This window comes from Plantactinospora mayteni, assembly GCF_016862935.1.
Taxonomy (GTDB): domain Bacteria; phylum Actinomycetota; class Actinomycetes; order Mycobacteriales; family Micromonosporaceae; genus Plantactinospora; species Plantactinospora mayteni.
In genome coordinates, this window is record NZ_BONX01000002.1 from 1 (window position 1) to 57,671 (window position 57,671).

The 57,671-nt window shown below is 72.7% G+C and carries 41 protein-coding genes (1 of these 41 running past the window's edge); 14 read left to right on the forward strand and 27 right to left on the reverse strand.

Annotation, left to right across the window (positions count from 1 at the left end; translation table 11 throughout):
* Positions 1 to 168 precede the first annotated feature (168 nt).
* Genes Pma05_RS00565 through Pma05_RS00595 form a run of 7 tightly spaced genes read right to left on the reverse strand, consistent with a single transcriptional unit; the run spans position 169 to position 8,225 of the window.
* Positions 169 to 2,259, reverse strand: coding sequence for a PQQ-dependent sugar dehydrogenase (locus Pma05_RS00565; RefSeq protein ID WP_203855233.1), 2,091 nt, complete (start codon positions 2,257 to 2,259; stop codon positions 169 to 171).
* Positions 2,260 to 2,306: 47 nt separating this feature from the next.
* A complete protein-coding gene (locus Pma05_RS00570) occupies positions 2,307 to 3,275 on the reverse strand; it encodes a LamG-like jellyroll fold domain-containing protein (RefSeq protein WP_203855234.1) in 969 nt (322 codons plus the stop codon).
* Positions 3,276 to 3,317: 42 nt separating this feature from the next.
* Positions 3,318 to 4,124: an ABC transporter ATP-binding protein gene (locus Pma05_RS00575; protein WP_203855235.1), complete on the reverse strand. Its 807-nt coding sequence runs from the start codon at positions 4,122 to 4,124 to the stop codon at positions 3,318 to 3,320.
* Positions 4,114 to 4,986, reverse strand: a complete 873-nt coding sequence (locus tag Pma05_RS00580) for an ABC transporter ATP-binding protein (protein ID WP_203855236.1) — start codon at positions 4,984 to 4,986, stop codon at positions 4,114 to 4,116. Before Pma05_RS00580 ends, Pma05_RS00575 begins: the two co-directional genes overlap by 11 nt.
* On the reverse strand, positions 4,983 to 6,119 hold the full coding sequence (locus tag Pma05_RS00585) for a branched-chain amino acid ABC transporter permease (RefSeq protein WP_239311454.1): 1,137 nt from the start codon (positions 6,117 to 6,119) through the stop codon (positions 4,983 to 4,985). The genes Pma05_RS00580 and Pma05_RS00585 overlap by 4 nt, the downstream gene beginning before the upstream one ends.
* Entirely contained in the window at positions 6,103 to 6,990 is an 888-nt protein-coding gene (locus Pma05_RS00590) for a branched-chain amino acid ABC transporter permease (RefSeq protein WP_203855237.1), read from the reverse strand. Before Pma05_RS00590 ends, Pma05_RS00585 begins: the two co-directional genes overlap by 17 nt.
* An 8-nt stretch (positions 6,991 to 6,998) precedes the next feature.
* Complete coding sequence (locus Pma05_RS00595; RefSeq protein ID WP_203855238.1) at positions 6,999 to 8,225, reverse strand: amino acid ABC transporter substrate-binding protein; 1,227 nt, start codon at positions 8,223 to 8,225, stop codon at positions 6,999 to 7,001.
* 123 nt (positions 8,226 to 8,348) lie between these two features.
* Here Pma05_RS00595 and Pma05_RS00600 point away from each other — a divergent pair, with 123 nt between their 5' ends.
* A complete protein-coding gene (locus Pma05_RS00600; RefSeq protein WP_203855239.1) occupies positions 8,349 to 9,377 on the forward strand; it encodes a LacI family DNA-binding transcriptional regulator in 1,029 nt (342 codons plus the stop codon).
* Between the two features lie 100 nt (positions 9,378 to 9,477).
* On the opposite strand, the gene Pma05_RS00605 is transcribed toward Pma05_RS00600, so the two are convergent.
* The gene (locus tag Pma05_RS00605) at positions 9,478 to 11,847 is read right to left on the reverse strand and encodes an ABC transporter permease (protein ID WP_203855240.1); all 2,370 of its coding nucleotides are present in this window, start codon (positions 11,845 to 11,847) and stop codon (positions 9,478 to 9,480) included.
* Complete coding sequence (locus tag Pma05_RS00610) at positions 11,844 to 12,536, reverse strand: ABC transporter ATP-binding protein (protein WP_203855241.1); 693 nt, start codon at positions 12,534 to 12,536, stop codon at positions 11,844 to 11,846. Before Pma05_RS00610 ends, Pma05_RS00605 begins: the two co-directional genes overlap by 4 nt.
* Positions 12,537 to 12,746: 210 nt before the next feature.
* On the opposite strand from Pma05_RS00610, the gene Pma05_RS00615 reads away from it, so the two are divergent.
* Together Pma05_RS00615 and Pma05_RS00620 are read left to right on the forward strand one after the other, a co-directional pair.
* Positions 12,747 to 14,150 (forward strand): sensor histidine kinase, encoded by a 1,404-nt coding sequence (locus Pma05_RS00615; RefSeq protein WP_203855519.1) that lies wholly within the window; start codon positions 12,747 to 12,749, stop codon positions 14,148 to 14,150.
* A complete protein-coding gene (locus Pma05_RS00620) occupies positions 14,147 to 14,815 on the forward strand; it encodes a response regulator (RefSeq protein ID WP_203855242.1) in 669 nt (222 codons plus the stop codon). Before Pma05_RS00615 ends, Pma05_RS00620 begins: the two co-directional genes overlap by 4 nt.
* An 85-nt stretch (positions 14,816 to 14,900) precedes the next feature.
* On the opposite strand, the gene Pma05_RS00625 is transcribed toward Pma05_RS00620, so the two are convergent.
* Positions 14,901 to 15,863, reverse strand: coding sequence for an SH3 domain-containing protein (locus Pma05_RS00625; RefSeq protein WP_203855243.1), 963 nt, complete (start codon positions 15,861 to 15,863; stop codon positions 14,901 to 14,903).
* A gap of 266 nt (positions 15,864 to 16,129) precedes the next feature.
* On the opposite strand from Pma05_RS00625, the gene Pma05_RS00630 reads away from it, so the two are divergent.
* The 3 genes from Pma05_RS00630 to Pma05_RS00640 all read left to right on the forward strand — a co-directional run bounded on the left by Pma05_RS00630 (position 16,130) and on the right by Pma05_RS00640 (position 19,962).
* Positions 16,130 to 16,729, forward strand: a complete 600-nt coding sequence (locus Pma05_RS00630) for an RNA polymerase sigma factor (protein ID WP_203855244.1) — start codon at positions 16,130 to 16,132, stop codon at positions 16,727 to 16,729.
* 73 nt (positions 16,730 to 16,802) lie between these two features.
* Positions 16,803 to 17,249, forward strand: coding sequence for a hypothetical protein (locus Pma05_RS00635; protein WP_203855245.1), 447 nt, complete (start codon positions 16,803 to 16,805; stop codon positions 17,247 to 17,249).
* Positions 17,250 to 17,310: 61 nt separating this feature from the next.
* Entirely contained in the window at positions 17,311 to 19,962 is a 2,652-nt protein-coding gene (locus tag Pma05_RS00640; protein ID WP_203855246.1) for a CHAT domain-containing protein, read from the forward strand.
* A 280-nt stretch (positions 19,963 to 20,242) separates the two neighbouring features.
* Here the strand turns inward: Pma05_RS00640 and Pma05_RS42190 are convergent, their stop codons facing one another.
* The 8 genes from Pma05_RS42190 to Pma05_RS00680 all read right to left on the reverse strand — a co-directional run bounded on the left by Pma05_RS42190 (position 20,243) and on the right by Pma05_RS00680 (position 30,937).
* Positions 20,243 to 21,517 (reverse strand): S8 family peptidase, encoded by a 1,275-nt coding sequence (locus tag Pma05_RS42190; protein WP_239311456.1) that lies wholly within the window; start codon positions 21,515 to 21,517, stop codon positions 20,243 to 20,245.
* A gap of 152 nt (positions 21,518 to 21,669) precedes the next feature.
* Positions 21,670 to 24,156: a family 20 glycosylhydrolase gene (locus Pma05_RS00650; RefSeq protein ID WP_203855247.1), complete on the reverse strand. Its 2,487-nt coding sequence runs from the start codon at positions 24,154 to 24,156 to the stop codon at positions 21,670 to 21,672.
* Between the two features lie 388 nt (positions 24,157 to 24,544).
* Positions 24,545 to 24,880 carry a hypothetical protein gene (locus tag Pma05_RS00655; protein ID WP_203855248.1) on the reverse strand — a complete coding sequence of 112 codons (336 nt, stop codon included), beginning with the start codon at positions 24,878 to 24,880 and terminating at the stop codon, positions 24,545 to 24,547.
* Positions 24,881 to 24,895: 15 nt separating this feature from the next.
* Positions 24,896 to 26,128 (reverse strand): MFS transporter, encoded by a 1,233-nt coding sequence (locus Pma05_RS00660; RefSeq protein ID WP_239311458.1) that lies wholly within the window; start codon positions 26,126 to 26,128, stop codon positions 24,896 to 24,898.
* Positions 26,121 to 27,263: a 3-dehydroquinate synthase family protein gene (locus Pma05_RS00665; protein WP_203855249.1), complete on the reverse strand. Its 1,143-nt coding sequence runs from the start codon at positions 27,261 to 27,263 to the stop codon at positions 26,121 to 26,123. Before Pma05_RS00665 ends, Pma05_RS00660 begins: the two co-directional genes overlap by 8 nt.
* 19 nt (positions 27,264 to 27,282) lie before the next feature.
* The gene (locus Pma05_RS00670) at positions 27,283 to 28,362 is read right to left on the reverse strand and encodes a glycosyltransferase (RefSeq protein WP_203855250.1); all 1,080 of its coding nucleotides are present in this window, start codon (positions 28,360 to 28,362) and stop codon (positions 27,283 to 27,285) included.
* The gene (locus Pma05_RS00675) at positions 28,359 to 29,648 is read right to left on the reverse strand and encodes a DegT/DnrJ/EryC1/StrS family aminotransferase (RefSeq protein ID WP_203855251.1); all 1,290 of its coding nucleotides are present in this window, start codon (positions 29,646 to 29,648) and stop codon (positions 28,359 to 28,361) included. The genes Pma05_RS00670 and Pma05_RS00675 overlap by 4 nt, the downstream gene beginning before the upstream one ends.
* Positions 29,645 to 30,937 (reverse strand): glycosyltransferase, encoded by a 1,293-nt coding sequence (locus Pma05_RS00680; RefSeq protein ID WP_203855252.1) that lies wholly within the window; start codon positions 30,935 to 30,937, stop codon positions 29,645 to 29,647. Before Pma05_RS00680 ends, Pma05_RS00675 begins: the two co-directional genes overlap by 4 nt.
* Before the next feature lie 562 nt (positions 30,938 to 31,499).
* Between Pma05_RS00680 and Pma05_RS00685 the strand changes: the two genes are divergently transcribed.
* A complete protein-coding gene (locus tag Pma05_RS00685) occupies positions 31,500 to 33,674 on the forward strand; it encodes a discoidin domain-containing protein (protein WP_203855253.1) in 2,175 nt (724 codons plus the stop codon).
* Between the two features lie 151 nt (positions 33,675 to 33,825).
* Entirely contained in the window at positions 33,826 to 36,981 is a 3,156-nt protein-coding gene (locus Pma05_RS00690; RefSeq protein WP_203855254.1) for an AfsR/SARP family transcriptional regulator, read from the forward strand.
* 93 nt (positions 36,982 to 37,074) lie between these two features.
* On the opposite strand, the gene Pma05_RS00695 is transcribed toward Pma05_RS00690, so the two are convergent.
* The gene (locus tag Pma05_RS00695) at positions 37,075 to 38,265 is read right to left on the reverse strand and encodes a cation diffusion facilitator family transporter (RefSeq protein WP_203855255.1); all 1,191 of its coding nucleotides are present in this window, start codon (positions 38,263 to 38,265) and stop codon (positions 37,075 to 37,077) included.
* Between the two features lie 383 nt (positions 38,266 to 38,648).
* Positions 38,649 to 39,287, reverse strand: a complete 639-nt coding sequence (locus Pma05_RS00700; RefSeq protein ID WP_203855256.1) for a maleylpyruvate isomerase family mycothiol-dependent enzyme — start codon at positions 39,285 to 39,287, stop codon at positions 38,649 to 38,651.
* Between the two features lie 126 nt (positions 39,288 to 39,413).
* Between Pma05_RS00700 and Pma05_RS00705 the strand changes: the two genes are divergently transcribed.
* Entirely contained in the window at positions 39,414 to 40,394 is a 981-nt protein-coding gene (locus Pma05_RS00705) for a sigma-70 family RNA polymerase sigma factor (RefSeq protein WP_307836830.1), read from the forward strand.
* Positions 40,395 to 40,426: 32 nt separating this feature from the next.
* Here Pma05_RS00705 and Pma05_RS00710 read toward each other — a convergent pair whose 3' ends face one another.
* A complete protein-coding gene (locus Pma05_RS00710; RefSeq protein WP_203855258.1) occupies positions 40,427 to 41,617 on the reverse strand; it encodes an extracellular catalytic domain type 1 short-chain-length polyhydroxyalkanoate depolymerase in 1,191 nt (396 codons plus the stop codon).
* A gap of 493 nt (positions 41,618 to 42,110) precedes the next feature.
* On the opposite strand from Pma05_RS00710, the gene Pma05_RS00715 reads away from it, so the two are divergent.
* Genes Pma05_RS00715 through Pma05_RS00725 form a run of 3 tightly spaced genes read left to right on the forward strand, consistent with a single transcriptional unit; the run spans position 42,111 to position 45,475 of the window.
* The gene (locus Pma05_RS00715) at positions 42,111 to 42,629 is read left to right on the forward strand and encodes a SigE family RNA polymerase sigma factor (RefSeq protein ID WP_239311460.1); all 519 of its coding nucleotides are present in this window, start codon (positions 42,111 to 42,113) and stop codon (positions 42,627 to 42,629) included.
* Positions 42,626 to 43,921: a TolB family protein gene (locus Pma05_RS00720; protein ID WP_203855260.1), complete on the forward strand. Its 1,296-nt coding sequence runs from the start codon at positions 42,626 to 42,628 to the stop codon at positions 43,919 to 43,921. The genes Pma05_RS00715 and Pma05_RS00720 overlap by 4 nt, the downstream gene beginning before the upstream one ends.
* 60 nt (positions 43,922 to 43,981) lie before the next feature.
* Positions 43,982 to 45,475 carry a family 43 glycosylhydrolase gene (locus Pma05_RS00725; protein WP_203855261.1) on the forward strand — a complete coding sequence of 498 codons (1,494 nt, stop codon included), beginning with the start codon at positions 43,982 to 43,984 and terminating at the stop codon, positions 45,473 to 45,475.
* Positions 45,476 to 45,841: 366 nt separating this feature from the next.
* On the opposite strand, the gene Pma05_RS00730 is transcribed toward Pma05_RS00725, so the two are convergent.
* Entirely contained in the window at positions 45,842 to 49,603 is a 3,762-nt protein-coding gene (locus tag Pma05_RS00730) for a CARDB domain-containing protein (RefSeq protein WP_203855262.1), read from the reverse strand.
* Between the two features lie 494 nt (positions 49,604 to 50,097).
* Positions 50,098 to 51,282: a serine hydrolase domain-containing protein gene (locus Pma05_RS00735; RefSeq protein WP_203855263.1), complete on the reverse strand. Its 1,185-nt coding sequence runs from the start codon at positions 51,280 to 51,282 to the stop codon at positions 50,098 to 50,100.
* A gap of 352 nt (positions 51,283 to 51,634) precedes the next feature.
* On the opposite strand from Pma05_RS00735, the gene Pma05_RS00740 reads away from it, so the two are divergent.
* Positions 51,635 to 52,645, forward strand: a complete 1,011-nt coding sequence (locus Pma05_RS00740; RefSeq protein ID WP_203855264.1) for a DUF5954 family protein — start codon at positions 51,635 to 51,637, stop codon at positions 52,643 to 52,645.
* 87 nt (positions 52,646 to 52,732) lie between these two features.
* Here Pma05_RS00740 and Pma05_RS00745 read toward each other — a convergent pair whose 3' ends face one another.
* Both Pma05_RS00745 and Pma05_RS00750 read right to left on the reverse strand, forming a co-directional pair.
* Positions 52,733 to 53,446, reverse strand: coding sequence for a hypothetical protein (locus tag Pma05_RS00745; protein WP_203855265.1), 714 nt, complete (start codon positions 53,444 to 53,446; stop codon positions 52,733 to 52,735).
* A gap of 102 nt (positions 53,447 to 53,548) precedes the next feature.
* On the reverse strand, positions 53,549 to 55,342 hold the full coding sequence (locus Pma05_RS00750) for a rhamnogalacturonan lyase family protein (RefSeq protein ID WP_203855266.1): 1,794 nt from the start codon (positions 55,340 to 55,342) through the stop codon (positions 53,549 to 53,551).
* 284 nt (positions 55,343 to 55,626) lie between these two features.
* Here Pma05_RS00750 and Pma05_RS00755 point away from each other — a divergent pair, with 284 nt between their 5' ends.
* Positions 55,627 to 56,547, forward strand: a complete 921-nt coding sequence (locus Pma05_RS00755) for a sigma-70 family RNA polymerase sigma factor (RefSeq protein ID WP_203855267.1) — start codon at positions 55,627 to 55,629, stop codon at positions 56,545 to 56,547.
* A gap of 2 nt (positions 56,548 to 56,549) precedes the next feature.
* Here the strand turns inward: Pma05_RS00755 and Pma05_RS00760 are convergent, their stop codons facing one another.
* The gene (locus tag Pma05_RS00760; RefSeq protein WP_203855268.1) at positions 56,550 to 57,302 is read right to left on the reverse strand and encodes a histidine phosphatase family protein; all 753 of its coding nucleotides are present in this window, start codon (positions 57,300 to 57,302) and stop codon (positions 56,550 to 56,552) included.
* Positions 57,299 to 57,671, reverse strand: the end of a protein-coding gene (locus Pma05_RS00765; RefSeq protein ID WP_203855269.1) for a CbtA family protein. The gene runs 422 nt beyond the window's last position; the window shows 373 of its 795 coding nt (coding positions 423-795); its start codon lies beyond the right edge, outside the window; it ends in the stop codon at positions 57,299 to 57,301. Before Pma05_RS00765 ends, Pma05_RS00760 begins: the two co-directional genes overlap by 4 nt.

Genomic DNA, 57,671 nt, shown 5'->3' on the forward strand with positions numbered 1-57,671 from the left:
GCCCGCAAGGCGGCCAGAGCCGAGGAGATCCGCCCGCAAGGCGGCCAGAGCCGAGGAGATCCGCCCGCAAGGCGGCCAGAGCCGAGGCGATGCGGACCGAGGCGATCCACCCGCCCTGGCCGTCGGACGCGGCCCCTCCCACTGCGGGAAGGGGCCGCTGCCGGCGGGTCAGGCGGGCGTGCCGCGGACGGTCAGATCGCGGATCCGGCCGATGTTGTCGAACGAGCCGAAGCCGACCCGCCCGGAGCCGAAGGTGGTGTCGGCGGCGGTCATCAGGGGATCCCGGGAACCGTCGAGGTAGACCGCGATCTCACCGGTCGCCGGCCGGTGCACCAGGCGTACCCGGTGCCAGCGGTCGTCGGTGACCGCCGGCGCCGCCCCTTCGGAGCGGCCGTTCCACTGGTACTCGATCCGTTCCCGGTCGGCGTTGTCCACCTTGAAGATGCCGTTGTGCGGATAGATCGTGTTGTCGGTCGAGAGGTGCGCGTAGTAGAACTCCGTGTCCGACTTCCAGCCGAACACGATGATCACGTCCCGGTTGGTCACCTCGACCGGTGTGTCGAGGCGTACCTCCGCGTTGACCTCCACCGCGCCGAACTCCGGGCCGGCGGTCAGCACGGCGTACTCGAACGGGCGGCGGGGGCCGGGGCGCTGGGTACCAGCCTCGGCGAGGATCACCTGGCTGCCGGTGAACCGCCACTTCGCCGGGGTGACCGGGCTCCAGTTGGTCGCGCGCATGGTGTCCCGGACCCTGGTGGTGCCGACCGGTCCGGCGGCGTACTCCCGGGTGCCGGTGACCTTCCAGATCTTCCCGTTCGCCTTGGCCAGGAGGTACAGCTCGCCCTGGGCGTCGGTGCCGAACCGCAGGTCCACCCGGTTGGGGTCGCCGGGTGCGCCGGGCCCGGAGAGGTCCTGCATCCGCACCGGGTTGCCGGCCGCGTCGAAGAGGGCGAGCCGGTGGATCGGGGCGAGGTCGCGGCCCCGCCGCATCTGGTCGACCTCGGTGTAGAGCACCCGACCGTCCACGAGGTCGCCGAAGACGTACTTGCCGCGCAGCGCCGGTACGTCCCGGCCCCGGTAGACGAAGCCGCCGGCCACCGCGACGCCGACGTCCGAGGTGCAGTCCCAGCCCGGCGCGGGTTCGTGGTCGTACGCGGCGACCGGGTACGTGTAGCCGAAACTCGCGTCGTCCGGGGGCAGCGGGAAGATCCGGTCACACGGGTTCGTCGACGTCCTGTCGAAGACGAAGGCGCCCTCGCGCTCGCTCCAGCCGAAGTTGTCGCCGGCCCGCACCTCGTAGATCGCCTCGATGGCGTGTTCCCCGATGTGCCCGAGATACATCCGGCCGGTGGCCCGGTCCCAACTGAACCGGTGCGGGTCCCGCATCCCGACCGCGTAGATCTCGCCGAGCGCGCCAGTCTGGCCGACGAACGGGTTCGACGGCGGGATGCCGTACCGCCCGTTCGGGGCGTTGCTGCCGGCCGGGTCGATCCGGAGCAGCTTGCCGTGCGGCATCGCCAGGTTCTGCGGGTCGGTGTTGCGTACGCCGACGCCGCCGTCACCGGCCGCGATGTAGAGCAGCCCGTAGTCGGCGTCGCCCCGCCGGGCGGTCGGGTTGAAGTTGATCTCCTGGATGCCGTGCACCCGGCCGCCGAACCCGATCCGCAGCACCTCGCGGCGGCTGCCCGCGAAGGTGTCGGCGGCCGGGTCGGTGGCGGTCCACTCGGTGATGATGCCGTGGAAGACGGTGTTGGGCTGGCTGTAGTCCGGCACCGCGGTGAACGGGGGCGACTCGGTGTGCACGGTGTAGAACCTGCCGTTGCGGCCGAAGTCAGGGTGGAAGGCCACGTATCCGAAGCCCTGACCGAGCCCCTGGCCGGAGAAGAAGCGCGGCGCGAAGGTACCGGCCACGTCCAGGTAGACGTGTGGCACGCCGTCCTCGACGAGATAGAGGCTGCCGTTCAGGTCGGGTACGGCCCGCCGGCCCGAGCCGTCCGGCAGTTCCATGATGGTGTTGATCCGGGCCTGTCGCATCAGCCGTTGATCGGTGGGTGTCGGCGTCGGTGTCGACTTCGGGAACGCCGCGTACTCGGTGAGGACCAGCCCGAGCCGCGACTGGATCTGCTGTTCCGGTACGGGGTCGTACACCGCGTCGGCGGCCTGGGCCGGCGGTGCCGCGACCAGGGTGGAGAGCACGAGGGCGGCGGCGCCGAGCGAGGCGGTGAGGGGTCTGCGGAGGCGAGGGGTGGGAGTACGCACGCGGGGGTCACTCCGTTCTCGGGACAGGACTTCGGTGGGGGTGGGGGTCAACGTCCTCCGGTCACGTGCCGGTACTGCTTCTCGACCTGGCGTGCCGAGACGACCCGGTCGAGGAACATCAGCGAGTCCATCCGGCAGTCGCAGGGATTCTGCTCCCGGGTGTCCTGCGGAAAACTGCCGCCGATCTTGATGCCCCGGGGGTCGGTGGCGGTGGTGCGGTGCCGCCCCGGCCCGGCGACCTGCCACGGGTCGTCGGCCCGGGTGTAGAAGCCGTCGAGCGGCTGGCCGTTGCGGTAGAGCGCCATGCTGCCGTCGGTGAAGTCGAAGGTGGCGGCGAGGAAGACCCACTCACCGACCGGCAGCAGGGTCCGCCAGTCCGCAGCCGCCGCGAAGGTCTGCGACTCGCCGCCGTCCAGTCGCCGGCCGAGGGCGACCAGCCGCAGTTCACCGTCGACGGTGATGAGTTCGAGCAGCGCCCGGACGGCATGCCCGTCGGAGTTGCCGGTCAGTACCCCGGCCAGGCCGATCGCGTTGAACCGGTCGCCGGGGTCGGCGGTGTTGGAGTTGGGCGCCGGCCCGTCGCCGAGCATCTTGAACCAGCCCAGCACGCTCGCCCCGGCGGCGCCGTTGAAGGCGTGCAGGCTGGGCAGCCCGGTCGGCGCGTAGACGCCGGCCTTCCAGTCGTCGTTGCCGGCCACCGCCGGCTCGACCTGCCGGGTCCACAGCGCCTGACCGCTGCCCCGGTGGGCCGGGTCCGGCACCCGCATCGCGGCCCCTCCGTTGACCAGGTCGAGGGTGGTGCCGGACCGCCCCAGGTCGCGTTCCCGGCCGGGGTCGCCACGCAGCGGGTGGTCGAAGTCGTAGTACGCGACAAGCTGGTGCCGCAGTTCGGGATGGACGGCACGGTGGCGGTCACCGTACCCCTGGGCCGGGGTCGCCGTGCCGGTGGTCGCCAGCAGCGCGGCCAGGACGGCGGCAGTGGTGGTGGCGAAGACGGCGCGTCTGGGTCTCGACATCGCGTACACCTCTCTGTGCGTCGCGGCGAGCGGCGCCGGCGGCTATCCGATGTGGTCGCCGGTGCCGGCGTCACCCGCCTGGTCGGTGGAGGTCCGGGCCGCCGTGCGGGCGGCGGGTGCCGTCTCGCCGGGCCGGCCGCCGAGATAGAGGTCGCCGAGCTGCGGGTCGGCCAGCAGTTCGGCTGCCGGCCCGGAGATGTGCACCCGCCCGAGGTCGAGCACGCAGCCGAGGTCGGCGGTCTCCAGCGCCCGCCGGGCGTTCTGCTCGACCAGCAGCACCGCCGTGCCGGCGTCGCGCATCCGGACCACCTGCTCGAAGACCGTGCTGGTCGCCTTCGGGTCCAGCCCCATCGACGGCTCGTCGAGGAGCACGACCCGGGGTTCGACCATCAGCGACCGGGCGAACTCGACCTGTTTCTGCTGTCCGCCGGAGAGCAGCCCGGCGAGCGTGTCCCACCGGTCGGCGACCACCGGGAAGACGTCCCGGACGAAGTCGGCCCGCCGGGCCAGCAGCGCGGAGTCCCGCAGGGTGTAGCCGCCGAGCAGCACGTTCTCGGCCACCGTCATCTCGCGGAAGACGCTGTGTCCCTGGAGTACGTGCGCCACCCCGGAGCCGAGCATCCGCTGCGGCCCCTGGCCGGTGACGTCGACCCCGCCGACGAGGATCCGGCCGGACCGTGGCTTGAGCAGCCCGCTGGCCACCTTGAGCACCGTCGACTTGCCGGCACCGTTGGGACCGACGAGGCAGACGATGGTGCCCGGTTCGACCGAGACGGAGAGCCCGCGCAACACCGGGGCCGCCCGCCCGTATCCGGCCTGGACGTCGACAAGCTCGATCTCAGACGCCAAGGTACGCCCCCAGTACCCGCTCGTCGGAGCGGATCACCGCCGGCGGCCCCTCGGCGATCGGCCGTCCCCGGTCGAACACCACGACGTGGTCGCTGATGCTCATCACCAGGTCCATGTTGTGCTCGACGATCACGAAGGTCCTCCCCTCGGCGTTGAGTTCGCGCACCAGGGCACCGATCCGGTCCAGCAGCGCCGGGTTGACCCCGCCGGCCGGCTCGTCCAGCAGCACGGTCTCCGGGCCGCTCATCAGCACCCCGGCGAGTTCCAGCAGCTTCTGCTGTCCCCAGGACATGTTCCGGGCCTCGACGTCGGCCAGGTGCTCGATGCCGAGCCGGGTCAGCCAGCCCCTGGCCCGGTCCAGCTCGACGCGGCGCCGGGCGCCCCGCAACTGGCTCCAGAACCCGTCGGGGCGGGCTGCCGCGAGTACGTTGTCCAGGGCCGACATCCGGGGGAAGACCCGGCAGAGCTGGAAGGTACGCCCGATGCCGGCCCGGGCTATCGCGTGCGGACTCCGCCGGGTGATGTCCGCGCCCCGGTACGACGTCCGCCCGCTGTCCGGCCGGATCATCCCGGTGACGCAGTTGAAGAAGGTCGTCTTGCCGGACCCGTTCGGCCCGATCAGCGCGTTGACCTGCCCATGCCGGAACTCCACGGTGGCGGCGTCCAGCGCGGTCACCCCGCCGAACGCCTTGGTCAGCCCGCTCGTCGCCAGGCTGCCCGTCCCGCTGGTCGGTGGGCTGCCCGTTCCGCCCGCCACCGGGCTGGTCGGCCCGGTCGTCGCCGGACTGCCTGCCCCGGTCGTCGCCGGACTGCCTGTGCCGCTCGTCGCCGGGCCGGGTGGCCCGCTCGGCTGCCCGGTCATGACCGCTCCTCCGCCGACCGGCCGTCGGGAGCGCCGACGGGGACGCTGGCCGGCGGGTCGGCCGGCCGGTCACCTTCTGGTGGACCGCTGCCCCGGTCGCGCAGCTCGGCGGCGGTGACCTCGCGGATCGAACTCTGCGCCGGCCGCAGGAACCGGTCGACCAGGGCGCCCAGCGCCGGCAGTACCCCGTCCGGCATGAACATCACCACCAGGGCCAGCAACAGTCCGGTGGCGGCCAGGTGCAGCGGGGTGTTGCCGAACTCCACCTTGAAGTACTCCAGTCCGATGCCGACCACGAGCGCGCCGACCAGCGGGCCGAAGAGTTGGCGTACCCCGCCGAGCAGCGCCATCAGCACCAGGTAGGAGCCGGTCAGGATGGAGAACTGGAAGACCGGGTCGAGGTCGCCGAACCAGAGCGCGTAGAGGCCGCCGGCCAGCCCGGTGAAGCCGGCCGACACCACGAAGACCACCAGCTTGTACCCGAAGGTCGGGGTACCCAGCGACTCCGCCTTGTCCTCGTCCTCCCGGATCGCCTTCAGGCCGAGCCCGAAGCGGGAGCGGTCGACCAGCCACCAGACCAGCAGGGCGACCGCGAGCAGGGCGGCGAAGAGATAGAAGAAGACCCGGTGGTGCTCGGGCCGGAGCAGTCCCGGGAACGGGCGCGGCACGACCAGCCCGCGCGACCCGCCGGTGAACGACGCCCAGCTCTGGAAGACCAGCAGCAGGATCAGTACCAGCGCGATCGACACGATCACGAACGACGCCCCGCGTACCCGCAGCGCCGCGTAGCCGACCGGGACCGCGAACGCCGCCACCAGCAGGGTGGCCGCGGCGAGCGCGACGAAGCTCGGCAGCCCGGCCCGGACCACGAGCAGGCCGGTGGCGTAGCCGCCGAGCCCGGCCAGCGCGCCGTGCCCGAGCGAGATGTACCCGGTGAACCCGCCGACGAAGTTCCACGACGTCGACAGCACCGCGTAGTTCAACACCACGACCCCGGCCGACAGGATGTACGGGTTCGGCGCCCAGGACGGGAAGGAGAGCACAGCGGCGGCGACGGCCAGGATGGCGACCGCCCGGAACAGCCCGCCGAGCCGATGTCGCGGGGCTGCCGGGAGTTCAGAAGCGCTGGGCAAGGCGGCCTCCGAAGAATCCCTGCGGGCGGAACGCCAGCGTCGCGAAGAGCGCGAGATAGAAGACCGTCTGCGCCCAGGTGGTGCCGAGCGGGATCTGCAACAGGCTCTGTACCAGCCCGAGCAGCATCGCCGCGACCGCCGCCCCCGGTACGCTGCCCAGCCCGCCGACCACGATGATCGCCATCAGTGGACCGATCCAGTGCCAGTGCAGCGACGGGTAGATGGTGGTGTCCAGGGCCAGCGCCGTACCGCCGACGGCGGCGGTGGCCAGCCCGACCCCGAAGCCGAAGCCGGCGATCCGGTCGGTGTCGATCCCGATCAGCCGGGCGGCGTCCGGGTGCTGGATCGTCGCCCGCAGCGCCCAGCCGAACCTGGTCCGCTTGAGCAGCAGGTACAGCGTCAGCAGCGCGACAGCGGCGAGCCCGAACGCGATCAGCTTGACCACCGCGATCCGGGCGCCGAAGAGGCCGAGGCTGGCCGAGCCGTAGCCGAGCTGGATCCGCCGCTGGGTGCCGCTGAAGGCGTAGCCGAGCAGCCCCTCGATCAGTACCGCGATGGCGAAGGTGAGCAGCACCGACATCATGGTCAGGGTCACCGGGCGCAGCCGGGCCAGCAGCAGCCGTTGCAGCAGCACCCCGAGGCCGAAGAAGAGCGGGACGGTGACGACCATCGACAGCAGCGGGTCGACGCCCAGCCTGGCGTGCGACCACCAGGCGAGGTAGGCGGCGAGGATGAGGAACGCCGAGTGGGCGATCATCACCACCCGCATGATGCCGAAGTAGAGCGTCAGGCCGGCTGCCAGGAGGGCGTACAGCCCACCCAGCAGCAGGCCCAGGATGACGCTCTGGAAGAGCAGGGCGCCGGACGGCATCCGTTACCTCACCAGGCCGGCTTCGGGTAGACGACGTCGACTTCCTTCGCCTCGGTGGGCAGCACGATCTGGATCTGCCCGCCGACCCACTGCTGGATCATGTGCGCGCCCTGCGGCTTGCCGGTGGCGTCCCAGGTGAGCGGCCCGACGACGGTCTCGACCTTGTTGCCGCGGATCCAGTCGACCAGCTTCTGCTGGCACTCCCCCTGCTCGGCGCAGCCGACCGCGCTGACGGCGGCCGCCACCACCTGGCCAGTGGTGTACGCGTTCGCCTCGTCCTCCTCCGGCGGCGAGCCGAACTGCGCGGTGTATTTCTGTACGAACTCGACGTTGCTCGGATAGGACGCCTTCTGGGTGTAGCCGGTCGGCGCGAGGATCCCCTCGGTCTTGTTACCGATCGCGGCGGCGAACTCGGGACTGGTCGGCGCGGTCGAGAAGGCCGCCAGCTTGGGCTGGTAGTCGAGCTGTTGCAGGGCGACGATGAGGTTCACGCCGTCCTGGTACTGCGAGCCGCCCACCACCATGTCCGCCTTCGACGCCGCGATCTTGGCGGCGATGGTGCCGAAGTCGGTGGTGTTCGGCGGGTACACCTCGTCGACGACGGTACGCACCCCGCCCGCCTCCAGCTTCGCCTTGAGCCCGTACGCGGTGCCCTGGGCGAACGGGTCGTCCATGGCGGCGTACGCCACGGTGGTCGGTCGCTGGCCGGGCGGCAGGGCGAGCAGGTATTCGGCGAGGTGGTTGTAGTGGTCGTCGGCGACCGCCGGTGCCGCGTAGAACAGGTTCTTGAAGCCCTGCGCGAAGACCTCCTTCGCCGCGCCGGCCGGCTCGACGAAGAGCATGCCGTACTCCTCGGCCACCCGGGCGGCCGGTACGACGAGGCGGGTCGAGAAGGGACCCACCACGATGTCCACGTTGTCCTTGCCGATCAACTGCTCGTAGTCGGCGACCACCCGGTCGGCGTTGGACTGGTCGTCGAGGATCTTCAGCTCGACCTGCCGGCCGAGCAGTCCGCCGTTGTCGTTGGTGATCTTGGCCCATGCCTCGTAGCCGCGCTGCACACCCTTGCCGGGTTCGGAGAAGTCCCCGGTCAGCGGGAGCGAGATCCCGACGACGATCGGATCGTCGGAAGAGCCCGACCCGCCGTCGTCGCCACAGCCCGCCAGCAGAAGTGCCACCGCCGCGCCGAGGGCCGTTGCCGTTACCCGTCGTCCGCGTGTCGCTCGGGATGTCATTCCTGACGCTCCTTCGCCGAGGTGAGGAAAGCGCTTCCGTAAGCGCTTTCGTACCATAGGCTGGGTGCCGCGTCACTCGCAATAGTTACCGCTACGGTCGTTGATGTTTCCCGGGAGTTACCGATGCCGAAGCCTGGCGGGCGGCTGCGCCTCGTCGACGTAGCCGAACGGGCCGGAGTGTCGCTGGCGACCGCCTCCCGGGCGCTCGCCGGGCGGGACGGCGTCAGCCCGGCGGTGGCCGACCGGGTCCGGCAGGTCTCCCGGGAACTCGGGTACGTGGCCAACCCGTACGCCCGTACCCTGGCCGGTGGCGTCAGCTCGACCGTCGGGCTCGTCGTGCACCAGGTCGACGACCCCTACTTCTCCGAGATCGCCGGCGGGGTCATCCAGGTCGCCGACGAGCAGGGCCTACTGGTGCAGATCTGCCACTCCGGCCGCGACCCCGAGCACGAGCTGCGGCAGTTGCGGCACCTCATCTTCCAGCGGGTAGGCATCATCCTGATCGCCGGCTCCGGCTACGACGACGCACGGGTCCAGGCCGAGGCGCGCCGCGAACTGGCGGCGTACCAGAGTCTGGGCGGGCGGGTCGCGGTGATCGGCCGGCATCCCCTCGGGGTGGACGCGGTGCTGCCCGACAACGAGGCCGGCGGGCGGGCCCTCGGCGAACACCTGCTGGCGCTGGGGCACCGCCGGATCGCGGTCGCCGCCGCGACCGGCGGTCTCACCACCGTCATCGACCGGCTCGCCGGGGTGGCAGCCGCGCTGCGCCGGCACGGGCTGGCCCTCGACGAGCTGCCGATCGTGCACACCGACTTCACCCGGGACGGCGGCCGGATAGCGGCCGAACGGATCCTGCGGGAACACCCCGACACGACCGCGATCGTGGCGCTGAACGACTCGATGGCGATCGGGGTGCTCTCGACGCTACGGGCGCACCGGGTCGGCGTACCGGACCGGATCTCGGTGGTCGGTTTCAACGACGTCTCGGTGGCCGCGGACCTCGCGCCCGGGCTCACCACCGTCCGGCTGCCGATGACCGACATGGGCCGGATGGCCCTGGAGCTGGCCCTCAAGGCGCGCTCGAAACGACCGCGGCGCCGGCCGACCGGGCACGCGCTGGTGATCCGCGACTCGACCGGGCCGGCGCCCTGACTATGCCGGCGCTGAACCTTTTTCAACCTGAACCGCGCGGCGCTCACGCACCGCCTCTGACCTTGCGGCTCGTCGGACCGCAAGGGGAGGTTGAAGAGGTTCATTCGGTACGCAGTGCGGTGGCGGTACGGGTGCGGGCGGCCCAGCCGGCGGGCAGCAGCGCGCCGAGCACGGCGATGAGGAGGCCGCCGAGGGCGAGCAGCACCAGCTCGGCGGGGTGGTAGATGTCGATGACCGAGGCGGGCAGGTTGAATCCTGCGGCATGGCCCATCTCGGCGACGGTCACCCGCTGCATGATGACGCCGACGGGCACGCCGACGGCGCCACCGACCAGTCCCGTGACGACGACCGAGGCGATGACCATCCCGATGGTCTGCCGTGGGGTCATCCCCAGGGCCTTGTGCACCCCGAGATCGTGGACCCGTTCCCTCGTCTGCAGGACGACCATGTTGAGTACGCCCAGCGCGGCCACCGTGACCAGCAGCAGGGTGAGCAGGCCGGTCAGCGCGTTGACGACCAGGAGGATCTCGTCCGACTCCTCTTCGGCGACCTCCGCGGTGGCCTCCACCGACGCCAGCGCGGCGTTCAGCGCCTTGACGTAGCCGACCGGGTCGGTGCCGGGGGTGAGGGTGATGTGGTATTCCAGAGCCCGCAGGTCCGGTTGGGTGGCCGCGAGTGTCTCGGCGGCGGTGAGGACCTGCATGCCTCTGGATTCGACGTTGAAGACCTCACCGACGATGCGGACGTCGATCGGGGTGCCGTGGTCGGTCAGGACGAGGCTGTCGCCGACCCGGGTGCCGGTGGCGGTCAGGAACGGTCGGGAAACCACGATCTCCCCGGGTCGACTGAACCAGTTGCCGGAGATCATCTGGTAGCCGTGCGCGGAGTCGTCTCCGGTGAAGGCGAGGGTCTGAAGGGCGCTGGTGAGCCCGGCGGTGGTCAGCTCGGTGGGCGCGACGCCCCGGTATCCGCTGGTACCGGGCTGTGCGGTGATCGCCTCGACCACCGCCACCGGGTCTGGTGGCTGCGGCGGTCCCGGGGCGACCGTCGGGGCGCCCTCGGGTGGCGGCCCGGAAATCGGGCGGCCCGGGAAGATGACGACGTCACCGTCGCTCTCCGTGGCCTGCACCGCGTTCAACGAGACGCCCAGTCCGACGGCGAAGGTCGCGGCGGCGGCGCCGAACGCGATCGCCGCGACGACGGTGGCCGACCGGAGGACCCGGGCGAACGGCTGGGCCAGCCCGAGGGTCACCGCCCGGGGCAGCGGGAGTCGGGCAGCCAGCCGGGCGGCCCACTGGCCCCTGCCCGGGGAGGGGGTGCGGCCGACGGCGAGCACCTCGACGGTACGCAGCCTTCCGGCCCGGGACGCCGCCGCCCAGGCGGTCGCGGTGACCAGGGCCAGCGCCCCGGCCAGCACCAGGAGGTCGACCCATGGGGTGACGCCGGTGTCCGTCGTGCCGTGCACCTCGTTGGTCTGCGCCAGGACCGGGACCACCAGGAGGTTGCCGGCCACCACGCCGAGCACGGCGCCGACCGCGGCGGGGACCAGCGCCTGCGCCGTGTACGCCCGGACCACCTGCTGAGGGGTGAACCCGAGGGCCTTGAGGATGCCGATCCGGTACGTTCCGGTACTGACCGCCCCGGCGATGACGTTGCCGATGATCAGGACCGCCATGAGTACGCCCAGCACCCCGAACGCGATGAGGAACGGCACGAACAGCACCACGCTGCCGGCGCTGTTGGTCCTGGTGGTGAGCCAGGAGCGCGCTCCGGCCAGCGCCCCTGCGGGCACGCTCGCCTCGATCGCGGCGCGACCGGACTCGATCTGTGCGGCGGTGTCGCTCTCGGCGAGCCGGTAGAGCATCTGGTAGCCGGCGGTCGCACCCGGAGCGGTCAACGCCGCGACCTGCTCCGGGACCACCCAGCCGCCGGCGGTCTCGCTGACCGACCGGGCCACCCCGACCACCGTCAGGGTCTGGCCGCCGGCCGGGCCCGACAGCGGCAGCGCGTCACCCACCTGCGGCTGGAGCCTCCTCGGGAGCCGGTGGTCGGCCTGTAGCACGATCTCGCCGGGGCCGGTCGCCCACCGCCCCTCGGTCACCGTGACGGCGTCGACCGGTCCACCCGGACCGGCCCGTCCGACCACCGTGATCGGCTGCACCGGCCCGCCGCGACCGCTGGCCGGGGTGATGGTCGCGGTCGGGAACGGGCCGGCCGCCGCCGCGACCCCGGCGACTCGCGCGGATGCCGACAGCTGCGCCGCCATGGCCCTGGCTCCGTCGAACTGCGCGGTCAGGTGCGCGCCGTGCTGCTGGCTGAAGGCCCGGTCGAAGGGCGCCCTGGCGGCCACCATCAGCGACCCGCCGAGTACGGCGACGGTCACCGCGATCATCACCACCAGCCCGACCACCACCGTCTGTACCCGGCGACGCCCCACCCCGGACCGGACCACCCCACCGAGCGCGCTCATCGGACCGGCTCCACCGTGCTGTCGGCGGCGACCCGGCCGTCGACGAGTTGGACGGTGCGGGTGGCGCACGACCGCGCCAGGTTCAGGTCGTGGGTGACCAGGACGATGGTCTGGCCCTCGGCGTGCAGGTCGTTGAAGAGGTGCCGGACCTCCTCGCCGGAGGCGGTGTCCAGCGCGCCGGTCGGCTCGTCGGCGAGCAGTAGCGCCGGCCGGTTCACCAGGGCTCTGGCCACCGCGACCCGCTGCCGCTCACCGCCGGAGAGCCGGCCCGGGTAGGCGGTGGCGTGCCGGTCGACGCCGAGCGTGCCGAGCAACTCCATCGCGCGACGCCGCGCGGTGCCACGGGCCATCCCGGCCAACTGCGCCGGCAGCATGACGTTGTCGGCGACGGTCAGGTCGTCGAGGAGGTTGAAGAACTGGAACACCATGCCGATCTTCGCCCGCCGGTAGCGGGCGGAGCCGGCCTCACCCAACTCGTCGACCCGGACACCGGCCACGGTCACCGTACCGCCGCTCGGCCGGTCCAGCCCGGCGACCAGGTTCAGCAGTGTGGACTTGCCGCTGCCGGACGGCCCCAGGATCGCCACCGACTCCCCGGCGGCGATCCGCAGCGACACGGCGTCCAGCGCCGGTGGCCCCTCGTCGTACCTGCGGCTCACGTCGTCCAACTCGATCACCGGTGCGCTCATGGTGGATCTCCCTCTTGTCCGGGTACCTCTGGCCGTTCGAAGCTAGGTCCGCCCCGGAACCGTGGGCGTCGGCCGCCGGAGGCAATTCCGGTACCGCCCGTGGATGAGGCCGGTCGGGGTCATCCCTGTGGCGTAGTCGACGGAGGTAGCCCGGGTGGTCAGCTCGGCGGATGTCGCAGGCCGGGCCGGTTGGGCGAGAATGGCCCGGTGATGAACGGGGCGGTGGCCGGGTGGCTGCGGGCCCGGGTCAGGCTGCTGCTGCACCCGTCCGGTCCGCTGCCGGGACTCTCGTGGCGCGGCCGGGTGTTCGACGTGACCGTGGCGCTGGGCCTGCTGCTCGCCGCGGTCGTGGAGGGTAACGGCGAGGATCGGGAACGCCTGGAATCCGGCGTCGGGTTCGAGTACCAGGACCTGCCCGGGCTGGGCCCTGGCCCGGACCCACAACCGGCCCCGGACCCACAACCGGCCCCCGATCCACACCCGGCCCCGGCGATGCCCGAGCCGTTCCTGCCGATCGAGGACTACGAAATCGGCTCGACGGTCGTGATGCTGATCGTGGTGGTGCTGCCGCTGGTGCTCCGCCGCCGCTATCCGCTCGCGGTGCTCTGGGTCGTCCTCGGCACGGCTCCGCTGGCCAGCGACTACAACGCCGCGTTGCGGGTTTCCTTCTACGCCTGCGTCATCGCCGCCTACACGGCCGCCGTCTACAGCCCCTACCGGGTACCGGCGCTGGCGAGCCTGCCCGTGGCGGCGTTCCTCTACACCCAGATCCGGGAGCCGGCGGTGCCCACCGTCCCGGACGACGCCGTCCCGTTCCTGATCCTGATCCCGATCGTCCTCGCCGCCAACGGCCTGCGCCGGTGGAAACGGCGGGCCGACGAGGACCGCGCGCGGCTGGCCAGACTCGAACACGAGCAGGCCGAGGCGCTACGCCGGGCCGCCGAGCACGAACGTGCCCGGATCGCCCGCGAACTGCACGACGTGGTGACGCACAACGTGAGCGTCATGGTGATCCAGGCCGGAGCCGCCCGCAAGGTCATGCGGGCCAGCCCTGACCAGGCCCACGAGGCGCTGCTCTCCGTCGAGGCCGGCGGTCGGGCCGCGATGGCCGAACTGCGCCACGTCATGGGGCTGCTCACCATGGACGGCGACGGCGGCGGCGGCGGCGGGGACAGCGACAGCGACGAGCCGGCCGGCACGGGCGGGACGGACGGCCTGACACCACAGCCCGGCCTCGACCGGCTGGAAGCCCTGGTACAGCGGGTACGCGACGCCGGGATACCGGTCGAGCTGACCGTGGCCGGCCAACCCCGCCCGCTGCTGCCGGGTATCGAACTGACCGCCTACCGGGTGGTCCAGGAGGCGCTGACCAACACGGTCAAGCACGCCACCGGTGCGACCGCGACCGTCCTGGTCGAGTACGGCACCGACCAGCTCCGGGTCGAGGCCACCGACACCGGCGGCACCCCGGGCGCCTCCGCCACGACCGGCAACGGGCGGGGCCTGATCGGCCTACGCGAGCGGCTGGCGGTCTACGGCGGGACCCTGCGCACCGGGCGACGCCTCAGCGGGGGCTACGGGGTCACCGCGCGAATCCCACTGGAGGAGCCATGACCGCGCCGCTGCGCGTCGTCGTCGCGGACGACCAGGCGCTGGTCCGTACCGGGTTCCGGATGATCCTGACCGCCGACGCCATCGACGTGGTCGCCGAGGCTACCAACGGTGCCGAGGCGGTCGACGCGGTCCGGCGTACCCTGCCGGATGTCGTCCTGATGGATGTCCGGATGCCGGAGATGGACGGCCTGGAAGCCACCCGGCGCATCCTCACCGGCGGCACCGCCGAACCACGCGTGATCATCCTGACCACGTTCGACCTCGACCACTACGTCTACGCGGCGCTGTCCGCCGGCGCCAGCGGCTTCCTGCTCAAGGACGTCACTCCCGAACATCTGGTCGCCGCCGTCCGGATGGTCCGGTCCGGCGACGCGCTGTTGGCCCCCGCCATCACCCGGCGGCTCGTCGAGCGGTTCGCCCGGCGCAGCGCCGACCCCACCGCACCGCACCGCGACCTGTCCACGCTGACGCCGCGCGAACTCGAGGTGCTGCGGCTGCTGGCCCAGGGCCTGAGCAATGCCGAACTCGCCGCCCACCTCCACCTCTCCGAGGCGACCGTGAAGACCCATGTCGCCCGGATCCTCGGCAAACTCGGGCTCCGTGACCGCGTCCAGGCCGTCGTCGTCGCGTACGAGACCGGCCTGGTCAGCCCCGGCGGGGGATAGGACGGCGGCACCCACCCGCCGGCCGGGCACCGCACGCCGGCCCGGCCGGTACCGCAGCGACGCGGACCGGCCGGGCGTCCGGCGCTCAGCCGCCCGGGCACTCCTCGGGCCTGCCCAGCAACAGCGGGTCGTCCAGGTAGGCAGCCGAGACGAAGCCGGTCTCCCCCAGGATCTCGACCCGGCCCCACAACTCGGTCCCGTCGGTCGGTTCACCGGTGCGGTAGCAGCCGACCCGGCCGAGCGTGCCGTCGGGTACCCGCCGGAGCACCTCGTCGTCCTGGGACGGCCCGGACCGCAGCGCCACGTCCGGTTCGGCCTCGATCACCACGAGATGCCCGTCCCCGGGTACGAGCTGCTCGTTGAGCTGCCGGCAGACCTTGCTGGACGAACCGATCCACATGACCGTGTAGTCCTCGCCCGAACGCCGGTCCCGACTCGTGTTGAAGCAGAACGCCGGGCTGTCCCGCTCGGGGCCGTCGTCCCGGACGCCGAGTCCCAGCGAGGCGATCTGCTGGATGAGCGCGCAGGCGGTGGTCTCCGCCACCGCGCCCAGCCGGCCCCGAACCACGGCGGTGATCCCGACCGCCCACCGGTCCTGCCGGCTCTGGTGGATCCGCACGGCGAGCCGATCCGTCCGGTACGCGCACTCGGCGACGTCGTTGACGACGCTGAGCCGGTTGACGAACCGGTCCAGCCGGCCGACGAACTCGGTCGCCCGACCGGCGCCGGTCCGCTCGGCGGCCGGGATCATGCCGATCACCTCGCTGACCAGCCCGGCGTAGGGAATGCAGGGATTGTCCACCGTGACGTACCGGTCGGAGTCGAACGTCGGCAGCCGTGCCCCGGTCAGCCTGCCTGCCTTTGGGCAGGCCCCGGATTCCGGTTCGTCCCTCGATCCACCCGCGACGGTCCGGTCCGGCTCGTCCCGCGGTGGCTCGCAGCCGGCCAGTACCACGCCGGTTACGACGAGCACCGCGAGCCACGCCCGGGGCGTACGGATCCGGTGTAGGAGCAGTGCGGCTCCTCGCCGCACACCGCTGTCAGTCATACTCTGTCCGAGTACGGTCACAGCCCCGCTGATGCGGCGGGTCGGATAACGGTCAGCATCCGAGCCCTGTCCATGCATCCCGCGCATCCAGGCGTCCACGGTCGACTGTGCCACTCACTCCAGGACCCCGCTCCAGGTCCCGCCCCCGGTCCCGCCTCAGCGCGACTCGCCGGAATCTGACGGCAGTGCATTACCGTCCGCGAGCGCACCTCTACTTGTCGTAGGCTGAGCGCCCTGGGGCTCGACCGGGACAGCGAGGGGGCCGGATGCTGGGAAGCCCGGACAACGACAACGCCGACCTGCTGGCCCGCGCCGCCGCCGGTGACCAGGTCGCCTGGAACACGCTCGTCGACCGCCACAACAGCCTGCTGTGGTCGATCGCCCGCAGCTTCCGGCTCGACGTCGCCGACGCGGCCGACGCGGTGCAGAACACCTGGCTGCGGCTGGTGGAGAACCTGGACCGGATCGCCGATCCCGAGCGGCTCGCGAGCTGGCTCGGCACCACGGCCCGGCGGGAGTGCCTCCAACTCATCCGGCGGGCCGGTCGGCGGCCGACCGGCGGGACGCCGGAGCTGCTGGCGGAACTGCCCGACCCGGCACCTCCGCTCGACGCCGCCCTGCTGCTGGACGAACGCGACGCGGCGCTCTGGCGTGCCCTGGAGGGCCTGTCGGAGCGGTGCCGCCAGTTGCTCCGGATCCTGATGGCGTCGCCGCCGCCCCGGTACGCCGAGGTCGCCGCCGCGCTCGGAATGGCGGTCGGCACCATCGGGCCGGCCCGGCAACGCTGCCTGGAGAGCCTCCGGCAGGTCGTCGCCGCCGACAACCTGCTCGGTGACCGGGCGTCGACCGGGCGGGAGCGACCGTGACCGGGCGGGGCGGGACCGTCGGCCGGGTCGGGGTGCCGGGGAGCCGAGACGGCGGGCGGACCGGGGAGGTGCGATGACCGAGGACGAGGACGATCTGGTCGGCCGGCTGCGGGCGATCGCCGTACGGGTGGATCCGCCGCCGGAGGTCGTGGCCGAGCTGGCCCGGGCGGCGCTGTCGACCCGACGGATCGACGCCGTACTCGCGGAGCTGGTGCAGGACTCCACGACCGAGATGCCGGCGCTGGCGCGCGGAGCCGACGAGCAGTTACGGCTGCTCTCCTTCGAGCACGGCACGGTCTCGATCGAACTCCAGGTGCACAGCACGGGTGACACCGTCTCGATCCGTGGCCTGGTCGGCGGGGCGACCGGCGATGTCACGGTCGAGACGCCGGGCGGCTCCCGGAGTACGCCGATCGACGACGAGGGCTGGTTCACGGTGGACGGTCTGGCCGCCGGACTGCTGCGGCTGCGGGTGCCGGCCGGCGACACGACGGTGACCACCAGTTGGATCACGCCCTGACCGCGATGGACCGAGGCCGGGCCGACGGGCCGGGCGCGTACCGAACGGGAGGCGTCGCGCGATGGGAGCTGCTCGGCCGTCCGGCGCGGCGCGGGCCGGCGCGGACGAGGCACTGGAGCTGGTCGGCCGAGACCCGCGTACCGCGCTGACCAGCGCGGATGCGGCGGTGCTGGCGGCCCGGCGGGAGGGCGACGGCGTCGCTGTCGCGGTCGCGCACCGGGCGGCCGGGCTGGCCCTGCGGGAACTCTCCGACCTCGGCGCCGCCGAGCGCCGGGCGAGGGCCGCCGTGGCGGCGGCGGTGCGCGCCGGGGCGGAGCAGGTCGCCGCGCAGGCGCGGATGAGTCTGGCGCTGGTGCTGCTGGACCAGGGCCGGACCAGGGCCGCGCTGGCGGCGGCGGACCGGGCCGCGCTGGCGCTGCGCGGGCTGCCGGCGGCGCAGTTGAAGTGCCAGAAGGCGCTGATCCTGCAACGCACCGGACGGCTGGAGGAGGCGCTGGCCACGTTCGCCGAGGCGCTGCCGGTGCTGCGCCGCGCCGGCGACGCGCTGTGGGAGGCCCGGGCCCTGAACAACCGTGGCCTGCTGTACGGATACCGGGGCGCCCTGGTCGCCGCCGAGTCGGACCTGGCCCGGGCCCGCGCCCTGCACCTCGGTCTCGGCCTGGACAAGTTCGCCGCCGACGTGGACTGGAACCGGGGCTTCGTGGCGGCGCGGCGGGGCGACGCACCGGCCGCGCTGGCGCTCTTCGACGCGGCGGAGTCGGCCCTGGTCCGGCACGGGGCGGTGCATCCGCAGCTCTATCTGGACCGCGCCGAGGTGCTGCTCACGGTCGGGCTGGCCGGCGAGGCCCGGCGGATCCTCGACCGGACGATCGACGAGCTGCGGACGGCGAGCCACGGCGCCGACCTGGCCGAGGGGCTGGTACTGCTGGCCAGGGCGGCGCTCGCCGACGGCGACCCGGAGCAGGCGCGTTCGGCGAGCCGCCAGGCGCTGACCCAGTTCGTCCGGCAGAGGCGGACAGGCTGGGCGGCACAGGCGGGCGTACTCGAACTGCGCGCGGCCGAGGTGGCCGACGATCCGCCCGCCGCCCTGCTCCGGTCGGCGCTGGCCAGCGCCGCCGAGTCGGCCTCGGTGGGCTGGCGGGCAGCGGAACTCGACGCCCGGCTGGTCGCCGCCGCTGCCGCGACCCGGCTCGGCCGGGCGGCGGTGGCCCGGGAACAGCTCCGCCTCGCGGCGTCCGCCCGCGGCGCGGCCTCGCTCGACGTCCGCGTCCGGGCCTGGTACGCGACCGCCCTGCTCCGGGTCGCCGACGGACGCCGGGCCGGCGCCCTGGCGGCCGTCCGGGCCGGCCTGGCCGGGGTCGATCGCCAGCAGGCGGCCCTGGGCGCGACCGAGTTCCGGGTGCACGTCGCCGGGCACGGCGGGCAGTTGGCCCGGCTGGGGCTCGACCTGGCCGTCGCCGTCGCCGACCCCCGGCTGGTACTCGGCTGGGCCGAGCGACTGCGGGCCCGGTCGCTGCGCCTGCCACCGGCCCGGCCGCCCGCCGACGCGGCCCTGGCCGAGGCGCTGGCCGAGTCCCGTCGGCTCTCGGCGGAGCTGCTCCGCCACCAGCTCGCCGGCCGGACCGGTGGCGGGCTCGCCCAGCGGCAGCGCGCCGCCGAGGAACGGGTGGTCCAGGCGAGCCGGACGGCGCGAAGTCCGCTCTACGCGCCGGCCGCCCCGCCGCCGACCGCGCCGGAGCTGGTGTCCACACTGGACGACGCGGTGCTGGTCGAGTACCTGGTGCACCAGGGCGAGTTGCTGGCGGTGACCGTACGGGCCGGGCGGTGCCGGCTGCACCGGCTGGGTCCGGTGGCACCGGTGGGCGGGCTGGTCGAGGCGGCACACTTCGGGCTGCGCCGGCTGACGCTGGGCCTCGGCACCGTGCGCTCCACCCGACTGGTCCGGGACGCCACCGTCACCGCCGGCCGACGGCTCGCGGAGGTGCTGCTGGCGCCCCTGTCGGCCGAGTTGTCGGACTCGCCGGCCGTGGTGGTGCCGACGGGCGCGCTGCACGCGGTGCCGTGGGGCCTGCTGCCCGAGCTGGCGACCCGCCCGGTCCGGGTCGCCCCGTCCGCCGGAGTGTGGCTGCGGGCGAGCCGCTCCGCCGGCTTCGATCCGGCCGGTACCGGGGTGTTCGCCGCCGGACCGGGGCTGCCGGCCGCCCGCGACGAGGTGCTCACCGTCGCCGGGACGTACCCCGGGGCGACGGTGCTGACCGACGACCGCGCCACGGCGGAGGCGGTGCTCGACGCGCTGGACGGGGTCGGGCTCGCCCACCTGGCCGCGCACGGGCGGCTGCGTACCGACAATCCGCTCTTCTCCGCGCTCGTGCTCGACGACGGGCCGCTGACCGTCTACGACCTCGAACGGGTCACCGACCCGCCGAGACTGGTGGTGCTGCCGGCCTGCCAGTCCGGGGTCTCCGCGGTACGCGCCGGTGACGAGCTGATGGGCCTGGCGGCGGCGCTGCTGGCCCTCGGTACCCGGACGGTCGTCGCGGCGGTGATGCCAGTGCACGACGCGGCCACCACCGGCCTGATGGCCGCCCTGCACGACCGGCTGCGCCGGGGTGAACCACCCCCGGCGGCGCTGGCCCGGGCCCGGGCCGACATCGACGCCACCGACACCGCCGCCTGGGCCTCGGCCGCCGCCTTCAGCTGCTTCGGCGGCTGACCGCGCCCGCCCTCGACCGGGGTGGGCCGCGCCGTTGCCGGCCCGGCGGCGCGCCGGGCCGGCAACCTGGACGACAGGCCGCCAGCGTCGACAGCAGGCCGGCAACCTGGACGACGCTCCGCCAGCGCCGACAGGCAGGCACCGTCGACCGCAGGCCGGTGACCTGGAACGACGGTCCGCCAGCGTCGCCGAGAGGCCGGCAACGTCAGCGGCAGGCCGGGAACGTCGACGGCGGATTGGGGACGTCGGTGGCGAATCCGGTGACGTCGACGATCGGCCGTCAGGTGGTGAGGTCGATCGAGGGCTGGTAGAGCAGGCCCAGGTCGGGCCAGGGCGACGGTTCCAGCTCGGCGAGCAGGTCCAGCGCCGCCTGCCGGCCGGTCCGGGGTCCGCCCGGGGCCGCGAGTCGCCGGGCGATCTCGGCCGCGACCAGCGGGGCGGCGAAGGAGGTACCACTCCAGCCGGCCCAGCCGTCGAATTCGCGGTCGCCGTCGTGCCCGACCCAGGTGCCCCGGACGTACGTGCTGCCGAGCCGCACCGCCGGGGCGCAGACGTCCACCCAGTCGCCCCGGTTGGAGAAGCAGGTGCGGGACTGTCCGCCGCCGGTCGAGTCGTAGCCGGCGACCGCGACGACGTGCTCCAGCGCGGCCGGCCAGAACGGTCGGGTGCTGTCGTTGTTGCCGGCGGCGGCCACCACCGCCACGTCCGGCCCCTTGGCGGCCAGCACCGCCGACAGTCCGGGCGGCGGTGCGTCGTCCTCGGTGTAGCCGCCGAGGGAGAGGCAGATCACCGGGGCGACGGTCTCGACCAGCTCGGCGGCGATGGACGCGTCGTCGCCGAGCCCGGTCGGGTCGAGCACCCGGCCCGGGTCGACGACCAGTCCCGGCGCCACCCGGCGGACCAGTCCGGAGATGAACAGGCCGTGCCCGGCCTGGGTGGCGAGGGTGGTGGCGCCGTCCCGGACGAGCAGGTTGCGGTTGTTGGCGTCGGGGATCAGCCAACTGGCCAGCGGCGGGTGCAGGGTCATCCAGTCGATCGGCAGGCCGGTGTCGAGCACCGCCAGGTCGACGCCGTCGGACGACGTGCCGTCCGGCACCGCGCCCAGGTCCAGCGGGTCGATCGGGTACGGCTCGCCGCCCGGGCCGCCCTGGTAGAGCGGCTCACCGAAGTAGACCTGGTTGAGGTCGACCCGGGCGGTCTGGTCGTCGGCCGGCAGTTGGGCGCGGAGTTCGCGTACCAGCGCGGGCAGGTCGGCCTCGGTCGACACCTCCCAGAGCACCCGGTCGACGGTTGCCAGCCGGGAGTTCAGGTCTCCGTTCTCGTTGGACAGCCCGACGGTGGCCCGCCAACTGTCCGGGGCGGGGCGGTCGTAGCGGCGGCCGTCGTACCGGCTGGTGAGCAGTTCCGCGAGCCGGCGCTCGGCGCCGAGGCTGAGGATCAGCTCGCCCGGGCGGTACAGGGACCGCTCGGTGGCGCTGACCGGAGACCGGCCCTCGCGGTCGTCCAGTTCGGCCTGCCGTCGCCGCCGGATCCACTCCCGTTCTACTTCGGACATTCGACTCTCCTCTGATCTGTCACGTCGCCAATATCAGAGTTCCGGCAGGTGCAGTCTGATGCCTCGGTCCCGGTACGCGACGTGTGGAGCCGAGACGGGTATCCGACACGGTCACCGGCCCCCAGGGTCGTACCCGGGGGCCGGGATCGCGGTCAGAGTCCCCGGCACTGCCCGGTGACCGGGCCCCGCACCGTGTTGGGTACGCCGTTGTCGACCGGCGCCGGGGTGTTGCCGGTGCAGACCAGCGGGCCGCCGACGGTGTTGCCGGCGATCACCGGCGCCGAGCCGGAGTCGGTGCCGGTGACCACGAGCGGGCCGCCGACCCGTACCCCCTCGACGACGAGTTGCCCGCTGGTGCCGGTGGCGGTCACCGGGCCGGCGACCGAACCGCCGAGCAGTTCCAGGGTGGTCGCGCCGGTGGCCTGCACCGGCCCTTGCACCGACGCCGCCGTGGCGATCAGCGAGCCACCGGGCCGGACGGTCACCGGGCCGGTGACGGTGGCGCCGGCCAGGCAGGTCACGCCGGCCCCGACCACCAGCGGGCCGCGGTGTTGGCCGGATATCCGGCTGGTGCAGGTGTCGACGGTGACGGTGAACCCGGTGCTGCTGGTGACGCCGCCCGGCCGGGTCGCGGTGACGGTGGCCCGGTAGACGCCGTCCCGGGCGTACCGGTGGCTGGCGGTGGCGGTGTAGAGGCCGTTGACCCGGGTGACGGTGCCGGCCGTGCCGCTGACGGTGGCCGGGGAGGTGCTGCCGTCGCCCCAGTCGACGGTCGCGGTCACCTGGTCGGGTGCGACCCCGGGTGCGGAGATCGAGGCGATCGCCCCGCCGACCGTACGCGTGTCGCTGTCCAGGTCCGGCGCCGCCACGTCGACCCGCCACGGCACCTGCGGCGACGGGTGGAAGTTCTGGCCCTGGAGTTGCCAGCGCAGGCCGTGCCCGGCCAGCCGGTCGACGAACGAGGCCAGGTTGCGCTCCGGGTGGACGTTCGGCGACCAGCCGATCTCCGCCGTCGCCGGCAGCCGGGGGAACGCCTGGAACTCGATGTCGGCACCGGTGAGTAGCGTCTCGGACCAGATCGGCGACTCGACGCCGAGGATGTGCGCGTCGGTGACCGCCGGCAGGGTCTGGCCGTCCACGGTTCGGGCCGGAATGTAGCTGCCCGGGTCGCTGCTGGTGCCGGACCAGTGGTAGAAGTGCGACACGTCCAGGGTGCCGGCCCAGCCGAGCCCGAGCGGGCTGCCGGGGAACTGCCGCATGTCCAGGTAGGTGTGGTTGGCCGGCGACATGATGACCTTCATGCCCTTCTGCACCGCCCGGCGGGCCGTGTCGCCACCGGCGCCGGCCGGGTTGCCGTTGTTCCAGAACTGCGCGACCGCCGGGGCGGCGCCGGGCCGGTCGAAGTTCGCCTGGGAGATCTCGGCCCAGCCGATCGCGGTCTTGCCCTGTGCCGCGACCAGGTCGGCCTTGCGGTCGACGAAGTCGACGAACCGATCGTGCGAGAGGATCGACGCCGGCACCTCGTCGCCGCCGAAGTGGTAGTACGGGCCGGGGGTCAGCGCGCTGAGCTGCGTGACGATGTCGGTGAGGATCGCCCAGGTGTTCGGGCTCTCCGGGCAGAGCGCGCTGTAGCCGACGGCCCCGGTGAGGTTCCACACCGGAGGCGTACGGTTGCTGCAATTGACGTCCGGCAGCACCGGGTCCGCCTCCGGCCCGGCGTACGACATGATGATCGCGTTGGTGTGCCCGGGCGTGTCGACCTCGGGGATGACGGTCATGAAGCGTTCCGCCGCGTAGTTGACTACGTCGACGTACTCGGCCTGGGTCCAGTGACCGCCCGGGTCGTTGTTGATGGAGAACTGCGCCCCGATCTCGGTGAGTTCGGGGCGGCCGTCGATGGCGATCCGGAACCCCTGGTCGTCGCCGACGTGCAGGTGCAGGGTATTGACCTTGTATGCCGCGGCCTGGTCGATCAGCCGCTTGACCACTGCCGGCGGCTGGAAGTGCCGGGCGATGTCGAGCATCACGCCCCGGTAGCCGTACCGGGGGACGTCCTCGATCCGCACTCCGGAGACCGTCCACGGTCCGGGTCGGACGCTCCGGCTCTCCACCCACGGCGGAAGCAACTGCCGCAGCGTCTGTACGCCGTAGAAGAGGCCGGCGGGGCGGGCCGCCGCCAGGCGTACTCCGGTGGCGGTGACGTCGAGTCGGTAGCCCTCGTCGCCGAGTTCGGCGGCGGTGACCAGGCGCAGTTCGATGTCGCCGGCCCGTGGCGCGGCGGCGGTGACCGGCAGCGGATAGCCGGTGGACGGCCGCAGCACCGCCGCCAGCGCGTCGGCGACCCCGGTGGTCTCCGCGCCGCCCGGGGCGAGGACGATCCGGCTCTCCGGGGCGAGCGTGAAGGTCTCCCCCGGCACCGGGACCGCGCTGGCCGGGACCGGGACGACCTGGGCCGCTCCGCTCGGCGCGACGGCCGCCCGGGCCGCCGGGGTCGGGAGTTGCCCGGCCAGCACGACGCTGGAGACCACGAGGGTGATGCCGAGGGCGGCCCGGCCGAGCCGGGCCGGACCGCTGCGGGCGGTACGCCTGGCGCGGGGTGGTGTCGACGGGTCCGGCGTCCGCATTGAACCTTTCTCCACCTCTCCTTGCGGTCCGTCGTGGCCGCAGGCGGAACTCGGGGTGCATCCGCCGTGCTGTTCAGGTGGATAAAGGTTCATTGTCACGCCCTCCTGGCTCCGGCTGGGGCGGGCGCCCGCCGGGCACCGGCTCGTCCCGATGGCCCGGGACGGTGCGGGCGCGGACGGCGGTCGATCGCCACGGATCTGGGTCATCGACTAAGGAACGTTCGCCGAATGATAGGGACCGGGCAGTCGCACTGTAAAGAGTCCTAACTCAACCGCGCCGGACTGCACTCAACCGCGCCAGACTGCGGCACGGCGGATCGCAGGCGAGGTGCACGGCGTAACCGGTGCGGCCGACCCGGTAGCCCGGGCTCGGGGCCAGCCACCGGACGGCGTACCCGCTCGGTCACCGGTGCTGCGGGTCGGCGGTGGTGGTCCGGCGGACGTCGACGTACATCGTCTCGTCGTTCCGGACGGCCCGGTCCAGCGCGGCGAGGTGCGGCACCGCGCTGCGGCCGAACGACCGGACCGAGATCGCGGCCGGGTCGAAGCCGGCGGTGCCGAGGGCGTAGCGCAGCTCGTCCAGGTCGTAGATCCACTTGTGCCCGTGGAACTGGAAGATCTGGTTGACCATGAACGCCTTCCGCTCCGGAAGGTCCTCCGGCCGCGCGCCGAGGCTCATCAGCCGGCACCGGTGCCGGGGAAAGAACCCGTCGGCGCCGTCGTCGAGGTATCCGGCCACGTACCGGCGGGTTGGTCAGAGTTCCGCCCGGGCCGGTTCGGCTCCGGCCAGCGGCGCCCGGCCGGCGGCGGCCACCAGGGGTTCGGCCAACAGGACGACGAGGGCGGCGGCGACCAGTATCCCGCCGACCAGGGCGGTGCCCCGGACGCCCAGCGTGGGCAGGATGCCGGCGCCGAGCAGGGATCCACCGGCGATGCCCACGTTGTAGGCGGCGGAGTTGCCGGCCGCGGCCAGGTCGGAGCTGCCCGGGGCGACCTCCAGCACCCGGTTCTGGAGCGCCGGGGTCAGCGCACCCATCGCGAATCCCGAGACGGCCAGCAGGGCCGCCGCCAACAGCGCCACCTCGGCCAGCAGGAACATGCCGACCAGGGCGAGCGCCAGCAACGACACCGCCGACACCATCGCGAGCCGCTGCCGGCGGTCGCTCAGGATGCCACCGGCCGCGATGCCGGCGAAGTCCGCCAGGCCCCGGACCAGCAGCAGCACCCCGATGGCCGCCGGCGCGAACCCGCTGACCTCGGTCAGGAACACGGCGGTGTAGGTGAAGGCCGTGAACAGGCCGCCGACCGACAGCACGGTGGCGACCACCACGATCCAGTAGCGGCGGGCATCCGGGCTGGTCCCGGTGGCGGCGTGCGTCTGCCCGACCGGGACCGACGGCATCAGCAGCACGATCGCCACGAACGCGAGCAGGGCCAGCCCGGCCAGCGTGAGGAAGGCGGCCCGCCAGCCGAGCTGCTGGCCGACCCAGGTACCGGCCGGGACGCCCAGCATCGGCCCCAGCGAGGCGCCGGCGAAGACGACCGAGGTCACCCGGCCGCGTACCTGCACCGGGAACATTCCCGCCGCCGCCGGCGCCACCACCGCCCAGAACAGCGCCTGGGTGAGCGCGACGACCACCCTGGCGCCGAAGAGCACCTCGTAGTCCCGGGCTGTCGCGGAGAAGACCGTGGCGAGTACCAGCACGGCCAGCAGCCCGGACAGCAGCCTTCGGCGGGGAATCCGGGCGGTGACGTACGTCAGCGGCACGGAGACGACCGCGACGGCGACGGCGTACCCGGTGACGAGCAGCCCGGTCTGGGACAGCGACACCTCCAGGTCGGCGGAGATCAGCGTCAGGATGCCGATCGGCAGGGTCTCCATCGCGACGTAGCAGAACGCCGAGACGGAGAGTGCGACCAACGCACCGATCGCGCGCATCGACACCGTCCCGCCCCCCGGCGGGGTGACCGGCACCGGCTCAGCCATCCGCCCTCCCCCGCCCCTCCGCCACCCGGTCGAACGCGGCCAGCACGATCTTCTCCGGTACCGCGCTGAGCGGCCGGCCGTTCGCCTGGGTCACCGGTACGCCCGGCGCCGCCAGCAGCACCATCGGGATCTCCTCCGCGCCACAGGCGAGGTAGCCGCGCTTGTTGTCGCCGCGCAGCACCGTCCGCAACACCGTCCGGTCCACCGGCCCGAGCCGGGCGTCCGGCGACGGCAGCCGCAGCCGGGCCAGCAGGCGGTGATGGCGGTCCACCTCGCTCCGGTCCAGATAGCCGAGCATGGCGCTGGTCTCCGCCGCGACCAGCATTCCCCAGGCGATCGCCTCACCGTGGCTGACGTCCCCGTCGGTCACGATCTCGAGCGCGTGCCCCACCGTGTGGCCGTACTCGAAGATCACCGCCTCGCCCCGCTCCCGTGGGTCCCGCAGCAGCATCGGCAGTTTCGCCTCGATGCCGAGGCGGCAGAGCGCGACGAACGAGTCGGCCGGCCGGTGCTCCAGCCCGGCCACCGCGCGGAGGAAGGTCGGCTCCTCGGGCGGGACCATCGCCAGGACGTTCTTCGCCATCTCGGCGACCCCGGTCAACAGGTCACGGCGCGGAATGGAGGTGAGCCAGGTCAGGTCGCACGCGATCAGCGACGGCGGCAGGTAGGTCCCGCCCAGGTTCTTTCCGGCGCTCAGGTTGACCGCCTGCTTCTGGGACAGCACCGAGTCGAAGGCGGCGACCGGGGTGGTGGGCAGGTGGACGAGCCGGATGCCCCGGAAGAGCAGGGCGGCGGCCAGCCCGGCGACGTTTCCGGTCAGCCCGCCGCCCATCGCCACCATCGGCGAGCGGCGGTCGGCACCGCGCTCGACCGCGTATTCGAGAATCGCTTCGACGAGGGCGAGCCGTTTGTGCCGCTCCGCCGCGTCGAGCACGAAAAGGTGTACCGCCATCCGGCGGCCCAGCCCGGCCAGCACCGGTTCGGCGTGTGTCAGCACCTTCCGGTCGACGACGAAGACCGCCGACTCGGCGTTCTCGGCCAGCCGGGCGACCGCCTCGACGATCTCTTCGACGCAGTCGACCCCGTAGAGATAGTCGGTGCCGCGCTCGCCGAACCTCACGTCCGCGACGTGCAAGGTCGTGCCTCCCCGCTGCTCATCCATCGCTGTCGTCGTCCGTGGATCGGAAGCCGCCGAACAGCAGGTCCGGCCGGCGCAGTTGGACGGCGGCCACGACCGCGCCGACGTCGAACGCGTACTCCAGTGCCGCGCAGGCGACCGCGTCCGCGACGCCGCGCGCCGAGTCCCCCGGCCGGCGGCGGCGCCAGGCCCGCAGCCCGAGCCCCACCCCGGCCACCAGCGGCACGAGCAGCGCACTGCGTCCCCGGGTACGCCCCAGCGTCGCCACCGCCACCCCGCCGGCCAGCCCGAGCACGGTCACCGGATTGCACCGCGCCGTACGCCGCTCCGGGTGGACCGTGGCGAGCCACTGCTCCGAGCGCCCGTAGCCGAACAACCGGCGCCAGACGGACCGCACGGAGTCGCTGCTCATCCGGTCGTGTGTCACCGTCGCGTCCGGGTCTGCGCGGATCGCGCGGCCCTGCCCGGTCAGCCGGAGCCCCAGGTCGACGTCCTCGCCCGACACCGTGGTGAGGGACTCCTCGACGAACCCGCCCACCGCGAGGAAGGCGTCGCGGCGCAGCAACAGGTTGCTGGTGGTGGCCCACGACAGCGACCGACCGGCCCGGGGCATCTCCAGGTCCCCGTTGAGCAGGTGCGAGCGGCGCATGATCCGGAACACCGCCGTCGGGCTCTCCTCGACCAGGGTCGGGCCGGCGATCCCGGCCACCTCGGCCGGGGCCCGCCGGATGCCGGTCACGTACCTGCGCAACAGGTCCGGCGAGACCCGGCAGTCCGAGTCGGTGAAGAGCAGCAGGTCGTGCCGCGCGTGGTACACCCCGAGGTTCCGCTTCGCCCCGACGTGTCGGGGCCCGCGCAGGTACCGGGCACCGTGCCGGGCGCAGGTGGCCCGGTGCGCCCGGGCGTCGTCCGGCGTGGAGTCGTCCACCAGTACGACGTCGACGGGTTCCGGACACCGGGCGGCGGCGACGGCGAGACTGCCGAGCAGCCGGGCCGTCTCGTCGACCCGGCCCAGCACCGGTACGACCGCCGTGACCCCCGGGGTGACCGTCCCGGTGTCCGCCTCCGGTGGCCGGTCCACCTCCTCAGTCGTCATGTCCGGCCGACCTTCCGGAGATGTCCGGCGACCTTGGCGATCCCCCGGGCCAGGTCGAGCATGTCGCTCTCGGGTCCCAGGAACGCGCTGTGATGCAGCAGCACCGCGTGCCGGGCGAGCCGGTCCGCACCGGGGAAGACCCGGCCCCGATGCCGGGCGACGAACCGCTCGGAGAGCGGCGCCAGCGCCGGCTTGGTCCACGGACGCAGCAGCGGGCTGCGCTGTAGTGGCGCCCGGGGTGGATAGGCGCGCATCCCGACCTCGGCGGTGAGGGCCGCCGCCACCCAGGAGTTGTCCCGGTGCGGAGGCAGCGGGTCGAAGACCACCGGCACCTCGTAGAGCGAGACCCGGTCCTGTTCCGGCCGCCGGGTGAGCAACCGGACCCCCGGTACGTCGACGAGCAACTCGCGGAGCCGCTCGTAGTTCCGCTCCCGTACGGCGTTCTGCGCGTCGAGCTGTGGCAACTGGGCGCAGAGCAGGGCGGCGCCGAACTCGCTGAGGCAGAAGTTGGCGCCCAGCACCGTGGCGCTCTCCCGCAGGTCCAGCTCGCCGGGGCGGGCGTCGTCGCGCCAGCTCCGCGAGTCGGCGCGCAACTCCTCCAGCCGGGTCAGCAGGGCGTCGTCGTCGGTGACGACCGCACCGCCCTCGCCGCAGGTGAGCACCTTGGAGTGCTGCATGCTGAAGCAGCCGAGCCGGCCGAGCGAGCCGGCCGGGCGGCCGAGCCAGCGCGCCCCGTGCGCCTGTGCCGCGTCCTCGACCACCTGGATCCCCCGGACGGAGGCGAACTCCTCGATCGCCGGGATGTCGGCCATCCCACACGCCCAGTGCACCGCGACGACCGCCCGTACGTCGTCGTCCGCGCGCAGCGCCGAGACGTCCAGGCAGCCGGTCTCCGGGTCGACGTCGGCCAGTACCGGCAACAGGCCGGCCCGCAGGACGGCGGTGGCGCAGGCCGTCCAGGTGAGCGCCGGCACCAGTACCGGGTCGCCGTACGCCAGGCCCAGCGACTCCAGGGCGATCACCAGCGCGCTGGAACCGTGGTCCGTGGGTACGCAGTGCCGGGTGCCGACGTACCGGGCGAACATCCGGGCGAACCTGCGCTCGAAGAGGTCACCACGGCGGGGACTGGTGATCGCCCAGCGCCCGCCGTGCAGCACCTCGGCGAGGTGGCTCTCGGCGGCCGGCCCGGGTACCGGCCAGCCGGGCCACTCCCGCTCGGGTGCGCGTACGGCGGACCCGCCGTCGATGGCCAGTACCGCCCCGGTCTCCACCCGCAGGCCGGTCAAAGCCCGAACCCGAGGGCGCGGGTCTCGCGGCCGATCCGCCGGGCCTCGGCCACGAGGTCGAGGTTCCACCGGTCCCAGAGTCCGGTCAGCCGGGACGTCATCAGTACGACGTCCACCGACTGGTCCGGCAGCGGTGTCCGTACCCCGATCGCGTGGTGGCCGACCCGGTCGCCTCCGGCGAGTGCCTGCCGCAGCAGCTCCGCGTCGAAGTCCACAAGTATCGCCGAGGAGAGCTCCGCGGGTACGCTGCCGCCGGAGCCGAAGACCGCCACCCGCTCGCCGGGGCGCAGCCCCGCCGCCGCCTCGCGCAGTTCCGCCGTGACGTCGATGTCCCGGGCCCGCGCCGTCCAGTCCAGCAGCGCCTGGTAGTCGTCCTCCCAGGGCCAGTAGAGGTCCTTGGTGATCAGGGACCAGCCGATCTCGGCGACCGGTTCCGGGTGCTTGCCGAGCAGGACGCCGATGTTGTGGTGGTTGCCCTGCCGGTTGCCCTCCCAGTCCCGGTCGTGCGGCGCCTCGATGACCCAGGCGGAGCGGCTGACCACGAACTCCACGCCCCGGCGGTGCAGGCGCAGGCCGATCTCCATGTCCTCGACGCCCCAGCGCTGGAAGTCCTCGTCGAAGCCGCCGACGGCCCAGTAGTCGTCGGTGCGGATGGAGCAGTTGGTGGCCCAGAGCAGGATCCACGGCACCACGAGGCGTCCGGGATCGAAACCGCAGCGGAGGAAGGCGCCGTGCCGGATGTCGAAGATGGACGGATCGTTCGCGTACGCCGTCAGGACCCGTTCGGGCAGCAGCCGCCCGACCATGTCCGCCAGCCCGGGCGTCGGGTCCTCCGGCCGGTACGCGTACGCGTAGCCGATCACGGCACGGGGCGTGGAGTTGTCGGCGTGCGCGGCGAGGTGCTCGCGGAGGTAGTCGGGCCCGACCAGCGCGCCGGTGTCCAGGAACACCAGGATCGGTGCGCTGGCCAGCCGGGCACCGGCGTTGCGGGCGGCGGCGACCCGGAAGCCGCGGTCCTCCTGGAAGTGGTATCGCAGTCGCAGCCGGTCGGAGAAGAACTTGACCACGGCGGCGGTGGCGTCCGAGGAGCCGTCGTCGGCGACGACGACCTCGAACTCCTCCGTCGGCAGGCTCTGTCGGGCGAGACCCCGCAGGGCCTCGGCAAGCAGCTCGCAGCGGTTGTAGGTGGGGAGGATGACGGAGACTTTCACGTCGCGGTGCGGCTCGGCAGAGATCGTTGCACCCCCGTTCAGGTAGCGGCGGATCGGCCGGACGAGACCGGATGTCACGGACGCCCGGGATCGCCCGCACGGTGGCAGCGCCGACCGGGCCCACCGGGCACGGGATGACGCACAGCATTGCCGACCATGGAACCCCCCGTTCGCCGAACGCCTTCCGGAGGCGGCCCCGCAGGCTGAACCTTTTTCAACCTGAACCGCGCGGCGCTCACGCACCGCCTCCGACCTTGCGGTCCGTCGGACCGCCAGGGGAGGTTGAAAAAGGTTCACTGGTCAGGGGCCGAGTCTCGTCCTGGACGACGTTCACCGACCGCTCGGCGTAGCGTGACCGGCCGGCATCTGGACCATATCCAGAGCGGTACGATCGAATCAAGAGTGTCGATGCCTTAACCGATCCGCTGTGACCCCGATCTCCTCGCACGGCACAGCAGCCGCCGCACCGCTCGCCACAGGGCCTGCGGCGGCGCCGGCGCACGACGAGTTCATCGAGCCGGGGTTCATTGACAGCTCTCGCTGATTGATTCAGAGTATTCGAGAGAGCGCTCTCTCATCGATTCGTCACCCGCCCGCAACCGTCCCGAACCCGGCGCGGGCCTCACCTCAGGGAGCACTGATGGACAGCGCTCTGTCCCCACCTCGCCGCCGACCATCCCGGTGGCGCCTCCTCGCCTCGGTCGTCGCCATTCCGGCCCTGCTCACCGGCTATCTCGCCGTCTCCGGCAGCTCCGCCGGGGCGGCCGAGACCCTACTCTCGCAGGGCCGGCCGGCCACCGCCTCCTCGGTCGAGTCCGCCGCCTACCCGGCCTCGGCCGCCGTCGACGGCAACGCCGGCACCCGCTGGTCCAGCGGCTTCGCCGACCCGCAGTGGTTGCAGGTCGACCTCGGCACCGTCACCCCGGTCAGCCGGGTCGTGCTGAACTGGGAGGGCGCCTACGCCCGCGCCTTCACGATCGAGACCTCCACCAACGGCTCGACCTGGACCACCGTGCACAGCACCACCACCGGCACGGGCGGCACCCAGGAGATCGGCGTCACCGGCACCGGGCGGTACGTCCGGCTGAACGCGACCCAGCGGGGCACCGCGTACGGGGTGTCGCTCTGGGAGTTCCAGGTGTACGGCGAGACGGGTGCCAGCGGCTGCGGCACCGGCAACGCCGCACAGGGCCGGCCGGCCACCGCCTCCTCCACCGAGTCCGCCGCCGCCTACCCGGCCTCGGCCGCGGTGGACGGCAACACCGGTACCCGATGGGCCAGCCTCGCCGCCGACCCGCAGTGGCTCCGGGTCGACCTCGGCAGCACCCAGTCGATCTGCGGGGTGACCCTGGTCTGGGAGGCCGCCTACGCCTCCGCCTTCCAGATCCAGACCTCCACCGACGGCTCGACCTGGACCACCGTGCACACCAGCAGCACCGGTACGGGCGGGACCCAGGACCTGACCGTCACCGGCACCGGCCGGTACGTCCGGATGTACGGCACCGCCCGGGCGACCGCGTGGGGTTACTCGCTGTGGGAGTTCGCGGTGCGGACCGGGAGCGGGCCGACGACTCCGCCGACCACCACTCCCCCGCCGACGACTCCGCCACCGACCACCCCGCCGCCGGGCGGCAGTGTGCTGCTGTCCTACCAGAAGCCGGCGGTCGCCTCCAGCAACCAGAACGACGGCACCTGCTTCGAGTGCGTACCCGCGCGGGCCTTCGACAACGACCCGGCCAGCCGGTGGGCGACCAGCGCCACCACCGGATGGGTCGACCCGGGCTGGATCTACGTCGACCTCGGCGCCACCGCCACCATCAGCCAGGTGGTGTTGCAGTGGGACCCGGCCTACGCCACCTCCTACCAGATCCAGGTCTCGCCGAACGCCAGCACCTGGACCCCGATCTACTCCACCACCGGTGGTCGGGGCTTCAAGGAGACGCTGAACGTCACCGGCACCGGCCGGTACGTCCGGATGTACGGCACCGCCCGGGTCGGCCCGTACGGCTACTCGCTCTACGAGTTCAAGGTCTACGGCACCGGTGGCAACCCGACGGCCCCACCGGCGATGCCGCCCGACCCGACGTTCCCGGCGAACAACCTCGTCTGGAGCGACGAGTTCAACGGTGCCGCCGGCAGCAAGCCCGACCCGGCCAAGTGGACGATCGACCCCGGCACCGGGCAGAACAACGAGATCCAGTACTACACGAACAACGACAACGCCGCGATGAACGGCACCGGCGCCCTGGTGATCGAGGCACGCCGGGAGACCGCCGGTGGACGCGACTACACCTCGCACCGGATGAACACCGGCAACAAGTTCCACGTCCAGTACGGCCGGATCGAGGCCCGGATCCAGGTGCCGAAGGGCAACGGGCTGTGGCCGGCGTTCTGGATGATGGGCGCCGACTTCCTCACCGGGCGGCCGTGGCCGTACAACGGGGAGATCGACATCATGGAGGTGCTCGGCCGGAACACCCTGGAGGGATACTCGACGCTGCACGCACCGCAGTACAACGGCGGTGGCGGCTACGGGCAGAAATACCCGGCGCCGGGCGGGGTCGACTTCGCCGGTGGCTTCCACGTCTGGGCCGCGGAGTGGGACAGCCGGGGCATCACGTTCAAGGTGGACGGCCAGACGGTCTTCTACGCCAGCAAGGAGACGGTGGAGTCGACCCGTGGCCCGTGGGTCTTCGACCACCCCTTCTATCTGATCCTCAACCTCGCCGTCGGCGGTGACTTCCCCGGACCGGTCGACCCGAGTACGCCGTTCCCGTCCCGGATGCTCGTCGACTACGTACGCGTCTACCGCTGAACATCGGATGGCCGGTACGGCGGACCGGCCACTCCGCAAACCCGCGGCCCGACAACGGTCCCGAGGGCCGAAATGTCGGATGACCGCTACCGGTATCGAGCCCCTTGCCACGGTTTCACCCGCGCGCCACCCTGTTAGGCATGGGAGCGGTATGGTCGTAGCTCGCGAAAGCGCTTATGGCGTCAGCGCTTTCGGGGACTCGGGCGACGGAGGCGTCGACACGGTACGGCTGGAGATCCTCGGCTCGGTACGCGCCTGGCGCGGCGAGCACCAGATCGCCTTCTCCTCACCCGGCCAACGGGCCGTACTCGGGCTGCTGGCGCTGGCCGCCGGCCGGCCGATGACCCGGGCCGAGATCGTCGACGCGCTCTGGGACGACAGCCAGCCGCCACCGACCGCCACCAACGTGATCCAGACGCACGTCAAGAACCTCCGTCGACTGCTCGAACCCGACCGGCGTACGCACACCGCCAGTGCCGTCCTGCCCCGGGTCGGCGACGGGTACGCGGTGGGCGTACCGGCCCGCAACCTCGACCTCTGCGTGTTCCGGGAACTCGCCGACGCGGCTGCCGAGGCGTACCGCCGGGACGACCTGGCCGGTTCGGTCCGGCTCTGGCAGCGGGCACTCGCACTGTGGCGGGCCGCGCCGCTGGTCGACGTCCCCTCGCTGGCCGGGCATCCGAAGGTCGTCGCGCTGGCCGAGGAGCGCCGGGCGGCGGTACGCCGGTACGGCGAGGTCATGATCGCCATCGGCCGGGCCGCCGACGTGCTGCCGGCGCTGGAGGAGGTGGCCGCGAGCAGCCCGCTCGACGAGACCGCCCAGGGGCTGCTGATCCGGGCCTACCACGCGCTGGGCCGCCGGGACCGGGCTGTCACGGTCTACCGCCAGGCCCGCCAGCGACTCGTCGAGGAGTTGGGGGTCGAACCCGGGCCGGAACTCGCCGCCGCCTACCGGGACGCGCTGCGGGCCGCCGAGCCCGGCACGACGACGTCGGCCAGCCCGGCCGGTACCCGTTCCAGGCCGGACGACCCGCCGGCCGTCCCGGCGCAACTCCCCGCCGACGTACCCGGGTTCAGCGGTCGCACGGCCGAACTCGCCATCCTGGACAGGCTGCTGGTGCGGGCCGGGCGGGACGGTCGGCCGGACCCGTCGACGGTGCCGGTCGTCGTGCTCGCCGGCACCGCCGGAGTCGGCAAGACCGCCCTCGCGCTGCGCTGGGGGCACCACGCCCGGCACCGGTTCCCCGACGGGCAGCTCTACGTCAACCTGCGCGGCTACGACGTCGACCGGCCGATGCCGCCGCAGGAGGCGCTGGCCGGATTCCTCCGCGCGCTGGGCGTACCCGGTACCGAGGTGCCGTTCGACCTCGACGAGTGCGCGGCCCGGTACCGCAGCGAACTGGACGGCCGGCGGATGCTGATCGTGCTGGACAACGTGGCGTCGGTGGAGCAGGCCCGCCCGCTGCTGCCGGGCAGCGCCTCCTGCGCCGCGCTGGTCACCAGCCGGGACACCCTGGCCGGGCTGGTGGCCCGGGACGGCGCCGAGCGGATCGAACTCGGGCTGCTCTCCAGCGCCGACTCGGTCGAGCTGCTCTGGCGCACGCTCGGCGAGCGGGTCGCCCGGGAACCCACCGCCGCCGCCGCGCTCGCCGAACGCTGCGCCCACCTGCCGCTGGCGCTGCGGGTCGCCGCCGAACTCGTGCTGACCCGACCGACCGCACCGCTGGCGGTCCTCGTCGCCGAGTTGGCCGACCAGCAGCACCGGCTCCGGCTGCTCGACGCCGGTGGCGACCCGCGCACCGGCGTCCGGGCCGTGCTCTCCTGGTCATACCAGCAACTGCCGCCCGCCACCGCCCGCGCCTTCCGGATGCTGGGGCCGCATCCCGGACCGGACATCGACCGGTACGCGGCGGCAGCGCTCTTCGACACCGAGCCGGAGCCGGCCCGGCACCTGCTCGACACGCTCGCCCGGGCGAACCTCGTGCAGCCGGCGGGCCACCACCGGTACACCTTCCACGACCTGCTCCGGGCCTACGCGACCGAACGCTGCGCCGCCGACGAGCCGGCCTCGACCGCCGACGCCGCCCTGGACCGGCTCTTCGACTACGAACTGGCCGCCGCGACGACGGCGATCGACACGCTCTATCCGGCGGAACGGCACCGCCGGGCGCCGGTCGACCGGCCACCGGTCCCGCCACCGCCGATGCCGGACCCGCAGGCGGCCCGGGAGTGGCTGGACGCGGAACGGCCGACCCTGGTGGCGACGGCGGTCCGGGCCGCCGAACGCGGCCGGTCGGCACACGCGGTACGCCTGACCCTGACCCTGCTGCGCTACCTGGAGAGCGGCGGATACTTCGCCGAGGCCGAACGGATGCACACGCACGCGCTGGCGGCGGCCCGGGAGGCCGGCGACCGGGTCACCGAGGCGCACCTGCTGACCGGGCTCGCCGTGATGTACGCCCAACAGGGCCGGTACGCCCCGTCGATCGCCCGGCTGCGCGAGGCGGTGACGCTGAGCCGGGAGAACGGCGACAGCGCCGGTGAGGCACGGGCGCTGGGCAACCTCGGCCACGTACAGCAGCGCCAGGGCCGGTACGACGAGGCCGCCGAGGCGCTGCGGGCCGCGTTGCTGCTCTGCCGGCGGGCCGGTGACCCGGCCGGCGAGGCCCGGGCCGGCGGCAACCTCGGGCACGTACTGCTGCGGCAGGGCAACTACCGCGAGGCGGGGGTGCACCTGCGTACCGCCGCTGTGCTCTGCCGGCGGATCGCGGACGCCACCGGCGAGGCGTACGCGCTGACCAGCCTCGGGGACCTGCACCTGCGCGGCGGACGGCTGCTCACCGCCGCCGGACGGCACCGACGGGCGCTGGCCCTGTTCGAGGCGGTCGGCGACCAGGCCGGCAAGGCGCTCGCGCTGGACGGCCTCGGCCGGGTACGCCTGCGGCAGGGTGAGCACGAGTCCGCGCTGGATCTGGTGGAGCAGGCGCTCACGCTGCTGCGCCGGGTCGGTGAGCGGGCCGGCGAAGCCTCGTCCACCAACAGTCTCGGCGAGACGCTGCACCTGCTGGGTCGGCTCGGCCCGGCCCGGACGCAGCACAGCACCGCGCTCAGCCTGGCCAGCGAGATCGGGGACGCCTACGAGCAGGCCCGGGCGCACGCCGGGCTGGGCCGGGCGTACCGGGCGGCCGGTGACGGCGGGCGGGCCGAGGCGCACTGGAGTTCCGCCAACGCCCTCTACCGGGCGCTCGGGGTACCCGAGGCGGCCGAGTCCCGGGACCAGTTGGCCCGCCTCGACCAGCCCTCCTGACCTCGCCGTCCCGCCGGGCCGTGGTGCCCGCCGGGCCGTCCTCGTTCCGCCGTCATGACCGGCCAGCCCGGGCTCCGCGACCGCGGACCGCCGTCATGACCGGTCCGCCGGGGCGGTGACCTCGGGGGTCGACGGTTCGGGTCGGTCCGTGTCCCGGCTCCGTCGGCGGTGCGACAGCTCGGCATGATGATGGTCGCCGGGGTGGCTGGCCGGGTCGGTGTGCACGGTGGCACCGGTGAGTCGTGGCACGGCGTGACCGAGCTGGTGTTCGGCGTCGGCGGCGACCTCGTGGGCCTGGAGCAGGGTCAGCTCGGCGTCGACCACGAGGGTCGCCTCGGCGTGCAGCCGGTGGCCGATCCAGCGCAGCCGTACCTCGGTCACCTGCCGGACGCCGGGCACCGCCCGCAGGGTCGCCTCGGCCCGGTCGACCAGGTCCGGGTCGACGGCGTCCATCAGCCGCCGGTAGACCTCCCGGGCGGCGTCCTTCAGCACCGGCAGGATCGCGACGGTGATCAGCAGTCCGACCACCGGATCCGCCCACCGCCAGCCCAGCGCGGCACCACCGGCGCCGAACAGTACCGCCAGCGAGGTGAAGCCGTCGGCGCGGGCGTGCAGCCCGTCCGCGACCAGGGCGGCCGAGCCGATCTGCCGTCCGACCGCAATCCGGTACCGGGCGACCAGTTCGTTGCCGAGGAAGCCGACGAGCCCGGCGGCGGCGACGTACGGCAGGTGTCGGACGTCCTGCGGGTCCAGCAGCCGGCGGACCGCCTCGTAGCCGGCGAAGGCGGCCGACGCGGCGATGGCGAGGACGATGGCGATCCCGGCGAGGTCCTCGGCCCGGCCGTAGCCGTAGGTGTAGGCGCGGGTCGCGGCGCGGCGACCGAGCAGGAAGGCGATCCCGAGCGGCACCGCGGTCAGCGCGTCGGTGACGTTGTGCAGGGTGTCGCCGAGCAGTGCCACCGAACCGGACATCGCCACGACGACCGCCTGCAACGCGGCGGTGACCCCGAGCACGGCCAGCGAGATCCACAGTGCCCGCAGGCCGGCCCGGGAGGTCTCCAGGGCGGTGTCGACCTTGTCGGCGGTGTCGTGCGAGTGCGGGGTGAACAGGTGACCGAGGCGGTGCCGCAGCTCGCGCCACCGGCCGGCGTGGTCGCGGTCGTGGGCATGGTCATGGTCGTGGCGCTGCGGGTGCTGCGGGTGCTGCCCGGGGTTCTGCTGATGGTGGTGGTACGGGCCGTGCGGGTGCTCGGCTCGGGGAGCGTGGTCGTGGCTGTCGCTCATGCCGGCACTCCGCTTCGCTCCGTGCCGTCATGAGGCACATCCGCACTGAGCTGGCCGATTCGCTCGCTTCGCTCACTCATGCGCCGCTGTCCCTCCCTGTCGGCCCGGCTGGCCGGCTGCGGTGGCGGCCCTTGATCCGACCGCCTCCGCCGAGATTACGTGCTCATGTACGCACGCGACAACGCAGCAGGTGCCAACCTGTCGCAACAGCCAGCGCCTGGCTCGGCGGCTCGCGGTGCCGGGTGGTCAGTGCCGTGGGGCCGGTGCCGTGGGGGGCCGGGCCTGCCGTGCCTGGCTCCGGGCGGTCAGGCTTGATCCCTCCGCCAGGCACGGCAGGCCCGGCCGTCGTGGGCGTTGTCCGCACGACGACGCCGGCGGTGTGGTCAGCGGGGCGCGGGATGCCCGGAGAACCGGGCCGCCGCCTCGCCGTCGAGCCGGCCTGCTGGCAGCCGGCGCCCGCAGAGTACGAGCAGCAGGTCCTGGGCGGGGCCCCGGAGCGGGGAGCCGGTGCCGTAGCTCCAGTCGAGATCGGTGGCGTGCAGCGCGACCCCGGTCAGGTTCACCCCGAAGTAGGCGACATTTCTCGGTCTCATCCGGGACAGCACGATGCCGACCCGGTCCGGTGGTACCCGGCGGTCCAGTCCGAGCCCCACGGTGATGTCGAGTCCGTGGATCACGTCGTGCGAGAGTGCGCCGTGCGCACCGCCGCCGGGTGGCGTCCAGCGGTGCCCGACGTTGTCCCCCAGCGACGCGAGGAGGCGCTCGGCGGGGAGTTCGGCGGCGTCGCGCCGGGCACACCGGTCGGCCATCCGGTCGAAGCTCCCCCGCGCCTTGAGCAATTCCACGACGGTACGCCCGAGCGAGGCCCGGAACGGCAGCGTGGTGTGCGCGACGACCTCGCGTACCCGCCAGCCGGCGCAGAGCGTGGCCGCGTCCCACTGCTCGGGACGGAGTGCGGCGAGCAGTTCCGCCTGTTCCCGGCGTTCCGCCCGCACCTCGGCCCACAAATGATCTTCACTCATCGACTGTTCTCCTGTCCGGCCGCGCCGGCCCTCCGGCGGGTCCTGTCGGGAATACGGGGTGGGCGCGGGAAACTCATCGGTCCCCGGCCAGATCTGTGCTGAGGCGGGCTGGGTATGGTCGGACGGGTGGTGGAGACGACCGTGGGGACATCCCGGCCGGACGCGGAGACGTCCCGGCTGGAGCCGTTCCGGACGGAGCTGACCGGCTACTGCTACCGGATGCTCGGCTCCGGGTTCGAGGCCGAGGACGCCGTCCAGGAGACGCTGGTCCGGGCCTGGCGGTCGTTCGACCGGTACGACGAGCGGCGCGGCTCGCTGCGGACCTGGCTCTACCGCATCGCGACGAACATCTGCCTCGACATGCTCCGCAGCACCCAGCGTCGGGCGCTGGCCATGGACCTCGGTCCGGCCGCCGAGGGGCCGGGCATCGGCGTACCGGCACCGGAGCGGGTCTTCGTCCAGCCGGTCCCGGACGGTGCCGCCCTGTCGACGCACGGCGACCCGGAAGAGCTGGTGGTACGCCGGGAGACGATCCGGCTGGCGTTCGTCGCCGCGTTGCAGCACCTGCCGCCCCGGCAGCGGGCGGTGCTGATCCTGCGCGACGTGCTCTGCTGGCGGGCCGAGGAGGTCGCCGAGTTGCTGGAGAGCACGGTCGGGTCGGTGACCAGCGCGTTGCAGCGGGCCAGGGCGACGCTGCGGACGGTGGACCGGGCCCCGGGCGAACCGTTCCGGTCGGCCGACCGGACCCAGCGCGACCTGCTCGCCCGATACTGCGACGCGTTCGAGCGGCACGACGTCGAGGCGCTGGTGGCGCTGCTGCACGAGGACGCCACGATGTCGATGCCGCCGTTCCGGTTCTGGTTGCGTGGCCGGGACCAGATCCGGCTGGCGCTACTGGATCCGAACGCGTCCTGCGCGGGTGCCCGCCTCGTCCCGGTCGCGGCGAACGGGTCCCCGGCGTTCTGGCAGCTCCGGCCGGCCCCGGGCGGCGGATACCTGCCGTTCGGGCTGCTCCTGCTCGACGTGGTCGACGGGCTGGTGGTCGGTGTCACCACGTTTCTCGACGCCGACCGACTGGTCACCCTCTTCGGCCAGCCGGGCGAGTGACCGGCGCCGGGGACGGCGCCGGTCACGCCCGTTCAGCAGCCGATCACCCAGTGGGCGGGGCCGGTCTGCCGGAGCGTCGTGCTGGCGAAGACGTTGTAGAGGCCCATCCGGACGCCCGAGCCGAGCGCGTAGGCGTATCCGCCGGACTGGTAGGCACGGCCGGCCTGGACGTGCGCGTAGTTGCTCGCGGTGACGCAGACCGGATCCTCGCCCGGGTCACCGGGATCACCGGGGTCACCCGGATCGCCGCCGGCGCCGAGGCCGAAGAAGAGCGCGTCCCGGTACGCCGAGCAGATGGTGTCCAGGAAGTAGGCGGCGGCGGTGCCGCACTGCTCGGCTCCGGAGCCCGGGTCGACCGGGGTACCGTGCCCCATGCCAGCGACCCGGTAGAGGCGTACCTGGTCGGCGCCGTACGTCTCCAGGGTGGTGCCGCCGGGCAGGCTGGTGGTGCCGGTCGGGGTCTGTGACACGCCGAGTACGTTGGTCCACTGGTCACGGGACTCGGTGGCGTTGGCGGTGCCGACCGTGTAGTCGGCGGTGCCGTGCCAGATCGCGACCTTCGGTCGAGCCCCGGAGTAGCCCGGGTACGCCTGCCGCACCAGGTCGCCCCACTGCGCCGGGCTCCGGTCGACGCCCGGGTTCATGCAGCTGAACGCGTTGAGCATGCTGGTGGCGCAGCGGTAGGGAATGCCGGCGACGATCGAGCCGGCCGCGAAGGTGTCCGGATAGGTGGCGAGCATCGTCGCCGCCATCGCACCGCCGGCGGAGAGCCCGCTGACGTACACCCGGTTGGCGGCGGTGCCGAAGGTGGTCCGGGCGTGCTCGACCATCTGCTTGATGGAGAGCGCCTCGCCCTGGCCCCGGGCGGTGTCACCCGGCTCGAACCAGTTGAAGCAGGAGGTGGAGTTGTTCGCCGACTTCTGCTCCGGCACGATCAGCGCGAATCCCCACTGGTCGGCGTACTTGCGCCAACCGGAGTTGCCGAAGTAGCCGTTGGCGTTCTGCGCGCAGCCGTGCAGCAGCACCACGGCGGGGGCGTTGTTCGGCAGGTTGTCGGGCCGGTAGGCGTACATGGTGAGGTTGCCGGGGTTGGAGCCGAAGCCGGTCACCTGGCCGAGCGTGGCGGCCTGGGCCGGCCCGGCGACGGCGAGTACGCCCACCGCGGCCAGTAGGGGCACGAGAGCGGCCCGCACGAGGCGGGCCAGGACAGGTCTGTGGCGCATGGTGGGCCTCCGGCGACGGTGTGGGCTGGATCACGCTGAAGTTGCCGCGACGTTACGTCCCCGAGACGAACCGCCGACATGGCGCGCCGTCACACATTTCCGTACATCGAAGTGATGGTGATCCCCATGGCACCCGAACCGTGGCTGGCACCGGGCACGCTTCTGGCGACCTGACACCGAACCATCAGTAAGCTTCGTCGTTGAGTTCGACGGGTCGATGAGCGGCCAGATCCTGCTCAGGAGGGCAACGGGACACCACTTCCCACCACGGGTAGTTGCAGGGTCACGACCAGGCCGCCACCGTCGCCGACCGGGCGGGCGGGCGCGGCGTGCCCGCACCGGCGGTGCTCGAGACGTTCGGTCCGCTCACGCCGCACCGCCTCGCCGCCTCGCCGCCGCACCGCCGCACCGCCTCGCCGCCTCGCCGCCTCGCCGGTCTCGATTCCGTGAGCTGCCGCCCCTCCAATCGCGACGTCCTGAGCGTGTAGGTAGTGTGCCCCGCAAACCTCCGGCCGCCGACTCGTTCCGCGACTACGTGCACGCGCGTGGTGCCGCGCTGTCGCGTACGGCGCTGCTGCTGACCGGCGACCCGCATCTGGCCCAGGACCTGGTCCAGCAGACCCTCATCGGCGTCGCCTCGCGATGGGAGCGGATCCTGGCTGGTGGTGACCCGGACGCCTACGTACGGCAGGCCCTCTACCACCAGCACGTCTCGTGGTGGCGGCGGTGGCGGCGGGAGCCGGTACCGGTCGAGCGGCTGCCCGAGCCGGCCGGGTTCGACCCGTACGGACCGCTGGAGACCACGATCGTGGTACGTCAGGCACTGCGCGGGCTCGCCCCGAGGCAGCGGGCGGTGCTGGTGTTGCGCTACTTCGAAGACCTGACCGAGGCGCAGACCGCAGCAGTGCTCGGCATCGGCGTCGGCACCGTCAAGAGCCAGGTCCGCGACGCGCTCGCCCGGCTGCGCGTCGTCGCCGCCGATCTCGTCGACCCGCAGGAGGTACCCCGATGACGCCCCGGTTGGCGCAGGCGCTGCTCGACGCGGCGGAAGTCGCTCCCCCGGTACCGTCTCCGGACAGGTTGTGGCGGCGCGGGCGCCTCCGCCGTCGACGGCGCCGGACCGGCGTGGTTCTGGCCTGCCTGCTACTGATCACGGCCCTGGCCTGGACGCCGGTACGGTCCCGGACCGCTCTCGAGGTCAGCGGGGCGGGCCAGGAGGTGTTGCCCGGATCGGTCGCCGAGCCTTACCTGTGGCAGCGAACCCTGGCCGAAAGCCCGAACGGTCCGGTCAAGCTCACGTTCGGGACCGGCCACAGCCTGAACCTGGAGACCGCGCTGGTCCTGATCGGACGCGACGACACGTATCGGCTGGACTACCTGTCGCCGGGCGAGGACGGCGGCACCCTCTCCCCGGACGGACGGTGGCTGCTCGGCCAGAACCTGCGTGACCTCACCACCGGCGAGACCCGAAAGCTGGACCGCAAACTCACTGGCCACCCACCGGCCGTGTGGGCTCCGGACAGCCGCACCGCGGTGGGCGGCATCGGCGGCGACGGCGGCATCGCCTACGGCCCGGACGGTCAGCCACTCGACATCCCGGACGGGGAGATCGTGCTCGTCGACGGCACCAGCGGCGCCATCCGCAAGATCGCCACTGCGGTGGACGGGGCGCCATGGCGGGCGGCGTTCTCGCCGGACGGCAGCAGGCTCGCTTTCCACACCTCGTTGCCCGACCGCGGCAGCATGCTGACCATCATCGACACCCGTACCGCGAACCCGCTGCACACCGTGACCCTCACCGAGCGGCAACGGCTCGCCGGGCCGGCCGCATGGACGCCCGACGACTCCCAGATCCTGCTCGCCGCCGGTGAGGTCTGCGCCTGGGCAGGGTACTGCACCGACCAGACCTGGCACCTCCAGCGCGTTGACCTCACCACCGGCACGATCGTCGACGAGAGCGTGCGCGGCCGGCCGGGCAATCCCACCGTCATCGCCTGGCGCGACGGCCAACCCGTCGTCCAGCAAGCCCACGGCGACCGCCCCTGCGACACCGTCGCACTCACCGAGACGGGCGCCCAGCCCCTGCCCCTTACCGTCGCCGGACATGGCTGCGCCGACTACGCCCGCGACCTGCTCGAAGAGGGCATCCTCGGGGGCCCTGGCATCGAACCCTCACCTTGGCAGGCCCAGTGGTGGGCGTACGTACCGGTAGCCGTACTGCTCGCCGGGATCGCCCTGATCGCCGTGCGGATCAGACGCCGGAGGCGTACGCCGACACCTGAGTACGGGCTTCCCGCCAACTAGGTCTTCGGTAACGCGACCTGCCGCTTGACGCTGTGCAGCAACACCGGCAAACATTGCTGAATGCCGATACCTGGAGGCACCCTCGGTAAGGTCCTTGCCGTCGCGGGGCTGCTCGCCGCCACTGTGGCGGCGGCTCCGGCGTCGGCCGCGTTGCCGGAGTACACCACCGCCGAGGCGGGCAACCCGATCGTGGCCGGGTGGTACGCCGATCCCGACGTGGCGATCTACGACAACCGCTTCTACGTGTTCCCGACCGCTTCCCGCCCGTACGCGGAACAGACCTATCTCGACGCCTTCTCCTCGACCGACCTGATCACCTGGACCAAGCACCCGAACGTCCTCACCACCGCGAACGTGAGCTGGGCGGGGTACGCCGTCTGGGCGCCCGCCCCGATCGCCCGCAACGGCAGGTACTACCTGTACTTCGCGGCCAACGACATCCAGAGCAACAGCGCGCTCGGCGGTATCGGAGTGGCAGTGGCCGACCGGCCGGACGGGCCCTACACCGACGCGATCGGGCGGCCATTGATCGCGCAGTTCGTCAACGGCGCCCAGCCGATCGACCAGGACGTCTTCATCGACGACGACGGGCAGGCGTACATCTACTACGGCGGCTGGGGGCACGCCAACGTCGCCAAACTGAACGCCGACATGACGAGCCTGGGCACGTTCGCCGACGGCACGACATACAAGGAGATCACCCCGAGCGGGTACGTCGAGGGTTCGCAGATGTTCAAACGGAACGGCACGTACTACCTGATGTGGTCGGAGGGCGGCTGGACCGGACCCGACTACTCCGTGGCGTACGCGATGGCCGACTCACCCACCGGCCCCTTCACCCGCCTCGACAAGGTCCTGGCACAGGACCCCGCGGTGGCGCGCGGCGCCGGACACAATTCAGTGCTGAACATCCCGGGCACCGACACCTGGTACATCTTCTACCACCGCCGGCCACTGTCCGAGACCGACGGCAACGCGCGGCAGGTCGCGTACGACCGGATGAACTTCAACGCCGACGGCACGATCCAGCGGGTGCGGATGCTCGTGCAGGACAACTTCGCCGACGGCAACGCGCTCGGTTGGAAGACGTACGGCGGGGCCTGGTCGGTCAGCGGTGGCCAGTACCGGACCACCGCCTCCTACGGCGGCAAGTCACTGCTCGACGACAACCACGTGAACGCGACCTACGACCTCGACGTCACGGTCACGTCAGGCATCGGCGACGCCGGGCTGGTGTTCCGGGCCGCCAACGTGGGAACCGGAACCGACGCCTACCGCGGCTACTACGCCGGCATCACCCCGGCCGGACGGGTGATCCTCGGCCGGGCCGACAACAACTGGACGCTGCTCGGCTCGGCGCCGCTGCCGGTCGTCGCCGGCCAGCGGTACCACCTGCGCGTGGTGGCCGGCGGCTCGTCGATCAAGGTGTACGTCGGTGACCTGACCTCTCCCAAGATCTCGGTCACCGACGCCACCTACCCGTCCGGCAAGTCGGGCGTTCGCGTCTACAACGCGGCCGCCGCCTTCGACAACGTCGCCATCACCAACCAGTGAACCCTTTCCACCCGAACCGCGTGGCACTCAGGCACCGTAGTCGCCAGACGACGGGTTGAATCGCGACGTAGCGCCGCGCCGGTCAACGGCGGCGGGTGCCGATCCACTGCGGAGAGGTTGTCCGGCACCGGGTACCCGAACCCCGCACCGCCGACCGGCCACGAGCGGCACCCGGTGCTACCCGGGAGCACGCCCGTGGCCGGTCAGGCCCGGACCTGATGCCTCAGTGCCCCTTCACCTTGATCTCGGTGTCCTTGACGGTGAACGGCCGGGCGTCCCAGATCGTCAACCTCCCCGTGCGATCCGTCGCGGCTACGGGTGGAAGTCGGGATGCCCGCGCCGCGCGGTCCCTGGTGGGAAAGGAGTTCAGTCGACGGCCGGTTTACGCGGTTGCCGGAAGGCCGGCTGCCCACCGGTGATGGTGAAGCTCGACCCCGGCTCGACCACGATGTTGCCGGTGGCCGAGTTGGTGATGGTGACGTTCGACAGGGTCGCGCTGCCGCGCGCCCCGTTCATCGCCAGGATGCCGGCGCCGTTGTTGGAGCGGTCGATCCGGACGTTGCTGATCACGACCCCCGGCAGGTTGCCACCGCCGGTCTTAAACTGGATCCCGTCGTACGTCGAATCGGCGATCTCGGTGTCCCGGATGGTGACCCCGGTGATGTCCCGGGTCGCCGGGAAGAGCGTGATCGCGCCGAACTTCTGCTGTTCTCCCCAGAAGGCGCCACCGGTGCGGTAGAGCCCGTTGTTGGCGATCAGTGTCTGCCCGGAGAACGGCAGCGGGTCGTGGTCGGTGGCCAGCATGATCCCTGGGTAGTTCATCGTGTCGTAGATCAGGTTGTTCTCGATCCGGTTGCCGTAGCCGCCGTAGATCGCGATGCCGTTGGCCCGCCACGGAAGCTGGATCGTGTTGTTGACGAAGGCGTTGTCGTGGCCGATGTCGACCGAGGTGTCCCGGACGTAGCGGCTGGCCCAGACCGCCAGGGCGTCGTCACCGGTGTTCCGGAACGACGAGTTGAAGACCCGCGAGTTCCGGGTGCCGTTGGTGAAGTTGATCCCATCGGCGTACGTGTTGCGGATCCGCATCCCGGTGAACTCCAGCCCGTCGCCGGGCCCCCAGAGCGCCGGGATGTTGTCGTAGTCCCGACCGACCCAGACCCCGACGTTCGCGTGCTCGATCCAGACGTTGCTGATCCGGGTGCCCACGCCGAACCGGCCGTTGAGCCCGACGCCACCCTCGGCGCCGCCCGGACCGCCCCGGATCCGGCCGGAGCCGAAGATCGCGATGTCGGAGATCTGGGTGTTGGCGTCGACGTCGAAGCCGAAGTTGCCCTCGTGCGGGTGGTTGATCCCGCCGACCACCAGGTGCGGCTCGGTCAGCGTGTAGAGCTGCGAGTGCCACATCCCGGCGCCCCGGATCGTGACGTTGCTGATCCCGACCTGGTTCCACTGGCCACGGTCCAGCGGGTCGTCGGTGAGGATCTTCTGCTCCTGCCGCCACTGCCCCGGCGGGATCCAGACACAGCCGATCACACCGTTCTGGTCGTCGGTGACCGCCCGCTGGATCGCGGCGGTGTCGTCGAGCCCGTCGTTCGGCACCGCGCCGTACTGGGTGATCGACGTGCAGCCGGCCGGCTGGCTGGTCGGCGGGGCGACCTGCTCCAGGTCGATCATGTCGATGATGTAGAACGGCGCGTTGTCGCCGCTGTCCCGTTGGAGCTTGAACCGGGTGCCGACCGGATACGACTGGGCCAGCAGCGCGTTCGCCTCGTCGAAGAGCCGCCGGGCGTCGCCACCCGGGCTGTTCGACAGCCCCTCCGGGTCGTCGGTGTTGCCGTACAGCCAGCTGTGCCGGGAGGAGAGGGTCAGCTTGCGCAGGAAGGTGTCGTTGACGTACAGGCTGATGGTGGCCTCGATGCCGCCGCCGCCCGGCGCGTCCGGGATGGAGTTGCGTACCACGATCGAGTTCGCCGCGTTGGTCGAGGTGAACTCGACGAACTGGCCGGTGCTGTTCAGCCGGACCGACCTGCGGCCCGAGGACTCGGTGGCGAAGTTGGTGTGCCCGAAGGTGCGCAGCGGGTCGGCCTCCAGCAGGGTGCCCTGGTAACGGCCGGCCTCCGCCTCGTACGACACGTACGGCACCGCGGCACCGCGCCCGACGACGATCGACTGGGTGCGTACGTTGTTGCCCTCGTTCGTCTCCGCGACCACGTTGGTCGCGTCCGCGGTGGCGGTGATGGTGGCCCCGCCGCTGGTGGCGGTCCAGCTACCGCTGATCGCGACGTTGCTGGTCGCGCCCGCCGCGATCGACGGGGTGTTGGTGTTCAGCGTGGTGCCGCCGACCTCGACCCGGGTGACCGTGGTCGCGCCGGTCGCGGCGGTACCCCGGTTGTTCACCGCCACGGTGAAGGTCACCGCCGCGCCGACCGCCGGGTTCGGCGGGTTGGTGGTGATGCCGAGCACCTGGAGGTCCGGTCCGGGGGCCTGGCCGACGACCAGCGGCGACGGCGCCGTGTAGCTGTTGTTGGCGTCGTTCTGCTCGATGATCGTGTTGGTCGGGTCGACCACGGAGGTGACCGGGTAGCTGCCCTGCGGCCGGGTGCCGGCGTTCACCGTCACGGTGGTCGAGGCACCGGCGGCCAGCGCAGGCACCGGGGCGCTGCCGGCGACCGTGCCGCCGAGGCTGATGTTGACGGTGCTCGCGGGCGCCGCCGCCGACCCGTCGTTGCGGACCGTGGCCGACAGGGTGACGGGGGTGGTCTCGGTCGGCGCGGCCGGCGTCCAGGTGGTCGAGGTGACCACCAGGTCCGGGTTGGGCGCGGGGGTGCCGCAGACCTCCAGCTCGGCGACCTGGCCGGACGGGGCGCCGGTGTTGGAGTTGAACCGGAGCTGCACGTCCGCCGTGGTCGCGCTGACCGGGACCACCACCACGTTGTTGCCCTGCACGAACTGGTAGTTCGCCGCCGGCACCAGACTGGTGTACGTCGTCGCGGCCTGGTCCCGGCCGAGGACCTGGAAGTTCTGGGTACGGGTGCCCCAGGCGGGATCCGGGTTCAGCTTGACCTGCACCGCCGTGATCGCGTGGTTGGCGCCGAGCGCCACCGTCAGGTTCTGCGGATAGCTCGGCGCCCCCTCCCAGTACGTGCCGAGCGACCCGTCGACGGCGTTCGCCGGTACGAAGGTGAAGGTGGAGCCGCTGGCGGTGACCGGTTTGCCCCGGGCCACGTTGGTGCAGCCGGGCGGCTGGCTACCGGTCCGGGTGACGGTGTTGCTGTTCCCGGAGAGGTTGCCCGCCACGTCCCGGGCCCGGACGAAGTACGACACGGTGGTGTTGGTCGGCTGGGTGTCGCTGAAGCTGGTCACCGCGCCGAGCGAGGCGATCTGCGCGCCGTTGCGGTAGACGTTGTAGCCGGCCAGGCCGCTGCCGCCGGGGTTGTCGGTCGACGCGCCCCAGTTCAGTGCGATCGTCGTACCGGACTGGGTGTAGGAGAGGGTGCCGGGCACGCTCGGCGGGGTGGTGTCGGTGCCGCCGCCGTCCGGGCCGTAGACCTCCAGTTCGGAGACCTGCCCGGCCGGCCAGCCGCTGTTCGCGGTGATGTTGATCCGGACGTAGCGGGTACTGGTCTGCCCGAACGTGATCGTCACCGAGTTGGCGTCCACCGCCGGGTTGAAGGTGTACGTCCGGGACCCGGCCAGGTCACCGAAGGACGACCCGTTGGTACTGCCCTGCACGCTCAGCGTCTGGGTACGGGTGCCCCAGCCGGCGGTCGGCAGCTTCAGTACGACCCGGTTGACCGGGACCGTCGAGCCGAGGTCGACCTGGATCCACTCCGGAAAGGCGTTGTTGACGCTCTCCCAGTAGCTGCTCTGGTTGCCGTCGACGGCCCGGGACGAGTCGTAGACGTCGGCGTGCCCGCTCTCCTGGGTGGGGCGGCCCTGGGCGAGGTTGACCTCGGCCAGCGCGGCGGCCAGGTCCGGCCGGCTGACCGGGTCGGCCGTGACGGTCTGTTGGCGGGCGAGCTGTGCCGTGCCGGCCGCGTGCGCGGCGGGCACCCACAACCCCAGGGTGGCGATCACGGCGGCGGCGACCGTCGTCGCCGTCGCCGGGACCAGATCGGAGCGTCTCATCACTGTCCTTTTCGCTGAGGGACGGTTCCGCGGGTGGCGGGGCCACGGTCGCGGCGGCGGGGGTGGGCGGCAGACCGGGCGCGCGGGGAACGGTGGGCGGCCGGATCGGGTTGCCGGATCAGCGCGGTGGAAGCGGCGGAAGTGGTGCCGGTCGGCCTCGGGAGCGGTGACCAGCGCGGTCACCGGAAGGGTCGACCGGTGCGAGGCGTGCCGATCGCATCACCGGCCTCTCTGGACCGAGGTGGACCACCAGCAGGGGGAAGCAGACTGTACGGAAGTTCCGCTTGGCAGTGATGAACAGAGCATCGATCTGTTCTGTTCTTGCAGGAGGTTGGCCAAAGGTTACCGGCGTGCTACCGACACGTCAACGCTTCCACCCCGATCGATGCCACCTCGCCGGAACGACGCCGGCCCGACACGCAGCCACCCGCCCCGCGACCGGTGGGGTCACGGGACGGGTGGGTACGCCGGCTACCGGCGTCGGCGCGGCGCGACTACCCCGCGCTGCCGCAGACCGCGTCCGCCACGATCTCGTCGGCACGGCGCAGCACGGCCAGCGCCGCCTCGTCCCCGGCCAACTGGGTGGTCAGGGAGAGCACGACCGCCCGCCGGCCGTCGGTGGTGACGCCGTTGACCGTACTCATCCCGGGCACGTCGCCGCCGTGGCTCCAGTAGCCGCCGCAGGCGTTCGGCGCCCACATGATGCCGAGCCCGTAGCGGGCGCCCGGCAGGTAGTCCTGGAAGGTCTCGGCGAGCACGGTACGCCGCATCTCCGCCAGTTGGGCCGGGGCGAGCAGCCGACCCTGTTGCAGGGCCTGCCAGAAGCGCACCAGGTCGGACGGGGTACTGACCAGGTCGCCGGCCGTGAAGGCCATGGTGGTGTTGAACAGGGTGGTGTCGTCCAGCGGCCCGCCCGGCTCCCACTGCTGGTAGCCCTTGGCGTGCGGCCCGGGCAGGTGTGCCTGGTCCCCCGGCGTGGACGTCTCGGTCAGCCGCAGCGGTCGCAGGATGCGGTCCCGCAGTTCGGCCGCCCAGCTCCGGCCGGTCACCCGCTCGATCAGCATTCCGGCCAGGATGTAGTTGGTGTTCGAGTAGTCCCAGCTCGTACCGGGGGCGAACGTCGGCGGGTGCGCCATGGCCAGCGCCACCAGCTCCTCCGGCTCGTAGTGGTCGAACCGGTGCCGGGCGTACTCCTCGGCGGAGGAGAGACCGGGCAGGTCCATGGTGTAGTTGTAGAGGCCGCTGGTGTGCTGTAGGAGCTGCCGGATCGTGATCCGCCGGCCGTCGTTGCCGTTGCCGGCCACCACGCCGGGCAGCCAGCGCTCGACGGTGTCGTCGAGCCCGAGCCGCCGCTCGCCGACGAGTTGCAGCACGATCACCGCGGCGAAGGTCTTGGTGTTGCTGCCCATCCGGAAATACCCGTCCCGGGGTACCGGCGCACCCGTGGCCAGGTCCGCGGTCCCCGCCCGGGCATAGCTGTCGCGTACCCCGTCCCGGGCCAGACCCTGCACTCCGGTGATGCCGAGGGCGTGCAGGTCACTCACGCCGGTCCGCAACCATCGTGCACTGTCGACGGATGCCGAGGCGGGCGCCGCCGGCGCGACGGCGACGCCGAGCATCGCGGCCACCAGTGCCGTGACCACCAGGCACCGGGCACCTCGGCTGAGCTTTCTGGACACGTCGGTCTCCTCCCCGTTCGACCACCTTGCCCCGAGCCTATGAAGCCGGTCGATGCTCCACATCGGTGTTCGCCCCGAAGGGATGTCCCCCGGCTCGGGAAGGTTTCGGCACGTCGTCGGCCACCGCACAGGTGACCATGGCCGGGCGCACTCCCCGTAGTGCGTCCTAGGACAATAGGACCATCTGGTGAGGACGCGCGAACGGGTCTTCCGGGCAGCGTGTCGGTGACACGGACGCGCACGCCGTACTCGAACAGCCGCCGCGCTGCCACCCGGCGCCACCGACATCTGTACCACCATCGACCAGGCGCGGAGGCTGCGGATCGGGTACGTCCAGGGGACACTGCGGGGCATGACTCAGCACGGTAGGCAGGTGCCGGATCACCTGCTGATCCGGATAGCGCAGCGGAACGATCCGGTGTCGGCGGTCTCCGAGGACGATGCCCGGCGCCGATCGCTCGCCTATCCGAAGTTGATGTGGGGAGCGCCGGTCTTCGGCCACGCCGAGGAGGTGGCGGGCCGGTGGCGGATCCTCGGCCTCAGCGGCGACCAGCCACAGGGCAGCCGGGACGCCCTCGGCTCGCACTTCCGGCAGTTGCGGAAGGAGACACCGGAGACCGCCGGGCACGCGGCCGAGCGGCGGGAATACCGGGAGGCGATCCGGCTGCTCGACTGGGAGGTGGTCGACGACCTCACCGTGCACGGCCGCCGTTACCGGATCATCCGCGCCCAGCCGTTCATCCGGATGGGACCGGACGGGCCCGAGCCGCCCCGGCCCACCGACCCGGATCCGTATCCGCCGGGCAGCACGCGTGGCGCCCCGTACCAGGAGGAGGGCTTCGTCATCGACCCGACCGCGACTACCGGTCTCTCGGACGGACTGCTGCGGATCGAGATGGTGCCCGCGTTCTACCAGGCCGGCCTCGTCCCCGACGACGTCCGGGCCGACTCCCGCCGGGCGCTGGCCACCCACCCGAACGTGGTGCTGCTGCCGGTCGGCTTCACCATCGGCGAGTACGTGCACGGGAGTTGGCAGCCGCGGTCCTTCACCACGTACCCGACGCCGCAGGCGGCCCGCGACTCGGCGGCCTTCCGGTTCGGTGACATCGTCCCGCACGAGGACGCGTCGCTGGAGGAGATCCGGGCCGCGTACACCCGGGCGCTGGAGGAGTTCGAGGCGCCCCGTACGGACGAGTTCGAGATCCGGGGCGTCCGCTGCCGGGTGACCCGGGTGGAGCGGTTCGTCCGGGTCGGCCCGGACGGCCCGGAGGGCCCTCGACCCTCGGACTGGGATCCGGAGCCGCCGCCGGAGCTGCACTGCCAGCAACTGCGTGAGCAGGGACTGCTGCCCGACCCGGACTGAGCCGCTGCTGATCGGACAGGTCTGGGTCAACCACCACGTGATGTTCGACCACATCGGAGAGGTAGCCGGAGGTTGGCCAAAGCCTCCTCAGACGGTGCTGGGTCGATCGGCCCGCCGGGGCCGCCGCCGGTACCCGATGACGAGCCCGACCCCGACGAGCGCCACCACCAGCAGCATGCCGGCGACCAGCAGCGCACGCCGCGACGTGCTGGTTCCCGGATCGGGCGCGGGTCGGGATCCGGCCGGCCCGGCGGCGGCGCTCCCGTCGTCGACCGGTGCCGGGGCGGCGACCGCCGCGAACGGGTCCCGCCCGGGGTCGACCGGGACCGTCGGCGGTCGGATCATCCCGGGCCAGTACTTCTCGGTCTCGGCCGGTTGGAGCGGCGCCGGCACGCCGAGCACCGCCAGCCCGCCGGGCACGGTGAGGGTACCGATCCGGTAGTCGGCGAACCGGCCCTGCACGGCGGTCACCGTCCAGGCCCCGGCGTGCGGTACCGCGACGGCCGCCGCGTAGTGCGCCGGCTCCGGCAGCGCCGACGCGACGAACGACACCGGCGTGCCCTCCTCGTCCACCAGCCGCAGCGCCACCTTGCCGAGATCACCCTCGTAGGGATGGAAACCGTGCTGGAGCACCCAGAGCCCGACGGTGTAGCCCCGACCCGGTTCCAGCCGGTCCGGCAGCGGGTCCAGCACCGTCACCGCCCAGTTGCCGGCCCGGGCGGGAGTCGGGGCGAGCAGCAGGGTGCCGGCCAGCCCGACCAGGGTCGCGGCGACGGCGGCGAGCATGCGACGGGTACGCATCGGGACCACCTCCACCGATGACGAGCCGCGCCCGGGCCGCCCGGTTCCCCGGCCGCGGCGGGCCCGGCGCTCCCCGTGCGGCCCCGGGCCCGTCGGCGCAGGTCAGCGGCCCGGTAGCGGCACCTGGGACCAGTCGATGTCCGAGCCGAGATAGAAGCTCAGGTACGACGGCTGGTTGTAGGTCGTCTGCTGCCGGGCCACCTCGACCCGGTACTGCGGGTCGTGCATCAGCGTGAAGAGCTTCCGGTCGGTCGGCTCGGTACTCAGGTAGATCCGGATCGCCGAACTGTCCACGGTCCGGGTCAGCAGTTCCTCGCGCCAGTCGCCGAGGACGTCGGCGACCAGTCCCGGGTTGCCCTTCGTCCCGTTGTTGGTCCGGGTGCCGTCGGCGGTGAGCAACCGGCCCCGCTGCCAGTCGTCGATGCTCGGGGTCACCTCCCCGGCACCGTTGACGATCTGGGTGGTCATGTCCGCCGCCCACCGGATGCTCTGGTTGGTACCGGGGATGACGGTGCCGAGCAGGTCGCCGTCGGCGGTACGCAGCCCCGGCCCGTCCGGCTGGCCGCCGACGACCGTCGCCCAGGTCTCCAGGCCAGGCTCGGCGGGTACGACGTCGCCGACCATGCCGCGCCCGGTGTCCACACCGGTGTAGCCGCCGTAGATCACCTCGCCGGTGCGGGCGTCCCGCAGCGCGTAGCCGTAGGGTGCGCCGGTCGCGCCCTCGTGCACCATGAAGATCTCCAGCCCTGGACGGGCCGGGTCGATGTCGGTGACGTGCATCGCGTCGCCGTGCCCGACCTTGGCCCGGGCACCCGGGTTGGCGCTGCCCGCCGGCAGGACGCCGTACGAGCTGTAGAGGAGGCTGCCGTCGTGGTCGATGGTGGCGCCGCCGTAGACGATCTCCTGCTTTCCGTCGGCGTCCACGTCGGCGACGCTGAGCGAGTGCGCGCCCTGGGTGGTCAGGGTGCCGTACTCCGGGTCGGTGCCCTCCCGGCCGTGCGGGCTGTCGTTGAACGGGTTCGTCATCGGCACCCAGCCGCTGTCGACGTACCAGTCCTCGCGCAGCCGCCGGCCGTCCCAGCGGTAGGCGACCAGGGTGGCCCGGGTGTAGTAGCCCCGGGCGAAGATCGCCGACGGGTGCCGGCCGTCCAGGTAGGCCACTCCGGCGAGGAACCGGTCGACCCGGTTGGCCGGCTCGATCCGGCTCATCGCGTAGTCGCCCCACATCAGCCCGTCGTCGTGCCGGCCGGGCTTGTAGCGTACGGTCTGCAACTCGCGGCCGGTCGCCCCGTCGAAGACGGTCAGGTATTCCGGTCCGTCCACGACGAAGCCCTGGAACGCCCGCAGCACGTTGCGGGTGCTGCGGGCCGGGGCGTAGACGTCGACGCTCAGGTCGGACGCCGAATAGGTGTACGCCTCGCCGGTCGGGGTCACCCCGGCGGCCGGCCTGCGCAGCGGCAGGTCGCGGTGACCGTCGGCCCACGGCGTCACGGCCGCGCCCCGGGCGCCCGTCCGGCCCCGGAGCACCGCCGCGACCTGGTAGGCGGCGGTGGCGGTGCCGGACCGGTCGAGATAGTTGGTGCTGTCGGTGACGGTGGCGATCCGCCGCCCGTCCCGGTAGACGGCGAAGTCGGCCCCGGTCAGCCCGGTACGGCTCCGTCCGGTCGCCTCGTCGCCGAGCAACCGCCAACTGAGGAACACTCCGTCGGGGGTGGCGACCGCGACGAGTCCACGGTCGAGGCGTTCGAGGCGGGGTCCGCCGCCGTGCTGCCCACCGCCCGGCTGGGCGGAGACCGCGGTCGGAGTGCCGACCAGCAACACGGTCACCGAGAGCCCCGCGACGAGTGCCCGCGACAGCGCGGCGAACGTCCGGCCTCCCCTGGTTCGAGATCTCATGGGTCTCCAATGCGGGTACGACCCGATCCTCCGGGTGGGACGAACTCGACCGGGCTGAAACGATACAATCCACAGAGGATTCTCGATTCCCGGCAGACTTGTCAAGGTCGGTCGCACCGACCCCGGACGGCGGCACGCTGCGGCCGGGGCGGGTGATCCCGGACGCCATCGGTAGTCTCACCGCGTCGGTGTAGTCTCACCGCGTCGGTCTCCTCGGCTCTCGCGGGTACGGTCGTCTTGGGCTGGTCACCCCGATGACGTCTGATGCCTGGAGAAGGTGACCTGTGAGCGCCGACGAGTTCCTCGCCGACCGGTTCGCCCGCGACCGGCAGCACCTGCGGGCGGTCGCCTACCGCCTGCTCGGGTCGCTGCCCGACGCGGAGGACGCCGTACAGCAGGCGTGGCTGAAGGCCAGCCAGGCCGACCTGCGTGAGGTACGCAACCTGACCGGCTGGCTGACCACCGTCACCGCCCGGGAGTGCCTGGACATGCTGCGGGCCCGACGCCGACGAGCCGAGGTCGCCCTCCCCGACCCGGAGTTCCCGGCACCGGACGCGACCCCGGTCGCCTCGCCAGGCCGGACGGCGGAGGAGGAGGTACTGCTCGCCGAGTCGGTGGGGCTGGCGCTGCTCGTGGTGCTGGACCGGCTCTCACCGGCACAGCGGGTCGCCTTCGTGCTGCACGACCTCTTCTCGATACCGTTCGAGGAGGTGGGCCGGGTGCTGGACCGCTCGCCGGTGGCGGCGAAGAAGCTGGCCAGCCGGGCCCGGGACCGGGTGCACGGCACGGCTCCGCAACAGCGGCGGATCGCCACCCGGCACCTCCCGCTCGTCGCGGCTTTCCTCGACGCGTCCCGGGGCGGTGACCTGGAGACCCTGCTCGACCTGCTGGCCCCCGACGTCGTACGCCGGGCCGATCCGGTGCTGCTGCCCGCCGGAATGTCGACCGAACTGCGCGGGGCGCGGGCGGTGGCCGAGGAGACCCGGCACTTCGCCGCAAGGGCCCGGATGGGCGGCACCGCTCTGGTCGACGGCAGCCCGGGGATCGTGATCGCCCCGCGCGGCCGGCTGATGGCCGTACTGCGCCTCACCGTCGAGGCGGGGCGGATCTCCGCCGTCGACGTGATCGGCGACCGGGACCGGCTCGACCGGGTGGCCATCACCCTGCCCGGTGGCGCCGACCCGTCCCGGGAACACGTCTCGTAGTCCTAGACACGCCGGTCCGCCCGCTCTTCCCCGTCGGCACGGTCTGCCCAGTCAGCGCCGTCGGCTCTGTTTGCGCCGTCGGCTCTGTCTGCCACGTCAGCGCCGTCGACTCTGTCTGCGATGTCGGCTCTGTCGGGGACGTCGGCGCTGTCGGGGACGTCGGCGTGGGGTGGGGCGGTGAGCCGGAGTTGCCAGCCCGGGCCGCGCCCGGTCAGCCGGACCACCGCCAGTGGCGCCACCTCCAGCCGCCAGAAGGTGGCGGTCGGCAGCCGCAGTGCCCGGACCAGCGCGGCCCGGACCACCACCGCATGGGTGACGGCGACGACCCGCCCGCCCCGGTCACGCTGCCCGGTCAGCCAGCGGTCGACCCGGTCGAGCAGCATGTCGACGGACTCGCCGCCGTGCGGGGCCGCGTCCGGCGTACCGAGCCAGTCTCGGAGCGCCTCGGGCTCCCGGGCGGCCACCTCGGCCAGCGACAGCCCGGCCCACCGGCCGTAGTCACAGTCGGCCAGGTCGGGCACGGGGGCGGGCCGCAGGCCGAGCGCGTACCCGGTCTGCCGGCCCGCCTCGGCGGGAGTACTGAGGCAGGCGTCGATCCGGCCGAACGGCCCGCGCCGACCCGGCCCGGTAAGGGCCAGCGCGCGGGCCGCCGCCAGGCCGGCGGGATCCAGGCTGTCGTCGCCACCGCCGAACACCGCCCGGCGTAGGGCTGCGGTGTGGGCGTGGGCGACCAGGTGCAGGCTGGTCGGCCTCACCGTCCGGCCGGAGCCTCGGCACCGTCCGGCGTACCGGACCGCTCCGGTCCACCGTCGACGGACGGCCGCCGGTCCCGGCCCCGCCGGCCGAGCAGCACGGCGAAGAGCAGGCCGATCCCGGTCCAGAGCACCACCTGGGTGCCGAGGGAGGCGAGCCGGAACTCCCACAGCAGGGTCGCCGGGAAGTCGTCCGGTACCTCCGCGAACGACGGCAGCACGGTGTAGGCGACGACCGTGACCAGCAGGAAGCCGCCGACCGCCGCCACGGCCCGCAGCGCGGAGGAGGCGTGCGGGGAGACCGAACGGTGGGCCAGGGCACCGGCCCAGACGGCCACCAGACCGAGCAGCACCAACAGCAGGTAGCTGCCG

Excerpts from the sequence above, each read along its gene's own strand:
- Pma05_RS00600 (WP_203855239.1), top strand. The coding sequence starts at position 8,349 with ATGCCGAAGCCTGGCGGGCGGCTGCGCCTCGTCGACGTAGCCGAACGG.
- Pma05_RS42190 (WP_239311456.1), bottom strand. The coding sequence starts at position 21,517 with ATGTCCGAAGTAGAACGGGAGTGGATCCGGCGGCGACGGCAGGCCGAA.
- Pma05_RS00595 (WP_203855238.1), bottom strand. The coding sequence starts at position 8,225 with ATGACATCCCGAGCGACACGCGGACGACGGGTAACGGCAACGGCCCTC.
- Pma05_RS00570 (WP_203855234.1), bottom strand. The coding sequence starts at position 3,275 with ATGTCGAGACCCAGACGCGCCGTCTTCGCCACCACCACTGCCGCCGTC.
- Pma05_RS00610 (WP_203855241.1), bottom strand. The coding sequence starts at position 12,536 with ATGAGCGCACCGGTGATCGAGTTGGACGACGTGAGCCGCAGGTACGAC.
- Pma05_RS00580 (WP_203855236.1), bottom strand. The coding sequence starts at position 4,986 with ATGACCGGGCAGCCGAGCGGGCCACCCGGCCCGGCGACGAGCGGCACA.
- Pma05_RS00720 (WP_203855260.1), top strand. The coding sequence starts at position 42,626 with ATGACGCCCCGGTTGGCGCAGGCGCTGCTCGACGCGGCGGAAGTCGCT.
- Pma05_RS00660 (WP_239311458.1), bottom strand. The coding sequence starts at position 26,128 with ATGGCTGAGCCGGTGCCGGTCACCCCGCCGGGGGGCGGGACGGTGTCG.
- Pma05_RS00685 (WP_203855253.1), top strand. The coding sequence starts at position 31,500 with ATGGACAGCGCTCTGTCCCCACCTCGCCGCCGACCATCCCGGTGGCGC.
- Pma05_RS00625 (WP_203855243.1), bottom strand. The coding sequence starts at position 15,863 with ATGACTGACAGCGGTGTGCGGCGAGGAGCCGCACTGCTCCTACACCGG.
- Pma05_RS00670 (WP_203855250.1), bottom strand. The coding sequence starts at position 28,362 with ATGACGACTGAGGAGGTGGACCGGCCACCGGAGGCGGACACCGGGACG.
- Pma05_RS00740 (WP_203855264.1), top strand. The coding sequence starts at position 51,635 with ATGACTCAGCACGGTAGGCAGGTGCCGGATCACCTGCTGATCCGGATA.
- Pma05_RS00620 (WP_203855242.1), top strand. The coding sequence starts at position 14,147 with ATGACCGCGCCGCTGCGCGTCGTCGTCGCGGACGACCAGGCGCTGGTC.
- Pma05_RS00615 (WP_203855519.1), top strand. The coding sequence starts at position 12,747 with ATGAACGGGGCGGTGGCCGGGTGGCTGCGGGCCCGGGTCAGGCTGCTG.
- Pma05_RS00725 (WP_203855261.1), top strand. The coding sequence starts at position 43,982 with ATGCCGATACCTGGAGGCACCCTCGGTAAGGTCCTTGCCGTCGCGGGG.
- Pma05_RS00730 (WP_203855262.1), bottom strand. The coding sequence starts at position 49,603 with ATGAGACGCTCCGATCTGGTCCCGGCGACGGCGACGACGGTCGCCGCC.
- Pma05_RS00700 (WP_203855256.1), bottom strand. The coding sequence starts at position 39,287 with ATGAGTGAAGATCATTTGTGGGCCGAGGTGCGGGCGGAACGCCGGGAA.
- Pma05_RS00690 (WP_203855254.1), top strand. The coding sequence starts at position 33,826 with ATGGTCGTAGCTCGCGAAAGCGCTTATGGCGTCAGCGCTTTCGGGGAC.
- Pma05_RS00590 (WP_203855237.1), bottom strand. The coding sequence starts at position 6,990 with ATGCCGTCCGGCGCCCTGCTCTTCCAGAGCGTCATCCTGGGCCTGCTG.
- Pma05_RS00750 (WP_203855266.1), bottom strand. The coding sequence starts at position 55,342 with ATGAGATCTCGAACCAGGGGAGGCCGGACGTTCGCCGCGCTGTCGCGG.
- Pma05_RS00710 (WP_203855258.1), bottom strand. The coding sequence starts at position 41,617 with ATGCGCCACAGACCTGTCCTGGCCCGCCTCGTGCGGGCCGCTCTCGTG.
- Pma05_RS00635 (WP_203855245.1), top strand. The coding sequence starts at position 16,803 with ATGACCGAGGACGAGGACGATCTGGTCGGCCGGCTGCGGGCGATCGCC.
- Pma05_RS00630 (WP_203855244.1), top strand. The coding sequence starts at position 16,130 with ATGCTGGGAAGCCCGGACAACGACAACGCCGACCTGCTGGCCCGCGCC.
- Pma05_RS00640 (WP_203855246.1), top strand. The coding sequence starts at position 17,311 with ATGGGAGCTGCTCGGCCGTCCGGCGCGGCGCGGGCCGGCGCGGACGAG.
- Pma05_RS00605 (WP_203855240.1), bottom strand. The coding sequence starts at position 11,847 with ATGAGCGCGCTCGGTGGGGTGGTCCGGTCCGGGGTGGGGCGTCGCCGG.
- Pma05_RS00745 (WP_203855265.1), bottom strand. The coding sequence starts at position 53,446 with ATGCGTACCCGTCGCATGCTCGCCGCCGTCGCCGCGACCCTGGTCGGG.
- Pma05_RS00695 (WP_203855255.1), bottom strand. The coding sequence starts at position 38,265 with ATGAGCGACAGCCACGACCACGCTCCCCGAGCCGAGCACCCGCACGGC.